Annotated in this window: 44 protein-coding genes and 5 pseudogenes (1 of these 49 running past the window's edge); 19 read left to right on the forward strand and 30 right to left on the reverse strand. The window is 69.1% G+C overall.

Annotated elements, in window-relative coordinates; genetic code table 11:
- Positions 1–416: pseudogene (locus ABT078_RS25625) on the reverse strand (sigma-70 family RNA polymerase sigma factor family protein); the annotation flags it as partial.
- A gap of 2,454 nt (positions 417–2,870) precedes the next feature.
- Here ABT078_RS25625 and ABT078_RS25630 point away from each other — a divergent pair.
- From ABT078_RS25630 to ABT078_RS25640, 3 genes are all read left to right on the forward strand, one after another.
- Positions 2,871–3,467 (forward strand): hypothetical protein, encoded by a 597-nt coding sequence (locus ABT078_RS25630; RefSeq protein WP_351231544.1) that lies wholly within the window; start codon positions 2,871–2,873, stop codon positions 3,465–3,467.
- Positions 3,468–4,483: 1,016 nt separating this feature from the next.
- Positions 4,484–5,068, forward strand: coding sequence for an alpha/beta fold hydrolase (locus ABT078_RS25635; protein WP_351231546.1), 585 nt, complete (start codon positions 4,484–4,486; stop codon positions 5,066–5,068).
- A gap of 807 nt (positions 5,069–5,875) precedes the next feature.
- Positions 5,876–6,472 carry a MarR family winged helix-turn-helix transcriptional regulator gene (locus ABT078_RS25640; protein ID WP_351231548.1) on the forward strand — a complete coding sequence of 199 codons (597 nt, stop codon included), beginning with the start codon at positions 5,876–5,878 and terminating at the stop codon, positions 6,470–6,472.
- Positions 6,473–6,601: 129 nt separating this feature from the next.
- On the opposite strand, the gene ABT078_RS25645 is transcribed toward ABT078_RS25640, so the two are convergent.
- Positions 6,602–6,946 carry a hypothetical protein gene (locus ABT078_RS25645; RefSeq protein WP_351231550.1) on the reverse strand — a complete coding sequence of 115 codons (345 nt, stop codon included), beginning with the start codon at positions 6,944–6,946 and terminating at the stop codon, positions 6,602–6,604.
- 1,105 nt (positions 6,947–8,051) lie between these two features.
- On the opposite strand from ABT078_RS25645, the gene ABT078_RS25650 reads away from it, so the two are divergent.
- Positions 8,052–8,381 (forward strand): hypothetical protein, encoded by a 330-nt coding sequence (locus tag ABT078_RS25650; RefSeq protein WP_351231552.1) that lies wholly within the window; start codon positions 8,052–8,054, stop codon positions 8,379–8,381.
- Between the two features lie 251 nt (positions 8,382–8,632).
- On the opposite strand, the gene ABT078_RS25655 is transcribed toward ABT078_RS25650, so the two are convergent.
- The 4 genes from ABT078_RS25655 to ABT078_RS25670 all read right to left on the reverse strand — a co-directional run bounded on the left by ABT078_RS25655 (position 8,633) and on the right by ABT078_RS25670 (position 12,953).
- The gene (locus tag ABT078_RS25655; RefSeq protein WP_351231554.1) at positions 8,633–9,988 is read right to left on the reverse strand and encodes an NAD(P)/FAD-dependent oxidoreductase; all 1,356 of its coding nucleotides are present in this window, start codon (positions 9,986–9,988) and stop codon (positions 8,633–8,635) included.
- Between the two features lie 648 nt (positions 9,989–10,636).
- Positions 10,637–10,954: a hypothetical protein gene (locus ABT078_RS25660; RefSeq protein WP_351231556.1), complete on the reverse strand. Its 318-nt coding sequence runs from the start codon at positions 10,952–10,954 to the stop codon at positions 10,637–10,639.
- A 539-nt stretch (positions 10,955–11,493) separates the two neighbouring features.
- Positions 11,494–11,907: an SRPBCC family protein gene (locus ABT078_RS25665; RefSeq protein ID WP_351231558.1), complete on the reverse strand. Its 414-nt coding sequence runs from the start codon at positions 11,905–11,907 to the stop codon at positions 11,494–11,496.
- A 35-nt stretch (positions 11,908–11,942) separates the two neighbouring features.
- Positions 11,943–12,953, reverse strand: a complete 1,011-nt coding sequence (locus tag ABT078_RS25670; protein WP_351231560.1) for an aldo/keto reductase — start codon at positions 12,951–12,953, stop codon at positions 11,943–11,945.
- A gap of 136 nt (positions 12,954–13,089) precedes the next feature.
- Between ABT078_RS25670 and ABT078_RS25675 the strand changes: the two genes are divergently transcribed.
- Both ABT078_RS25675 and ABT078_RS25680 read left to right on the forward strand, forming a co-directional pair.
- The gene (locus ABT078_RS25675) at positions 13,090–13,992 is read left to right on the forward strand and encodes a LysR substrate-binding domain-containing protein (protein WP_351231562.1); all 903 of its coding nucleotides are present in this window, start codon (positions 13,090–13,092) and stop codon (positions 13,990–13,992) included.
- A 368-nt stretch (positions 13,993–14,360) separates the two neighbouring features.
- A complete protein-coding gene (locus ABT078_RS25680) occupies positions 14,361–14,522 on the forward strand; it encodes a hypothetical protein (protein ID WP_351231564.1) in 162 nt (53 codons plus the stop codon).
- Between the two features lie 93 nt (positions 14,523–14,615).
- Here the strand turns inward: ABT078_RS25680 and ABT078_RS25685 are convergent, their stop codons facing one another.
- Entirely contained in the window at positions 14,616–15,284 is a 669-nt protein-coding gene (locus ABT078_RS25685) for a hypothetical protein (RefSeq protein WP_351231566.1), read from the reverse strand.
- A gap of 1,495 nt (positions 15,285–16,779) precedes the next feature.
- On the opposite strand from ABT078_RS25685, the gene ABT078_RS25690 reads away from it, so the two are divergent.
- Both ABT078_RS25690 and ABT078_RS25695 read left to right on the forward strand, forming a co-directional pair.
- Positions 16,780–17,472, forward strand: coding sequence for a lysophospholipid acyltransferase family protein (locus ABT078_RS25690; RefSeq protein WP_351231568.1), 693 nt, complete (start codon positions 16,780–16,782; stop codon positions 17,470–17,472).
- Between the two features lie 158 nt (positions 17,473–17,630).
- The gene (locus ABT078_RS25695; RefSeq protein ID WP_351231570.1) at positions 17,631–19,799 is read left to right on the forward strand and encodes a SpoIIE family protein phosphatase; all 2,169 of its coding nucleotides are present in this window, start codon (positions 17,631–17,633) and stop codon (positions 19,797–19,799) included.
- Between the two features lie 140 nt (positions 19,800–19,939).
- On the opposite strand, the gene ABT078_RS25700 is transcribed toward ABT078_RS25695, so the two are convergent.
- A complete protein-coding gene (locus tag ABT078_RS25700) occupies positions 19,940–20,824 on the reverse strand; it encodes an AraC family transcriptional regulator (protein ID WP_351231572.1) in 885 nt (294 codons plus the stop codon).
- A gap of 177 nt (positions 20,825–21,001) precedes the next feature.
- On the opposite strand from ABT078_RS25700, the gene ABT078_RS25705 reads away from it, so the two are divergent.
- From ABT078_RS25705 to ABT078_RS25720, 4 genes are all read left to right on the forward strand, one after another.
- The gene (locus ABT078_RS25705) at positions 21,002–21,763 is read left to right on the forward strand and encodes an SDR family NAD(P)-dependent oxidoreductase (RefSeq protein WP_351231574.1); all 762 of its coding nucleotides are present in this window, start codon (positions 21,002–21,004) and stop codon (positions 21,761–21,763) included.
- A 273-nt stretch (positions 21,764–22,036) separates the two neighbouring features.
- Positions 22,037–22,339, forward strand: coding sequence for a hypothetical protein (locus tag ABT078_RS25710; protein WP_351231576.1), 303 nt, complete (start codon positions 22,037–22,039; stop codon positions 22,337–22,339).
- Between the two features lie 599 nt (positions 22,340–22,938).
- Positions 22,939–24,399: a PQQ-binding-like beta-propeller repeat protein gene (locus ABT078_RS25715; RefSeq protein WP_351231578.1), complete on the forward strand. Its 1,461-nt coding sequence runs from the start codon at positions 22,939–22,941 to the stop codon at positions 24,397–24,399.
- Between the two features lie 389 nt (positions 24,400–24,788).
- Positions 24,789–25,583 (forward strand): SDR family NAD(P)-dependent oxidoreductase, encoded by a 795-nt coding sequence (locus tag ABT078_RS25720; RefSeq protein WP_351231580.1) that lies wholly within the window; start codon positions 24,789–24,791, stop codon positions 25,581–25,583.
- A gap of 332 nt (positions 25,584–25,915) precedes the next feature.
- Here ABT078_RS25720 and ABT078_RS25725 read toward each other — a convergent pair whose 3' ends face one another.
- Together ABT078_RS25725 and ABT078_RS42795 are read right to left on the reverse strand one after the other, a co-directional pair.
- Positions 25,916–28,300, reverse strand: a complete 2,385-nt coding sequence (locus ABT078_RS25725; protein WP_351231582.1) for an ATP-binding cassette domain-containing protein — start codon at positions 28,298–28,300, stop codon at positions 25,916–25,918.
- A 295-nt stretch (positions 28,301–28,595) separates the two neighbouring features.
- Positions 28,596–28,962 (reverse strand): annotated as a pseudogene (locus ABT078_RS42795) (helix-turn-helix domain-containing protein); the annotation flags it as partial.
- A 577-nt stretch (positions 28,963–29,539) separates the two neighbouring features.
- Here ABT078_RS42795 and ABT078_RS25735 point away from each other — a divergent pair.
- Complete coding sequence (locus tag ABT078_RS25735; protein WP_351231584.1) at positions 29,540–30,454, forward strand: arginase family protein; 915 nt, start codon at positions 29,540–29,542, stop codon at positions 30,452–30,454.
- Between the two features lie 343 nt (positions 30,455–30,797).
- Here ABT078_RS25735 and ABT078_RS25740 read toward each other — a convergent pair whose 3' ends face one another.
- Positions 30,798–31,454 (reverse strand): response regulator, encoded by a 657-nt coding sequence (locus ABT078_RS25740; protein WP_351231586.1) that lies wholly within the window; start codon positions 31,452–31,454, stop codon positions 30,798–30,800.
- 411 nt (positions 31,455–31,865) lie between these two features.
- On the opposite strand from ABT078_RS25740, the gene ABT078_RS25750 reads away from it, so the two are divergent.
- Together ABT078_RS25750 and ABT078_RS25755 are read left to right on the forward strand one after the other, a co-directional pair.
- A complete protein-coding gene (locus tag ABT078_RS25750; protein ID WP_351231588.1) occupies positions 31,866–32,150 on the forward strand; it encodes a DUF3040 domain-containing protein in 285 nt (94 codons plus the stop codon).
- A gap of 137 nt (positions 32,151–32,287) precedes the next feature.
- The gene (locus ABT078_RS25755) at positions 32,288–33,640 is read left to right on the forward strand and encodes a cation:proton antiporter (RefSeq protein ID WP_351231590.1); all 1,353 of its coding nucleotides are present in this window, start codon (positions 32,288–32,290) and stop codon (positions 33,638–33,640) included.
- Between the two features lie 307 nt (positions 33,641–33,947).
- Here ABT078_RS25755 and ABT078_RS25760 read toward each other — a convergent pair whose 3' ends face one another.
- The 5 genes and pseudogenes from ABT078_RS25760 to ABT078_RS25775 all read right to left on the reverse strand — a co-directional run bounded on the left by ABT078_RS25760 (position 33,948) and on the right by ABT078_RS25775 (position 37,535).
- Positions 33,948–34,586: an LAETG motif-containing sortase-dependent surface protein gene (locus ABT078_RS25760; protein WP_351231592.1), complete on the reverse strand. Its 639-nt coding sequence runs from the start codon at positions 34,584–34,586 to the stop codon at positions 33,948–33,950.
- Positions 34,587–35,091: 505 nt separating this feature from the next.
- Positions 35,092–35,346 (reverse strand): annotated as a pseudogene (locus ABT078_RS25765) (transposase); the annotation flags it as partial.
- Between the two features lie 483 nt (positions 35,347–35,829).
- Positions 35,830–36,420: a CGNR zinc finger domain-containing protein gene (locus ABT078_RS25770; RefSeq protein ID WP_351231594.1), complete on the reverse strand. Its 591-nt coding sequence runs from the start codon at positions 36,418–36,420 to the stop codon at positions 35,830–35,832.
- Between the two features lie 316 nt (positions 36,421–36,736).
- Positions 36,737–37,033 (reverse strand): annotated as a pseudogene (locus tag ABT078_RS42800) (IS5/IS1182 family transposase); the annotation flags it as partial.
- Between the two features lie 49 nt (positions 37,034–37,082).
- Positions 37,083–37,535: a MarR family winged helix-turn-helix transcriptional regulator gene (locus ABT078_RS25775; protein ID WP_351231596.1), complete on the reverse strand. Its 453-nt coding sequence runs from the start codon at positions 37,533–37,535 to the stop codon at positions 37,083–37,085.
- Between the two features lie 221 nt (positions 37,536–37,756).
- Here ABT078_RS25775 and ABT078_RS25780 point away from each other — a divergent pair, with 221 nt between their 5' ends.
- Positions 37,757–38,800, forward strand: coding sequence for a hypothetical protein (locus tag ABT078_RS25780; RefSeq protein WP_351231598.1), 1,044 nt, complete (start codon positions 37,757–37,759; stop codon positions 38,798–38,800).
- Positions 38,801–39,145: 345 nt separating this feature from the next.
- Entirely contained in the window at positions 39,146–39,568 is a 423-nt protein-coding gene (locus ABT078_RS25785) for an Ohr family peroxiredoxin (protein WP_351231600.1), read from the forward strand.
- Between the two features lie 684 nt (positions 39,569–40,252).
- Here ABT078_RS25785 and ABT078_RS25790 read toward each other — a convergent pair.
- Positions 40,253–40,768, reverse strand: a complete 516-nt coding sequence (locus ABT078_RS25790; protein ID WP_351231602.1) for an allene oxide cyclase barrel-like domain-containing protein — start codon at positions 40,766–40,768, stop codon at positions 40,253–40,255.
- 470 nt (positions 40,769–41,238) lie between these two features.
- On the opposite strand from ABT078_RS25790, the gene ABT078_RS25795 reads away from it, so the two are divergent.
- A complete protein-coding gene (locus tag ABT078_RS25795; RefSeq protein WP_502981313.1) occupies positions 41,239–42,783 on the forward strand; it encodes a GMC family oxidoreductase in 1,545 nt (514 codons plus the stop codon).
- Positions 42,784–44,596: 1,813 nt separating this feature from the next.
- On the opposite strand, the pseudogene ABT078_RS42805 reads toward ABT078_RS25795, so the two are convergent.
- The 8 genes and pseudogenes from ABT078_RS42805 to ABT078_RS25835 all read right to left on the reverse strand — a co-directional run.
- Positions 44,597–45,358 (reverse strand): annotated as a pseudogene (locus ABT078_RS42805) (glycoside hydrolase family 38 N-terminal domain-containing protein); the annotation flags it as partial.
- Entirely contained in the window at positions 45,351–46,499 is a 1,149-nt protein-coding gene (locus ABT078_RS25805) for a Gfo/Idh/MocA family protein (RefSeq protein WP_351231606.1), read from the reverse strand. The gene ABT078_RS25805 and the pseudogene ABT078_RS42805, both read right to left, overlap by 8 nt.
- Entirely contained in the window at positions 46,500–47,390 is an 891-nt protein-coding gene (locus ABT078_RS25810) for a sugar phosphate isomerase/epimerase family protein (protein ID WP_351231608.1), read from the reverse strand.
- A complete protein-coding gene (locus tag ABT078_RS25815) occupies positions 47,381–48,604 on the reverse strand; it encodes a CehA/McbA family metallohydrolase (protein WP_351231610.1) in 1,224 nt (407 codons plus the stop codon). The genes ABT078_RS25810 and ABT078_RS25815 overlap by 10 nt, the downstream gene beginning before the upstream one ends.
- Positions 48,601–49,689, reverse strand: coding sequence for an ABC transporter ATP-binding protein (locus tag ABT078_RS25820; RefSeq protein WP_351231612.1), 1,089 nt, complete (start codon positions 49,687–49,689; stop codon positions 48,601–48,603). Before ABT078_RS25820 ends, ABT078_RS25815 begins: the two co-directional genes overlap by 4 nt.
- Positions 49,689–50,588 (reverse strand): carbohydrate ABC transporter permease, encoded by a 900-nt coding sequence (locus ABT078_RS25825; protein ID WP_351231613.1) that lies wholly within the window; start codon positions 50,586–50,588, stop codon positions 49,689–49,691. Before ABT078_RS25825 ends, ABT078_RS25820 begins: the two co-directional genes overlap by 1 nt.
- Entirely contained in the window at positions 50,585–51,565 is a 981-nt protein-coding gene (locus tag ABT078_RS25830; protein WP_351231615.1) for a carbohydrate ABC transporter permease, read from the reverse strand. Before ABT078_RS25830 ends, ABT078_RS25825 begins: the two co-directional genes overlap by 4 nt.
- The gene (locus tag ABT078_RS25835; protein ID WP_351231617.1) at positions 51,543–52,883 is read right to left on the reverse strand and encodes an extracellular solute-binding protein; all 1,341 of its coding nucleotides are present in this window, start codon (positions 52,881–52,883) and stop codon (positions 51,543–51,545) included. Before ABT078_RS25835 ends, ABT078_RS25830 begins: the two co-directional genes overlap by 23 nt.
- A 145-nt stretch (positions 52,884–53,028) precedes the next feature.
- Between ABT078_RS25835 and ABT078_RS25840 the strand changes: the two genes are divergently transcribed.
- Positions 53,029–53,790, forward strand: coding sequence for a GntR family transcriptional regulator (locus ABT078_RS25840; protein WP_351231619.1), 762 nt, complete (start codon positions 53,029–53,031; stop codon positions 53,788–53,790).
- A gap of 132 nt (positions 53,791–53,922) precedes the next feature.
- On the opposite strand, the gene ABT078_RS25845 is transcribed toward ABT078_RS25840, so the two are convergent.
- The 5 genes from ABT078_RS25845 to ABT078_RS25865 all read right to left on the reverse strand — a co-directional run.
- Positions 53,923–54,249: a SpoIIE family protein phosphatase gene (locus ABT078_RS25845; protein WP_351231670.1), complete on the reverse strand. Its 327-nt coding sequence runs from the start codon at positions 54,247–54,249 to the stop codon at positions 53,923–53,925.
- A 48-nt stretch (positions 54,250–54,297) separates the two neighbouring features.
- Positions 54,298–55,065: a type I methionyl aminopeptidase gene (gene map, locus ABT078_RS25850; RefSeq protein WP_351231621.1), complete on the reverse strand. Its 768-nt coding sequence runs from the start codon at positions 55,063–55,065 to the stop codon at positions 54,298–54,300.
- Between the two features lie 58 nt (positions 55,066–55,123).
- Positions 55,124–56,374, reverse strand: coding sequence for an MFS transporter (locus tag ABT078_RS25855; RefSeq protein WP_502981318.1), 1,251 nt, complete (start codon positions 56,372–56,374; stop codon positions 55,124–55,126).
- Positions 56,375–56,632: 258 nt separating this feature from the next.
- Positions 56,633–57,067 carry an ATP-binding protein gene (locus ABT078_RS25860; RefSeq protein WP_351231672.1) on the reverse strand — a complete coding sequence of 145 codons (435 nt, stop codon included), beginning with the start codon at positions 57,065–57,067 and terminating at the stop codon, positions 56,633–56,635.
- 147 nt (positions 57,068–57,214) lie between these two features.
- On the reverse strand, positions 57,215–57,671 hold the 3' portion of the coding sequence (locus ABT078_RS25865; protein ID WP_351231625.1) for an alpha/beta fold hydrolase. It continues 413 nt past the right edge of the window; only the last 457 of its 870 coding nucleotides appear in the window; the start codon falls outside the window, past its right edge — the gene reads right to left on this strand; the stop codon is at positions 57,215–57,217.

Below are 57,671 nucleotides of genomic sequence, written 5' to 3' on the forward strand. Positions count from 1 at the left end.
CTGCGGCGCGCGCGGTCGGCCGGCTCGGGGTACTCCGGCTCCGGCGCCACCCCGAAGACATCATTGAGCACGAACGCCGCCCGCTCGGCCGGAGACAGGGAATTCGCACTGAGCAGAACCTCACTGATCTCCTCCTCCAGACTGTTGTGGTGCTCCTCGACCGCACGGGCCTCCCCGCGGCCGGGCGGGACCAGCCGGGCCAGACAGATGCCGCCGGCGACCCTCGCCAGCCAGGAACGGGGCGCCGCGATCTGCGCCCGCACCGGATCGGACAGCTCGTACCACCGCCGGTAGGTCTCATCAATGACGCCCTCGGCCTCACTCCTGCTGCCCAGCATCCAGCAGGCGACATCCAGCAGATGCCGCCGCTCATCGAGCAGCTCCGCGACCGGCACCCCATGATCGGTCTGTTCCATACGGCGTCCTCCCTCTGGCACGGCACCACACAACGCAGCCGCCCCGCAGCCATCCAGATGACCGGTCTGTGCAGGACGGTTGGCGGCGCTACTCTTCGACAGTGCGGGAGCATGTGTCGCAACGCTCCATCCTGTGTGCGAGGACACCATAACCATTCCCCGCTCACAGCTTGCGGATGCTGGAGCGGGCAAGGCGGCAGTCCTCTCAGTACGGTGTCGGCATCACCAAGTGGCCGTGACCACAGCCGGGTTTCGGCTACGTATGCGGCCGTAAGGCCCGCTGGCCACGTTCCCTCTGCGGGTTCCAGCCCACTGGTTCGCCGGGTGAGGATGCGGTCCGGCAGGCCCCGGGCTTGTCCGGGACCAGCCCGTACAACGGCCTTCCGGCAAGCGTTCGGACGATGTGACGCACCGGCGACGACCACGCCGGCCGGCAGGTCGCAGCACCACGAAAAGAACAGATTCCTGGCAAGCCAGTGGTCATCGACCGTGAGCGTGGAAGAGAGCGCATCCATGTCGTTTGCCCGTGCGCGGAACGACGGTTGCGGCCTGCATCTTCCCGGCGCGGAGCCTCTACTCAGACTCCTCTGCCTGGCAGAAGCATCCGACAACACCGGATCTCGCGCACGGCATCCTCATTCTCTGTCGGCTCAACAGCTAGACCTGACAGACGCAGATGTTGTGACATCGCCTTCCGGATATCGCCGGGCCGGAGTCCGGACCACTCCGCCCTGACCCGACGACAGCAGAAGGTGTCCCGGGCGGGACCGATCAGAGGCCGCCCCGCCCCGTCGTGTCGGCAGCTGCCGAGGCGTCGGATGGCATGGTCACCTCAACGCATGCACGGGCTGCTTCCAGGCGCGGAAGTCTGCGACCTGTCCGTTCCTGTTGCCCGCAGGATCGGCCAAGTCCCACATCGTCATGCCTTTGATCCAGAACCCTCGCCGCTCCTGGTTCTGCGCAGCCCGTGACAGCCGTCAGCGAAGCCGCGTTCGCGTGCAGGCCGCGACGTCCTTTGCGGCGGGCACAGGTGCCCGCCGGTCAAGGTCGGGGACGTCCCAGCGGCAGTTCAGCGAGGCCGGCGCGGCCCGCCGCGGGAACAGTCCCGGCAGAGCGACCGGCCGCTGCCTTGACCAGCGCCGAGACACCGTCGCAGAGGACGGCAGCCGGCCGGCCGTCGCGGCAGCCGTTCGATGAGGTCTTCGTTCAATCGCGTTCGCCGCATACGCAGACGCAGCGCCCGATGCGCGGCTGTCACAACTCCCGCAGCTGTTCGGTCAATTCGGGTGTGGCTTGGGCGATGTCCGTACCAGCCCCGCCGACAGGAAGGGAGCAAGCATGTCAAAAGCCCGGAACGACCGATGCTCCGATGCATCCGTGCGGTACCTGCTCATTGGCATCCGGGCGGGCCTGGCATCCGCATCTCTCGATCCCAGGCGTCGGCCACAGCCGCCCGAGGCCGCCGCCTGCATGTCTGTTCGGCGACGCGGGTGCCGACTCCCGCGGAGCGGCCCGTGCTGATGCGATGTCTCACAGCCCGCTCGCGACACCGACCGTGCGCCGTGCGCGGTGGGGTACGGCCACGCCGCGCGGTCTCCCCCTGCCGCTCCGCACACACTCCGGTACCGCACGACTCCCGGCTTGAGCCGAAGAAGGACGCATAATGCCCCGAGACCCTGACATACACTCCGATCCTGCCTCCGCCAGTGTGTCTCTGGCAGCCGAGGCTGCCCTCCTCGAGGCTCGTATACGCATGCTTCACGAGGCACTCGACACTGTCAACGCGGGCATCAAGGCGGTCTCCGACACCCTGCACCAACTTCACCGCCCGCCATCCCCCGCCAACGCCACGGATGGTGAGGACCATGGTGGTGCGTCCGGCCGGGACGACGCCGCCCTCCCCCACACGACGCGTGCAGAGAGGGGTTGAAACACTCCCTGCGTGTCGGCCCTGACGGGACTGCGCCTTGCCCTCTGCGGGTGACGGGGCTCGGCGCTGTGCGACCGGTGGGCGGTGTCAGCGGCCCACTGGTCGGGATTTGATTGCACCGGGCAGGGCCGCCGCGGCGCGCCTGGTCGGAAGGCAGCGGGCATCCCCCTCATTCGCCCTTGGTGGTCGAGTTCGCAGGTCGCTCATACCCGTTGCGTTTCCGTCGAACGGTGGCAACAATTGATGAGAGACAGTTTGTTGTCTCATACATCCACCGAAGTGTCTTCAATGTGCTCGGCAGATCGGTCGTTCTCCCGGCTCCCCGGCGACAGCACCGTGTTCCGGGTTCCATGATTCAGTGCACCCGACCTCTTCGGCACCCATGTGATCCACCTGATTCATCTGTATTCCGGAGTGCGGTACTGCATATGATGTCCGGGGGTACCCATCCCGGCGTCCGGGCCGAGCGGCACAGGTGAGCCGACAGGGGACGCAAGAAGAAGGGTTGAGGATGAGAGGAACACATGGTCTCTGTAACCCGCGCGGCGCATAACATTGAAATCACCGCTGAAAGTCTCCAGGAGGACCTGGCCCGCCTGGAGGTCCAGAAGCTGGCGCTGGAGAGGGAGCTGGCTGCAGTCGTAGCCCATCTCGGCTCCGTCCAGCGGGCCCTGAGTGCCCTCGAGGTCCTGATGCTCGACACAGCGGGCGCGGTCGCGGCGGACACCACCAGTGCTGCGGCTGCAGGACCGGACAGGGCACCGGCGCCTGCGCAACTGCAGCCGGACATGGCCTCCTCGTCCTCCGCAGACGTCGCGTCGAAGACGGAACCACAGGTTCAGAGACCCGAGAGCCGGCAGGACACCAAGAAGCCTGCTTCCTCGGGAGCCTCCACCGACGCTGACAGGCAGAAGCAGTACGGCAAGCTCACCGAGCAGATCCTGGAGTACTTCGCCGCCGTCGGCGATGCGGATGTGCGTGCCCGGGATGTGGCCGCATCTCTCGGCCGCGACACCGACAGTGGGAGCATCAACGCGGTCCGGAGCACGCTCGATCGTCTGGTCGGCACTTCCCGTATCCGCCGAACCGGCAGGGGCCTCTACCGCGCCCAGCGCTCCTAGCCCCCTCGGATCGTCCTGCCCTACCAGCGGGAAAGCGGCCCTTCCCGCCGGCCGAGTACGCATGCGCCGCACAGCGTCGGCGATGCCCCGTATGAACACGAGGCGGCCGGCGCCGTCCCCGGTGTTCGGATCTGGGGGAATGCGGCTGTGACCTCGACTGGCTGATCGGCGCGGACGCGGCCCGGTGGCACCGCACGCAGCGGGCTCGCGGGATCGGGCGGCCGACGGATCGGCCGACCATGCGCCCGGGTGGTCCGCGCCGCAGATCGCCACGGTTCGCTGCTCCTCGATCCGGTCGGGCCCAGTCCCCGTCGACCCTGGACCAGTAGAAGTGCGCCGCCCGCGCGTGGTCTCCCCGGAGCACCCGATGCCCCGAAACGCCGTGAGACAGTGCAGCCGGCTCAAGGGGCGAGGCGTGCTCTGTGCCGGGCTCCGGGCGCCACTGGCGGGGGATCCGGTGGCGCCCGGAACACTCCACCTGCTCGGCTCTAGGAGAGCAGGTGTCAACGCATTGCGGACGCCTTCACGGGGGATCGTGTCGTATGGCGTCCGAAACGCTGTGAGTCAGCCTATCAAAGCTTTCCTCCACGTCACACACGCGCACAGCTGCCGGCGAGCAAGGTGTCAAGACAGTGTTATTTCTTCCGCTGATCGCAGTGCGCTGCCCATGGCCTGCTGTAACTCGACCATCGTACGGCGCGAAGCCGAAGGAGACGGGCGCCAGTTGCTTGCGTGCGATCGCCCAGCTCCCACAGGTCGGCTAGATAATGACAAAGCATCACAATGTCTTGAGTGGTCACTGTTCTTGGTACAGCATCTCGACGGTGTGAACACCACGCCTGAGCCCATGGCTCACCCCCGTCGAAGACACTGCGTCGCCCCTCTCCCCCAGCACTCACACGATCGCCGTCCGGCACGGATCGTCGCTCATCCGACAGCGATACCGCGTCGCCGGCACCGGCCCGGTGTGCATTGCCCACTCGGGTGGACCCGGCATCAGCTGGGAATATCTGCGCATGCCTCTGCTGGAACGCAGTCTGACCATGGTGTATGTCGAGCCTGTCGGCACTGGCGCAACCGGTTTCCTGCCCGATCCTCGCGAATACACCCTGGCCACTTACACCCATTTCCTGCACGCTGTGATCGAGCACCTCGCGCTGCCGGACACCGCACTGCTCGGCCACTCGCACGGAGGGTTCGTCGCCCAGCGTTACGCTCTCGATCACCCGGAGCGTGTCGCAGCTCTGGTCCTGTACGACACGTCGCCGGTGACGGACGAGGGGTTCTGGTCGGCCGCACTCGCCAACCTGGAGCGATTCGTGAGGCGCCACATCGACGACCACCCCGAGGTGGCCGGTTACGTCGCCGCGCTCACCACACGACACGACCAGCCACTGACGACGGCACGACTGCCGTACTGCGCACGACCATGCCTGCCTACCTCTACGACTACTGGGGCCGCGAGGAGGAGTTCGGGCCCGCCCGCCGGTCGCTGCGGATGTATGCCGCGCCCACCCGAGGCGAAGGTCCCCCCTTCGACGTCCGCGACGAGCTGTCCGCCATCACAGCGCCCCCACGTTGGTACTGGTCGGAAAGGATGACTTCATCTGCGGTCCGCATTGGGCACGGATGATCCACCAGGGCATCCCCCAATGCACAGCTCGTGGTCCTGGACGAGACGGGCCACATGGCGCACCTGGAGCGCCCGGAGGAATTCAGCGCCACGGTAACTCCGTTGGCAAATGGACAGGGCGGACATCCTGGCTCTGACTCTGGCTGGGAGCGGATCACTTGACCTGCGGTCCGTGAGTCATAGCGACCCCCATGGCCAGCGGTTCGTCCCTTTCCCAACGGAGTCCACGGTGACCGGGGTTCCTCGCACAGAGGCGCGAGGACCCCCAGTGAGCCTGGAGGGAAGCCTCCGACCTCACGGTCGCCGGCGCTCAACTGGGCAGGCGGGCAACGGCGGCTGGGCACAGCCGCGCCTGTGGAGCTGCCTCGCCGACCTCGGCCGTCAGGGGCGATACCGACCGGCAGGTGCCTGGCTCTGTCAGTCGGTGCGCGGCATGCCCGAACAACGCCGGTCATCGTGCTCCGTACGGGGGCAAGCCAGGCCGTGGCCCCGCTCGGCAGTCGGCGGACGCCGATCGTCCTGCTTCCCGGGGACCCGCCACGAACAACCGGTCCGCATCTGCTGGTACGGCGGCGCGAGTGCCGTGCGCAAGCGCTGACCGTACGAGTCCCACGAGGCCCATGGGTACGGTGAACGCTTGGCACGGCCGAGTCCCATCAGGTGCCTTCCCGGCTCGACGGACAAGCGACGACACTGAGTCGTGTGACCGTCCGCGAAGAGTGAAACAGTGTCACATGTTAGCAGTGCCGGTCTTCGTAGCCTCCATGCCGTCCTGATGACTCACACGGGAAGCAGCCCTGTTTTCGACGGCGCCGCGCTCTACACTGATCAAACTATGGATACAGATTTCGATCCCGATCCGGGTGGCGGCGACAGCGTGGATGCCATGCTGGAGCGATGGGGGCGTCTGTGGCCTGAGCTGGATGTCTCGTCAACTGCCGTGATCGCGCGACTGTTTCGTGCGGCACGGCTGACCGAGGAGCTGTTCGAGGCCCAGCTGCGGCGCCATGAGGGCAGGGCCATCGCCAACCTGGGGGACTTCGATCTGCTGCAGACACTGCGCCGGACAGAACCTCCCTATACGCTGACGCCCGGACAGCTCAAGCAGTCCCTGATCGTCTCCTCGGCCGGACTCAGTGGTCGCCTCAACCGGCTGGAGCGTGAGGGCTGGATCAACCGCACCACGTCTCCCGACGATCGGCGCAGTTCACTTGTCAGCCTGACGGAAGAGGGGCGGGAGCACTTCGACCATTGTATGGAGGGCCAGGTCGCCCTGGAGCAGAAACTGCTGTCCGTACTGGAGCCCGAGGAGCGGGCCACCGTTGCCCGCGTCCTGCGTAAGCTGCTGCTCAGCCTGGAAAAGTCGCCGTGAGCTGACCCAGGGCAGTCGCGGCAGCCGATTCCGCTGCACGCCTGCCTGCTGCGCCCATCTGTCTGCGGCCGTGAAGGGTGGCCCGGCGTACCGCGCCGCTCGAGTACTGTCCCGCGCCGGTCTGCTCGATCAGCCGGCGGTACCGAGGACAATCGCGATACACAGGCCGAGCATCAGCGTGGTGATACAGGTCGTCGCGACATAGATGCCCCGGCGCAGCTGTGCATAGCGCTCGGCAAATTGTCCCTCCACGGCCGTGAAGTGGTCGGTGATGTGCTGCTTCATCTTCCGGGATACGCGCATCTGCTCCTCTACGTACCACCGCTCGATCTCGGCTCTCTGCCCCTCACTCAGCCCGGTCACGCGTGCGGCGAGCTCGGCCGCCCGGCCGTGAGCGGTAGAGCGGTGGGCTTCCCAGTACAGGAATCCTTCGATGTCGGTGAGGCCGCACGCGGCCTCGTTACTGGCGTCCACAGGGGTCCTCCAGGCAGGATAAGAATCGCCTATGTGCACCGTGGTGCAAGGCGCATCACGACGGATTGCGGCGTTGGCAGCAGTGTCGGGGACCACTCGGGCACGACAGCAACCCGGCAGAGGACACACGCTGTGACCAGCCAGGCACGCCGCGCATGAACCATGCGTGGCGTTACCGCCTCGGCACTCTCCCTTCGTGGAGCACCGGATCAATTACAGAATCCAGCATATCTCGCTCGCGAGAGAAGTGGAGGCTGGGGTTGACCCAGCCTGGGAAGGGCTGCCCTGGCACGGTCCACCTGACCTGCCGCCCGCACACGGGCGCATCGGCGGCCGGCCGCGGCCGCGTGCCCGACGCTCCTGGATTGATCGGCAGTCGTGTGATGGCACCCGCAGCCATGTCGCACGTGCGCGTCGGCGGAATCACTGCCTGTTGACAGGGCCCTGCTGATCGTGGTCTTGCGAGGCGCGCACCTCCCGCTGCCACCGTGACGCAGTGATGAGGTGCGGCCCCGGTGCCACCTGGACCGCAGCATGAGGACACCGGTCTCGATGCCGTGGTCATACGTGTGCGGGCTGCCCGGTCGTTGTTGCGAAGCCCGCATCCTGCCCTTGCGGCAGATGGGGATGTGCGGCCCTTCTCCCAAGGGCTACCTCAACGTCGGGCAAAGGGTTTCCCATGAAGGTCGTTGTGATCGACGGCAGCGCACCCATCGGCATCGAGACCGCCACCCGGGTCAGGGAAACGCGGCCACGAGGCCGTCCTCGGCGCTGTCCGTCGTCGGCGTCGAACGCCTGCAGAACGGCGGCTATTCGTGCTGGCCATCCGGGCACTACTCCTTCTCCGCCCTCGACTCAATGAATCATCCAGTATGCCTGACTCGATCTACTTTGACGGAGAGGGATCCGTTCCGGCTCGGCCCATTCATCCGCGTCGGCTTCACCGCCACGAGCGACTTCCGCCGCGTGTCCGCCGACCACTTCAGTCCCCGCTTCGGCGCCCGCCTCCACCACGGCGACCTTCTTTGCTGCACTCGGGTGAGGGAAGCCCGTGCGACATGGCCAGTGTCCGTTCACTACCCTCGCTCCGGGAAAGGAGCTGGGCATGGCACTCGTGAAGAAGGGTTCGCGGCGCATCACCGTCGACGGCACCACCTACCGCTGGAGGCTTCGCGGCAGGCCGACCTACGACCAGGGGCTGGTCCGGTCTCCCCTCGCCTATGCGGTTGAACACGCCAAGACTCCCGGCACCACACTGGTGGTGACGACCAACCAGCCACACCCGAGCAACTGGTTCGGCACGCAGGCCGACGCCGTCCTGCCCTCCGACGTTGCTGACAGCATTCGCACCGCTCGCGCCGACGGATGGGCTCCCGAGCGTTCCCGCTCGCCATTCCATCTCGACCAGTCGGAGGGCTTCGTCTCCTCCCACTGACTCGTCCCGCGCAGAAGGACTCACCGACTGCGTGATCGGTGAGTCCTTCTGCTTTCCCCCCACACGTCCCAGTTGGCTCACGGAGTGCACCAACTGGGACGAAGATCAGCAATGGGAAGATTCAAGACCAGCGCCGCCAGTTTCCATGCCGACTGCTCGCACGCGTGCCGACGCGGCGGCTCATGCGCGAGCCGCACCCGACTCCGCCCGAAGTGCCAGAAGTCAACTGAGGCTGTGCCTCCACCACGCTTTCAGGCGGCCGTGTGATCGTTCACCCGGGTCTTGTCGGGACGCCACGGATTGCCGCTGGTGACAAATGCGTCCCTCGGGTGCTGCACGGCGGCGAGCGAGACCAGGTCCCGACCGAACAGGGCTGCGGTGAGCCAGACGGTGAGCACGCGGACCTTCCGCTCCCAGGTGGGCACGGCCAGCACGTGATAACCCCTGTGCATCAGCCAGGCGGGGAAACCCTTGATGACGATTCCCTTGTACTGGAAGATGCCTCGCCCGAGGCCCAACGTGGCCACCACCCCGAGACCGCTGTGACGGTAGTCCCGGACCTTGCCTCCGCGCAGGCTGGCTGTGATGTTCTTCGCCAGGCGCTTGCCCTGTCGCACCGCGTGCTGAGCGTTCGGCACCGTACGCGCCCCCGCCCCGGGCGATGCCAGGTCAGGCACAGCCGCATCGTCTCCAGCCGCCCACACATCCGGAACCGGATCACTGTCCGTGCCCACCCGGAGATCGGCCCGGGCCACGAGCAGGCCACGCTCGTCGACCGGCAGGTCCGTGTGGTTGTGCACGACAGGATTCGAGGCGTTGCCGGCCGTCCAGACGATCAGGGCCGAATCGAACGCCTCTCCGCTCGAGAGCACGACGTGCCCGTCCTCGGCGGAGATGAGTTGACTGTTGAGGTGCACGTGCGCGCCACGGCGTTCGAGGGATCGCGCCACCCAGGCACCGGGCTTGTCGCTCACCTCGGGAAGAATGCGGTTCCGAGCCTCCACCAAGTGGAAGGACAAGCCCTCGAACTTCAGTTCCGGATAGGACTTCAGCATCGCGGCCGCCAGCGACAGCAGTTCGCCGAAGCCCTCGACACCGGAGAACCCTCCGCCCACGAACGTGACGGTGAGCAGCTTTTGCCGCTCGGCGCCAGGTGGCAGTGACGCCGCCTGGTCGAACGCGGTGAGAAGCCGGTCACGAATGGCCACCGCCTCCTCCACGTGCTTCAGTCCGATGGCCTGCTGCGCCAGACCGGGTATGGGGAAGGTGCGGGTCACAGCACCGGCGGTGACTACGAGGATGTCGTAGCGGAGTTCGTAGTCGGCTCCGTTCACGGGTCGGACGGTGACCGTCCGGTCCGCGTTGCGGATCTCGGTCACGGTCCCCGCGATCAGGCGGGTACTGCGCAGGTGCCGCCGCATCGACACGGCAGCGTGGCGTGCCTCGATCGATCCGGCAGTCACCTCGGGCAGGAAAGGCTGGTAGGTCATGTACGGACGCGGGTCCACGATCGTGACCCGCGCCTCATCCGTCCGCAGGGCCTTCTCGAGGCCCCACGCAGTGTAGAAGCCCGCGTGGCCACCACCGACGATCAGGATCTCACGCATGTTTCCCTCTGTTTGTTGTCTCTCAGCAGATAGACAAGACAGAGCCTGGCGTTGTGACAGGCGAGGCCTGGACTCGACCCCGATCTTCGGCAGGGCCTATGCCGCTGAAGCCAAGGTAGTTGACGGGGTTTCGAGTGCCGTCACGTCATCGACGGGGCAGCGCTGCACACAGGCAATGCGCAAAGGTCCGCCACGCATGCACGCTGATGTCCGGCGGCAGAAACGGGCGCGCCAGTGGAAGCAACCACAACCCGCAGCGTGGCGCGTGCACGCATGGGATCGGGCCTGGCGGTGACGGTCCTTCTGCTGTCTTTCGGCGGCTACGGGTCGGCCAGGGCAGGGGGAGACCCCGAAGGCACACCGATCGTGCTCGGGCCTGCTGTCCAGGATCGCCGGCTTCGACCTCCTGCCCGCACTGCGCGAGGAGCGAGCCCCGTTGTGACCGAGCCCCCTGTGACTGGGATTCGGGCCATAGAAGAGCGCTGGGTATATGCGGCGAGCCGGACTGGTCGCGTCGTGGACGCGGTCCCAGGCGGGGAAGTCCGTCGACTTCGCCCGCCGCTTGACGCCGTTGTCGACCCGGACAGGACCGCGTCGATCATCTACCGATGGCAGTAGCCTTCCGGGCTGCCCGCCTCGGCCCTCCAGTCATCCCGGCCCGAGCAGGGCAGCACGGATCTCGGCCCACTCGGCGTCGGTCATGTTCGGCGGATACCGGCGCCGCCGCCCCGGCCGGTCGCCCGCGTTCCCGTACACATGCGCGAGACAACCACAATGCGAGGCAGTGGAGTTGGACGGCGCGGGGGCACCGGCAGGGACGACTGCGGCAACAGGGAAACGGCAGTGCGCCCGCTCGGCTTCCCGCTCAGTACGGGCGCTCTCGGACACGCGCAGCCCGTTGCACCCGTCGAGCCCGGCCTCCCCGCTCACCTGCACCTGCACCTGCACCTGCACCTGCATCGACACGGTCTGCAACCTGACTGAAAGGGACGATAGTTGAGCGTCCGATACGGGGTGCATCGCCGCCGGGCATGGACGGCGGTTCGCCCTGACGACGAACCGCCTACCCCAGCCCTCTCCGCAGGGCTCCGATTCCTCCCCGGCCTGAAAGCCAGGACACCCTCGAAGGTTCCAGGTGACCGTGGATCCGGGCGTGCGGCCTTTGAAGCCCATGAGCCACTTGTCCGCTGGGCCGGCACTCGTGGTCGAGTGATCACCGCTGTGCGGTCACCCATACATTCCACTTCGCGTGGGCGCCGTGGAGATCAGACCTTGTTGTGAAGTCGGCCTGTGGGCACGAAGCCGGCATGTGGGCACGAGCCCGTAGGCCGGTTCGCGGTGTGTATTCGTCCCCCGCGCAACTGGGTCGCCCGTGTACGCACGGCAGCGCGAGTCTCCTCACACGGTCGACTCGTGCCCGCCTCGCCGGCGAGCCGCGCTCGCCGAACTCGGTATCACACCGGTGTGACGCCGCCGCGGTGTCCGGGCCTGCGCCCCGCCCGTGGTCAGGCGCCGAGCGTGCTCTTCAGTGCGGCCAGGCCTTGGGTGTAGATGTCGTGGAACAGGGTGACCGCCTCTTCCTGGCTCGTTCCTGCCGGTGTGAAGGTGCCTGACCATTCCACTCGGGACCGTGCGCCGGCCACCTCCTTCACGGTGAGGGTGGAGCGGTAGGCGGTGACGGGGAACGGGGCCTGAAGGATCGAATACGTGTAAGTCCGTGCCTCGTTGTCGAATGCTTCGAGGCGTTCGACGATGACGTCGCCTTCCTCGTTGGTGAGGCTGCGGACGCGGCCGCCCTCGCTGAGTGTGCTGTCGGCAATGTAGGGCAGCCAGTCGGGCAGGGAGCCGAAGCCGCCCATGAGCTGCCAGACGCGGTCGGGGGTGACGGCGATGTCGATGCCGGCGGTGGTCTTTGCCATGGTTGTCTCCCGAGCAGGGTGGGTGTGAGGTGGGGTCAGGCGGTGGGTACGGGGGCGTCCTTGGCGATCAGGCCTTGTGTGCGCAGCGCCGTCCAGAAGGCGGCCGGAACGGTCTCGTCGAGTGCGGCGACGTCCTCGGTGATGCGGCTCGGCCGGGTGGCACCGGGTACGGCTGCGGCGATGGCGGGGTGGGCGAGGGAGAACTGCAGGGCAGCTGCCTTGATGCTCAGGCCGTGCCGGCTCGCGAGGGCCTTGATGCGCTCCACCTTGGCGATGATCGAGGCAGGCGCCTTCTGGTACTCGAAGTGTCGGCCCCCGGCCAGGACGCCGGAACTGTACGGCCCGCCGACGACGATGTCGACGTTCTGCTCCCGGGCGGCCGGCAGCAGCCGCTGCAGGGCGCGCTCGTGGTCGAGGAGCGTGTAGCGGCCGGCGAGGAGGAACGCGTCCGGCTTCGACTCGTCGAGGTCGAGCGTCAGCTCCAGGGGTTCGACCCGGTTGACGCCGAGGCCCCAGGCTTTGATGACGCCTTCGTCGCGCAGCTTCTGCAGGACCCGGAAGGCGCCGGTGCGGGCGGTCTCGTAGGCGGCCAGCCATTGGTCGCCGTAGAAGTCCTGCGCGACGTCGTGCACCCACACGATGTCGAGGCGGTCGGTCCTCAGTCGCTCGAGGCTGTCCTCGATGGAGCGCAGAGTGGCGTCGGCCGAGTAGTCATTGACGATCTTGTTGGGGCGTCCGTGCTCGAACAGTCCGCCCTTCTCGCCCAGGTCGCGGGTCGAGGGATCCTCGGTTTCGTCGAGGATGACGCGGCCGACCTTGGTGCTCAGGACGTACTCGGCGCGGGGGCGGCCTGCCAGCGCCTCGCCCAGGCGAATCTCGGACAGGCCCGCGCCATAGAACGGGGCGGTGTCGAAGTAGCGGATGCCGTTGTCCCAGGCGGCTTCGACGGTGGCCGCCGCTTCCTGGTCGGGGATGGCCCGGAACATGTTTCCCAGCGGTGCGGTGCCGAAGCCGAGGCGGCCGGGCAGGAATGACGCGATGGACACGGTGCAGATCCTTTTCATCCGATATGCGGTAGGCAATCATTTTGTGGTTCGTTTGTCCGACGGGTTCGAGAGTAGGATCGGCACTTGAGACTGTCCAAGACTTGCTTGGACACACTTGAGTCCCCCGAGGTCTTAGATGCTTGACCTGCGACAACTCCGCTACTTCGTGGCCGTCGCCGAGACGGAGCACGTCGGCCGGGCGGCCGAGCGGCTGCACATCTCCCAGTCACCGCTCAGCCGGCAGATCGCGCAGTTGGAGAAGAACCTGGGCCTGGTCCTGTTCGAGCGCGGCCAGCAAAGGATCCGGCTCACCCGGGACGGCGACGTCTTCCTGGCCGAAGCCCGCGCACTGCTGCGGCACGCGGACCGCCTGGAGAACCTGGGCCGCCGACTGGGCCGCGGCGAAGAAGGCGGCCTGTGCATCGGCTACGTCGCCGACGCCATGCACACCGGCATCCTGCCCGGGGCCCTGCGCGCACTGCACGACGAGCGCCCCGGCATCCACGTCGCGCTGTACAGCCTGCCCCCCGCCGAGCAGTTCGAAGGCCTGCGCCAGCGCAGCCTCGACATCGCGCTCGTCCAAGAACCCCCGACCACGGACGACCCCGACCTGCTGTCCGCGCCCCTGCTCCAGGACCCGTTGCTCCTTGCCCTGCCCTCGCGGCATCCACTCGTCGGCAGTGATGAAGTGACACCCGCGGACCTCGACGGCCAGCCGTGGATCGCGATCGAGAACCCCCAGGACCCCGCCTGGCGGGATGCCTTCATCGCCTCGTGCACCGCTGCCGGCTTCACGCCTGACATCCGTCTGGAGGCCACCGAGCCGCTGATCGCGCTCGGCCTTGTCGCCTCCGGGCTCGGGATCGCGCTCGTGCAGAAGAGCATGATCCGCGCAACGACCGAGGACGTCGCGGTGCGCGAACTCGACTGGCACGACCGGTCCGTACAACTGTGGGCAGCATGGCACCGCATCGATCTGCGGCCCGTCGTGGCATCGTTCCGCACCACCGTGCTGCGCACCAGCCGCAGCCCCGGCTGACCCACTCCGTGCGGCCGCCGCCCGGGCCGCACCCCGGCCGTGTTCGAGGCCGGGCCCTTCGGCGACGCCCTTCGACGGTGGCACGAGCGCGATACGGCAGCCGCCGCCTGCCCGCCGAACACCCACCCCCACCCCCAGCCCCAGCCCCAGCGCGATACTCCCGGGAAGCCGTCATCGGCCGGCGCTGCAACGCGGACACCTCACCGTGCGGCGCCCCTGGCGCGCAGGGCAGGGCCCGGTCATGGCCGCCGACAGTCCCGTCCGGCTCATCTCCTTGCGAACCCGGGCAGCGCCCCGACGAGATCCCGGGCACGCGGAAGAGCGGACGGGCCGGCTTCAACAGCGCCGGTCCACAGGGGCCGTACGACGTGAGCGCGGAGAGGCATGAGCGCGGAGAAAGGCATGTCAAGGCTCGCCAGTACGTCGCCGACCTCGTCGACGCCGGAAGCTGTCTGACCGTGCGCGGCCTCACGACGACGCAGCGTCCGACGACCGGGCTGTACGAAGCCGCGGAGAAGTGGAGAAGATGACGCCCTCGAACCGACCGGCAGAGTTCCGTGACCGTCGGGACCGGCCGGGGCTGCTGCCAGGCGAACGTGTGCAGTCATCACGCCGAGGGGCGGTCAACCGGTGCGTACCGCCGTCACGGTGAAGCGTTCGACCTCGGCAACGTGCCCGCCGGTGGATGCGACGACCGTGAGCACCGGATCACGGGCGCCGGAGAAGGACACCGTGACGTTCCAGGGCTGGTCGTTGCCGCCGGCGGGAGTGCAGCACGGGGAGGTACCCAACGGCGTTGCGGACGACGGCTGGCGCACCTGGACGCGGATGGTCTCGTCCACTCCGGAGATCCGGCCTCCGGTGACCAGCGGGGAGCGTACGAGCGACCCGTACGCGGGTTTGGTCAGGGAGAACGTCGTGTCGTCGGTGCCCACGACCTCCCACGGGGCGTCGGGGCCGGCGCCGAACCGCACCAGGTGGATCACTGCTGCGGTGCCGCTCTCAGGCCCCGTCGGCGCGACCCCGATACGGGCGTGCCGACCGCTGACCGTGCGTTTGGAGACCCGGTCGATCTCCTTGAAGCCCAGGTAGTCACGGGTGAAGGCCAGCGCGGTCTGGTCAGGGTCGAGATGCCAGGGCTGGTGGCCGCTGGAGCGGTAGGCACGCTCCCACGCCTGCGCTTGGGCGAGCGTCGAGAACGGCCACACCGCCTGCAGGCTCCAGGAGCCGAGCGGCGGTGTCCCCTGAGGGGTGGACGTGGATGTGGGCGTGGCCGGTGTCTGCGTGGCCACCGGGACGGGTGTCGACGGTTCCTGGGATCCGGGCGTCGTGTGCGACTGCGTCGGCGCAGGCGTCCCCGCTACGGCAGGTGGCGGTCCCGAGGCACTCGGGGACCCGCCAGAACTGCTGCATGCGGTGAGCATCAGGCCGGTCACGGTCAATGCAGTGAAGAACCGGAACGGGAGCCAGATGTTCATAGACGCCCCAGACAAGATGGAATCGACCGCTGAGCGGCCCGTCCGGCCATCGTGCCACCAGTCCCGTCCCCGTCACAGAGGCCGTGCCGGACAACTCGATCGTCTTCGTCGTCGCCGTCAACGACGAGAATCCCCTCAGCGCACCCACGTCGCCCAACGCCGTATCAACCACGCAGCCACATCGGCCACATCAACCGCGGACGACAGACCACCGCCGGCATCGCACCCCATCGAGACGGACCAGCTCACCCGGCCGCAGCGGACCGCACTCGTCGGCCCCGACGTGGCCCGGGCACAACACCGCATCTCCATCCGACCACGTGCGACGTGAGGCCTCCACCATCTGCTCGACGGTCTTCGTAACCGTTGTCGTGAGCGGTCCTCGAATGCTCCCCTCCCTGAAGGGAGGGGGATCTGGTTCTACGAACGCAAGCAACACCCGCGCGTCCTGCGCCGACACATCGAGACGGTCATCGACGAGGTCGGCGAGGAGGAACACATCAAGCTCGGGGCCCCGGTCGGCAACAAGCGCTCAGGCGCGGCCACGCTGACACCGGAACAGGTCGAGCAACTAGGGACGGCCTGGAGGACGCTGCAGCCGACGGCATCCTGCAGGACGAAGAGACCGCTCCGCGTCCGTACCACGGACCTCTCTGCCGCCACCCCATCGTCCCCACCCCACACATGCAAGATCACTGAAGAGCCGTGAGTACACCGCGCTCCCCCTGCCGCCGACAACCGGCTTCGACTCCGCACGCCTGCGCCGTGGCGACCCGGCCGGACCCAGGTTCCCCGCCCGGATGTTCGCACGCAACGTGGCGTAGGCGTCCACGACCGTCTTCACCGTGCGGACGGCCGGTTGGGCAGCAAGCCCGGACTCCGCCTTCAGACGCGCGTAGACCAGCTTCTGCAACTCATTACGGGACGTGATGCCCCTCTCCCACGCGACCCCCGATACGGCGTCAGCCGCTCGGTCGCACGCGCGCAGGGTCTTCGCCAAAGCCGCCGCCACATCCGGCGACGGCAACAGCTTCACCTGCACCACGACCTTCACCCCTTCAACCTGACCGTCACCACTGACAACAGCCAAAAGTGCAGGTCACGACAGACACGGAGGGAATCCGCCGCTTCGCGGCTCCGCGCCGAGCACCCATTCCTCCCCGCCCTGAAGGACGGGGCGTCCTGAGAGAATTCAGGTGAAAGCATCCACGTGCCGGTGACCGAGTACCGGACCCGGGGCGGGGAGGATCTGACCTGTCAGTCCAACACGGATGTTTCGGAAACCGATGAGGCAGTGGGGAGCCGCCCCGTGATCTACTACGTGCTCAGGTACGTCCTTCTGGGGCCGCTGCTACGGCTGCTGTTCCGGCCGCGCACCGAGGGGCTTGAGCACGTTCCGGCGGAGGGCGCGGCGATCGTCGCCGGGAATCACCTGTCCTTCGCGGACCCCCTTTTCATGCCCGCGGTCCTGAAACGGCGCATCACGTTCCTGGCCAAGGTGGAGTACTTCACGGCCCCGGGCCTCACAGGCCGGTTGACCGCGTCGTTCCTCCGCAGTGCCGGGCAGATTCCGGTGGACAGGTCGGGCAGGGCCGCGGGGCAGGCGGCGATCCAGGAGGGGCTGGGGATGCTGGCGAAGGGAAAGCTGCTCGCCATCTACCCGGAGGGCACGCGCTCCCCTGACGGCCGGTTGTACAAGGGCAAGGTCGGGGTCGCGCTGATGGCGCTGGCCGCGCAGGTGCCGGTGATTCCGTGCGCGATGGTGGGGACGTTCGAGATCAGGCCTCCGGGCCGGGTCCTGCCGAGGATCCGGCCGGTCGCGATCCGTTTCGGGGAACCGCTGGAGTTCTCGCGCTTCGCGGGGATGGAGCCCGACAGGACGGTCCTGCGGGCCGTCACCGACGAGATCATGTACGCGATCCTGGGGCTGTCCGGGCAGGAGTACGTCGACCGGTACGCGGCCGATGTGAAGGCCGGACAGGCGAAGGGGCGGCGGGGCTGAGACCCGGCAGTCGGACGGGACGGCATGGATGCTGCGGGTCCGCAGCACCTGTCGATGCACGCATGCACAGCGCCCCGCCATCCCGCCTGACGTGCTCGTATTCCGCCAGCCGCCTACGATGCTGGTATTGGATATGTGTCAGCGAATCGGTGCAGTCGATGGCCAGTGACAGCGATCTGGAACCGGCTGCCGTCCGCAGCCTGCTGGATCGGACGCTGGCCGGGATGGCAGAGGATCTGGGCGCGCATGCGGCGGCGCTCATACTCCTCGAGCCCGGCGGCGAGGTCCTCACCCTGGACACGAGCGTGGGGATGCCCCCCGAATACGTCGGGCCGCATCACCGGGTTCGCGTGGCTGCGGGAGCGTCGGATCCGGTGATGGAGGCGATCCACGAGCAGCACCTGGTGTGGATCACCTCTGGCGAAGACCTCGCCCGCCGTTACCCCCACCGCGCCTTGGTCTTTCCCTACCCACGTGCTGCGGCAATCGCTCCCATTGCCGACGGCTCCACTGTGTGGGGTGCCCTGGTGCTGACCCTGTCCTGCGAGACGTCACCAGGTCTCGACGTCCACCAACGCCGACGGCTGGCCACCACGGCACGCTGCATCGCCTGGATCCTGCAGGGCGCAGCAGACGCCGGACAACGTCTGCTCCCCGGCTCGGAGCCGCGCTTCCTGCCGCTCACGCCCGCCGAGCCCGCGGTGCCGGGCCAGGCCCAGGCCGCGGTGGACTTTGTCGCCCCGCTCCCCGAGGGGGGCTGCCGGCTCGACCCGCGCGGGCGGATCACCTTCCTCGACCCCACCGCGGCCGACCTCCTGGGCGACAGCATCCCGCGTCTGGTGGGCGTCACACTGTGGGAGGCAGTCCCATGGCTGGACGATCTGGTCTGCGCGCACCGGCATCAGGCCGCCCTCGCCGGCCAGGAGCCGATCTCCTACACAGCCGAGCAGCCCCCCGACGGCCGACAGCTGATGTTCAACCTGTACCCCGACCGCACCGGCGTGAGCGTGCGCATCACTTCCACCGACAGCATCCGGCGCCCGGGGGAACTGAGCCTCGTCGGTGTCGACGCGAGGGCCGGCCCCGCCCGCCTGGACGCCCTCTACCATCTGATGCACCTGTCCAGCGCCCTGGCCGAAGCCCCCTCCGTCCGGGAAGTGGTGGACCAGGTCGCCGAGCACCTCCTGCCGGCCCTGCAGGCGCAGGCCTTCGCGCTCGTCCTCGCGGAAGCCGGACGAGTGCGGATCGTCGGCCACCACGGATTCCCGCCCGAGCAGATCAGCGCCATCGACCGGGTCCGTCTCACTGCGACCGAGCGCGCCGTCCCAGGCCTGAGTGCAGAAGTACCGACCTGGCCCCTCACCGAGGGGGTGCCGTCATTCTTCGCCGACCGGGAAGAGCTGCGCGCCGTCTATCCCGAAGGGGCCGACATCGACGACGGCTTGGGCGCGTGGGCGTGGCTTCCGCTCGTAGTGTCCGGACAGCACATCGGCCTCTGCGTGATCGGCTACACCCGGCCCCACACCTTCGCCTTGGAGGAACGCACGGGCCTCATTTCCCTCGGCGCCGTGCTTGCGCAAGCCCTTGACCGAGCGCGGCAGTACGACGTCAATCAGCACATCGCCGAAGGCCTTCAAACCGCGCTGCTGCCTCGCACCCTGCCCCGACTCCCCTGCCTGGACGTGGCCGCCCGCTACCTGCCCGGCAGCCACGGCATGGACATCGGCGGCGACTTCTACGACCTGATACGCCTGTCGGAGAACGAGGTCGCTGCCGTCATCGGAGACGTTCAGGGCCACAACGTGACGGCTGCCGGCTTCATGGGCCAGGTCCGTACGGCCATCCACGCCTACGCCGTGGCCGGCGCACCACCCGGAGAGGTTCTCCGCCACACCAACGTCCTGATCGCCGACCTCGACCCCGACCTCCTCACCAGCTGCCTGTACGCGCACATCGACCTCACCGGCTACAGCGCCCAACTGGCCACCGCCGGCCACTGCCAGCCACTCCTGCGCCGTCCCGATCTCCACACCCGCGTCCTCGACGTGCCACCGGGCCCGCTGCTTGGAGCCGACCCCCATGCCACCTACCCCACCGCCCAGGTGGCCCTGCCCCCCGGCAGTCTCCTGGCTCTGTACACCGACGGACTCGTCGAAGTGCCCGGCACCGACTACGACGCCAATCTCGCCGAACTCGCCGCTGTGCTCTCCCGCCCCACCGATTCCCTCGAAGAACTTGCGGCTACGCTGCTCGACCAGGCTCAGCCGTCGGGCGACCGCACCGACGACACCGCGTTCCTGCTCCTCAGCATGGGCGCACAGGCCTGACCGACGGTCCTTCGCTGCCGGGCGGGCGAAAGTCTTCGGCAATCCACCGGAGATTGATCCGCCGGAAGCGGCGCGCAGCTGTAGCGACAGCGGTGGCGGCGTGACCTGCCGAAACACATTGATTTGCCGTGGTGAACGCTTCAGAACGCTCCCGATGTGTGCAAGCGGGTGGCGTCCTCGCTGGGTGACGTGCCGAAGAGCCGACGGTACTCGCGGCTGAACTGGGAAGGGCTGTCGTAGCCCACGCTGTAGCACGCCCCCGCGACGTCCTTGGGGTGCGTGGCCAGCAGGAGCCGCGCCTCCTGGAGCCGGATCTGCTTCTGGAACTGGATGGGACTCATTGCCGTGACGGCCTGAAAGTGGCGGTAGAAGGCGGACGTACTCATGCCGATCAGTTGCGCCAGGTCCTCCACCCGGAACGACTTCGCGTAGTTCTCGCGGATCCATCGCACGGCCCGGGCGATGTGGGAGAGGTTACTGTCGGCAAGACCGAACTGCCGGATGGTCGCGCCCTGGTCACCCGTGATCAGCCGCCAGAGAATCTCCCGCTTGACGAGCGGTGCCAGCACGTCGATGTCGGGCGGATGATCCAGCAGGCGCAGGAGCCGCACCACGGCGTCGAGAAGCTCGTCCGGGGCGTCGCTCACGACCATGCCAGGTGGCACGGTGACACTCCGCTGCACGGCGCCGGGAGCCGCCTGCAGCAGCGTCTCAGCGATGGCCGACGATTGCAGCATCAGGCCGAAACCCAATGCCGGCCGCTCCCGGCTTGCCTCGGTGAATTGGCCGGTGACCGGTAGGTCTACCGACGTCACGAGATACTGCCCGGCACGGTATTCGTACACGCGCTCACCCAGGGCAAGGTGTTTGGCACCTTGTGCGATCAGTGCCATGACCGTTCCGGTCATGGACACCGACGGTGGGGTGGGCTCCTCCACGCGACAGATCAGTACGCCGTCGATTTCAGTGGTCCAGTCGGGCCGAGCGTGACGGGCCAGCAACGTGCGGAGCTCGTCCAGAAGCATGACTTGATTGAAGCACCCCCTGAACGCTCGAGGCCAGCGCACCTCCCCCCGGAATGCAGGATTGTGCAAGGAAGAAAGAGGATCTTTCTTTTATCGACGCTGTTCAAGGCTCTTTCATGGAGGAGTCACATTCCCGCGTGGAGCTCGACGGCTCCACTCATGTGTAGGAGGCACTTCATGAAGGTCGCGATTGTCACCGGCGGTAGCTCGGGAATCGGGCAGAGCGCGGCGATACAGATCGCCAAGCGGGGGGTGGGAGTGATCCTGACCTATGGCGCCAACCGGCAAGGTGGCCTGGACGCGGTGGCGGCGATCGAGAAGGAGGGGGCCACAGCCGTCGCGCTGCCGCTGGACGTCGGCCGGAGCGGCGATTTTCCGGCCTTCCGCGATTCCGTCGTCGACGTTCTGCGTGACACCTGGCAGCGTGACACTTTTGACTACTTGGTCAACAACGCCGGTTTCGGGCAGAGTTCGTTGTTCGAGGACACGACGGAGGAACTGTTCGACCAGCTCATGCGGGTCCTGCTCAAGGGGCCGTACTTCCTGACGCAGAGGCTGCTGCCGCTGATGACGGACGGCGGGGCCATCGTCAACACGACCAGCAATTCCGCGTCGCTGGCGTCCGGGCTGGAGCCGGGCTACTCGGCCTACGCGACGATGAAAGGCGGCCTCATCGTGCTGACCCGCTACATGGCCAGGGAGTTCAGCAAGCGAGGTATCCGCGTCAACGCCGTCGCGCCGGGTCCGACCGCCACCCGAATCTCCGGCAACGCGTTCGAGCGGTTCCCCGAGGTGATTCCACCCATCGTGGCGAAGACCGCGCTCGGCCGGGTCGGCGAATCCGATGACATCGGCATGGTGATCGCCGGTCTGCTCTCCGAAGAGAGCCGCTGGATCACTGCGCAGAACATCGACGTGGACGGCGGCTACAACCTCTGAGCCGGCAGTCACCGGCATCGGACCACTCGGCGCACCCGGTCTTCGGGCCGCGCACCCGAAGGGATTTCACCAGCCCGCGCCGACGGTGTTCTCTGCCGGATCGTCACGGTCGACTCCACAGCCGTCCGCGCGCACCGGCCGGCCCGGGCCCTGGTGCGCGAACGACGACCGGCCGGCGCCATCCCACGACAGTCCAGCAGTGAGCCGTCCTGGCTACCGCCACCACAAGACGGCTGCCGAGCGCAGAACAGGCGATTGAGGAGAGCAATTGCGATGCGTGCCAACGTCGACCAGCAGGACCGGACCAGGTCCGTCTCCCCCTGGAGCCGCTGGTTCGTAGGATTGCGGTTCAGTGACTACCGGGGCGCTGTGGGTGAGCACTACTACGTCGTCGGCGAGGCGGCTGACGCCGACGACGCGGTGGCGATCGCGCTGCTCCGGGCGGCGGCCGCGCACGAGTGTGCGGCGAGGAAGAACGCCGGAATCGACGGGGTCGTGGTGCGCCGCCTGCGATGGAACCCCTTGGGATGGGCGTATCTCGGAGCGCCCCATGTGCGCTCGGGAGCCACCGCCTGAGCCCGGGTCGCAGCGACGGACCGCCACAGTCGGTCACCGCCGGTTCCCCGTCCCGCGGGCAGCGCTTCCCGCATCGGATTCCCACCGCGCCTTGCACAACCATGCGGCCCGTCACACGAGCCGAACCACTACGACGGAGGTGCGCCGTCGTAGTGGATCAACAAGGCAATGCCGTGGCACAGAGCCGTTGCCCCTCGATGAGCGTCATCCCTTCTTTCGCCCGGTGATCGCATCCTTCGAGGTCGGCGGCCACTCGAGGGACGGCCGGCCCGGCGTCGCCGCGCCCGGCCGCCGCACTGATCAATTGGTGCCCGCCGCTCGCCGAGCCCGGGTTGTCCTCTCGCTCCGATCTCGCCCCACCCCGGTCCCGCCTGGTGGAAGGATGGGCCCACTGATCGGGCCAGGGGGCACGAATGACTCATCCGTTGATCGTTCGCCGTGTACTCGGTGACCGTCCTTTCGCCGAGGTCGGCGAGCCGCGAACCGCCGCGGAGGAACCTCGCCACGGCCACATCGTCGTGGGCGGGGACATCGGGTTGATCCGATGGCCGTCGTCGGGGAGAGCTGCTATCGACAGATGGCCTCAGTACCGGGTCGGCGTGTACCGGTCCGACGACCTGAGTTGCCGCCACCTGCACGACTCCTACTGGCCGGTGAACTCGATCGACTTCCATCCGTCTCTCCCACTGGTGGCCGTCGGAACCGGCCGTTACGACGGCAGCTGGGATTTCGACGGTGAACTGCTCCTGGTGGACCTGGAGTCGGGGACGGTGACGACGGCGCTCGAAGAACGCCGCGAGGTGCTGGCCGCCGAGTGGCTGGACGACCGGAGGCTGCGGCTCCTGGTGTCCCCGGAGGACCGCGACTCCGACCACGCCTTCACCCATGCCTTCGAGATCGTGATCGAGCGTGAGGACTGGTCCGCGGTGGCGGACCGCACGGTCGGGTACGGCGAGTTGATCGGTCCGAAGGTGCGGCGGGTGCACCCCCCGGATGCGGAACAGGCCCGCGATCTCCTGAGGGATCGCAGCGTCGGCGCGGCGGCCGGCTGGACGATGCGCCGGCAGGTGCGGGCGGCGCAGATGCTGGACGACGGGCGGGTGCTGGCCGCGCTCCAGGGGGCGCGACTGGAATGCTGGCTGCCCTCCGGCGAGCTGCAGTGGGCGGTTCCGGATCTCGACGGCGGGCAGGAGATCCATGTCTGCGCCGACCAGCGCTCGGCCTGGGTGCACGTGCGGCACACCGGGCGCCTCACGGAGTCGGGCTGGCGGCGAGCCGGCAACCTGGTCCAGCGCATATCCCTTGACAACGGGCATTCCCTCGAAGAGTTCGATCCCGGCCACGCCGTGACGTTCACCTCCGGCCGCGACGGCTGGCTCGCCGTCCGGGCGGCCTGGCCCGCGCGGGACCAGGGGCAGACGGTTCTCCTCACGCCCGACAACACGGAGGCGGCACGTTTCACTCTGCCGAACCACGACTTCTTCGCCGTCCGACGCGGCAGCGAACCTCTGTTCGTCCAGCACGCCAAGGGACCGTCCGCGGAGCGTCAACGAGTCGTCGCCATCGCCTTGGAGGAGACGGACGGCAGCCCGTCAGTCCGTCGGCTCTTCCCCCTGGACTGGGACGGCGATCGCACCATGCACCTGTTCGCCGGCCCGGGTACCCAGGTGAGCAGCGACGCACTGGTATACGCGGCCACCCTCCACGACCACCGCGGCCTGCTCTCACAGATCTCGTTCGTGGTTCGGCGCCGCCTTCCGGACGGCGCACCGCAGTGGGTGTACGGAACGGACCATCCGGTCACGGCCCTGGACGCCGACGAGGACACCGTCTTCGCCGCCTACCGATCCGGGGAGATCGTGGCACTCGACGCCGGGAACGGCAGGCCGCGCTGGCAACGGGCTCTTCATGTCTCGAGCCGGCCGGTCGTGCCCTTGTCGCTCACGGTTCCCCGTGCCGGCAGGCTCCTGATCGGGACGGTGGACGGACGGATCCTGGACTGTGAGACCGCGACAGGGCCCGGCGCCGGACGCCCGGGTGCCGCCTCACCGGGCCCGTGACCACGGCGAACGGGGCAACTCCCGCAGCACGATCCGAGGTACTCGCCCTGGACCGGCCGGACCTGACCCCGACAAGCTCAACGCCTCGAACCGCCACTCGGCAACGACTGGGGCGTCATGTGTGCGGTCTGGGCGATCCCCATCGCCGTCGCAGACCCCCGTCGAGGTGGTCCCCTCCAAGAACTCGCCACGGAAGTGGCCCTCCGCTTTCCCTCCACGACCGCGCCGGGCCGCTCCCCCAGCTCTTCCACCAGGCCCGTTGAGCCGGACACCGGGAGTCACCCGAACTGCCCCACCCCAGGGTTTCCGGACATGATCGGGGACTCCGAGGAGAAGAAGTGCCGTGACGACCTGTTGGCCGCCGAACCTTCGTCGGGAAAGGAAAAGACATGCGCCTGGACCTCACGGGGCGGACCGCGTTGGTGACGGGATCCACCCAAGGCATCGGAGCCGCGATCGCGGCCGGACTCGCGCGAGCCGGCGCCCGGGTGGGAGTCAACGGACGCGACCAGGGCAGGGTCGAGGAGTCCATCAAGCACCTCAAGGCCACGGTGCCGGACGGCGACTTCCTTCCGGTGGCTGCTGACGTCGCGTCCGAGAAGGGCGCCGTCGACGCCCGGGAAGCCCTGCCGGACGTCGACATCCTCATCAACAATCTCGGCATCTTCGGCGCCAAGGACCCGTTGGACATCACGGACGACGAATGGCGACGCTACTTCGAGGTGAACGTGCTGGCCGCCGTCCGTCTCACCCGTTCGTACCTGCCGCAGATGATCCAACGGGGGTGGGGCCGGATCCAGTACATCGCCAGCGACTCCGCAGTGGTGATCCCCGCCGAAATGATCCACTACGGCGTGTCGAAGACCGCCCTGCTCGCGGTCGGCCGCGGCTTCGCCAAGCAGGCCTCAGGTACCGGTGTCACGGTGAATTCCGTCATCGCCGGCCCCACTCACACCGCCGGTGTGGAGGACTTCGTGTACCAACTCGTCGACCGCGACCTTCCGTGGGACGAGGCGCAGCGAGCCTTCATGCGAGAGCACCGGCCACAGTCGCTGTTGGAGCGTCTGATCGAACCCGAAGAAATCGCCAACATGGTGGTGTACCTGAGCTCCGACCTGGCGTCCGCCACCACGGGCGGCGCACTTCGGGTCGATGGAGGGTACGTCGACTCCATCCTCCCGTAGGGGGCTTTCCGATCACCGGCTCGTTGGTCCTGTCGTGAGGGACGGGGAGATTTCCGATGCCGCGTGGGCGGTCATCGCGCCGTCGTTGCCGCCTGCTGCGGCGACTTCGTAGTCCTTTCGCTGACCGGACAACGAGCGGAACAGGCCCGTGAGTTGGCGGCGAGGGCACTGGGACGGCTGGGGATGCACTTCCATCCCGGGAAGTCCGGTGGAATGGCGGGGCAGGTGCTACCCGCAACGCCGGCCCTCGGTCCGAGCGAGGCCGTCACCAGCAAGGTCCGCGTCTCGTGGTCCGGGACCGGACCACGAGACGCGGACCACGAGGGCCTCGGTCAGCTGCCGACGTACGCCGCGAGGTGCTCGCCGGTGAGGGTGGAGCGGGCCGCGACGAGATCGGCAGGTGTGCCCTCGAAGACGATCCGGCCGCCGTCATGGCCGGCGCCGGGGCCGAGGTCGATGATCCAGTCGGCGTGCGCCATGACCGCCTGGTGGTGCTCGATGACGATGACCGACTTGCCGGTGTCGACGAGCCGGTCGAGCAGGCCGAGCAGATGCTCGACATCGGCCAGGTGGAGTCCGGTGGTCGGCTCGTCGAGGACGTAGACGCCGCCCTTCTCGGACATGTGCGTGGCCAGCTTGAGCCGCTGCCGCTCGCCGCCGGACAGCGTGGTGAGCGGCTGGCCGAGGCTGAGGTAGCCGAGCCCGACGTCGGCGAGTCGCTCCAGGATCTTGTGCGCGGCCGGCGTGCGCGCCTCGCCGGCGCCGAAGAACTCCTCCGCCTCGGTGACCGACATCGCGAGTACCTCGCTGATGTCGCGTCCGCCGAGGTGGTATTCGAGCACCGATGCCTGGAAGCGCTTCCCCTCGCAATCCTCGCAGGGGGAGGCGACGCCGGCCATCATCGCCAGGTCGGTGTAGATGACGCCGGCGCCGTTGCATGTGGGGCAGGCGCCCTCGGAATTGGCGCTGAACAGAGCCGGCTTCACACCGTTGACCTTGGCGAACGCCTTACGGATCGGGTCGAGCAGTCCGGTGTACGTCGCCGGGTTGCTCCGTCTCGAGCCCTTGATCGCGCTCTGGTCCACCGACACCACACCCTCGCCGGCCGGGATCGACCCGTGCACGAGCGAGCTCTTGCCGGAGCCGGCGACGCCGGTGACGACCGTCAGAACACCGAGCGGGATGTCGACGTCGACGTTGTGCAGGTTGTTCGCCGTCGCTCCACGGATCTCCAGCGTGCCGGTGGGCTTGCGCACCGTCGCCTTGACGGCAGCCCGGTCGTCGAGATGGCGGCCGGTGACGGTGCCGCTGGCCCGCAGCCCCTCGATGGTGCCCTCGAAGCAGACGGTGCCGCCCTCCGTACCGGCGCCGGGACCGAGGTCGACGACGTGGTCGGCGATCGCGATCGCCTCCGGCTTGTGCTCCACGACGAGCACCGTGTTGCCCTTGTCCCGCAGCCGCAGCAGCAGGTCGTTCATCCGCTGGATGTCATGGGGGTGCAGCCCGATCGTCGGCTCGTCGAAGACGTAGGTGACGTCGGTGAGCGAGGACCCGAGGTGGCGGATCATCTTGACACGCTGCGCCTCGCCGCCCGACAACGTGCCCGCCGGCCGGTCGAGCCCGAGGTAGCCGAGGCCGATCTCCACGAACGACTCGAGGGTGTGCTGCAGTGCCGTGAGCAGCGGCGCCACCGACGGCTCCTTGAGGCCGCGGACCCATTCGGCCAGGTCGCGGATCTCCATCGCGCAGGCGTCGGCGATGCTGATCCCCTTGATCTTCGACGACCGAGCCCCCTCGCTGAGCCGGGTGCCGTCGCACTCGGGGCACGTGGTGAAGGTGACCGCCCGCTCCACGAACGCCCGGATGTGCGGCTGCATCGCCTCCTTGTCCTTGGACAGGAACGACTTCTGGATCTTGGGAATCAGCCCCTCGTAGGTGAGGTTGACGCCGTTGACCTTCACCTTGGTCGGCTCGCGGTAGAGGAAGTCCTGCATCTCCTTCTTGGTGAACCTGCGGATCGGCTTGTTCGGGTCGAGGAAGCCCGACTCGGCGTAGATCCCCACGGTCCACACGTTGTCCGACTTCCAGCCGGGGATGGTGAACGCGCCCTCTGCGATGGACTTGGAGTCGTCGTAGAGCTGGGTGAGGTCGATGTCGGAGACCTTGCCCCGGCCCTCACAGTGCGTACACATACCACCGGTGCGGTTGAAGGTCGCCTTCACCGTCTTCTTGTTGCCGCGCTCGACGGTGATCGCACCGCTCGCCCTGACCGAGGCGGTGTTGAAGGAGTACGCGCTGGGCGGGCCGATGTGCGGCTGCCCGAGCCGGCTGAAGAGGATGCGCAGCATCGCGTTGGCGTCGGTGGCGGTGCCGACCGTCGAACGAGGGTCGGCACCCATGCGCTGCTGATCGACGATGATCGCGGTCGTCAGCCCGTCGAGGACGTCGACCTCGGGCCGGGCCAGCGTCGGCATGAAGCCCTGCACGAAGGCGCTGTAGGTCTCGTTGATCAGCCGCTGCGACTCCGCGGCGATCGTGTCGAACACCAGCGAGCTCTTGCCCGAGCCGGAGACTCCGGTGAAGACCGTCAGCCGGCGCTTCGGGATCTCGATGCTGACGTCCTTGAGGTTGTTCTCGCGCGCGCCGTGCACGCGGATCAGTTCGTGGCTGTCGGCAGCGTGCAGCGCAGGCGACTGCGTGTCGGTCCTCGTGGCCATGCTCTTCGTGTCTCCATCTGTTGGCGGGGCCGCCTTCGCGGTCTCCGTAGGCGTCGCCTGGCTCGATCTAACCAGCTCGAGCAGTACGTCTGCTTCTCCTTCGCTTCGGCCCGTGGAGCCTCTGGGCCGCGGCCACACGGTGCGCCGGGCCGAGCGTCAGACTAACCAGCGGCCGTCGCGCACCAGCTCGCGGACGGGCACCTCGTTCACCTCGCGCCAAGCCTGGATGCGTCGCGGGGAGATGTCGGCAGGCGGGTCCCGCGAATGGTGATGTCCATGGCGGACACGCTAGCTGCGGCTCGGGCGCCGGTGCTTCTCGATTCCTGATCGGTCTGGTCCCCTGTTTTCGCCACGCACAACGGCATCGCCACCGTCGCGCGCCGCGTGGCGCCGGTAGGTGCTGGGCGGCATCCCGATCAGTTCGGTGAAGCGAGTGCTGAAAGTGGCGCTGCTGCGCCGTGGCGACCGCGGCGTCACCGAGGTCCGTTTCGCGGTCGGCTGCTCGTCGCTGGGCTCGCGCGCTCGATGCGCCGCGTCATCAGGTGCCTGCACGGCGCCTCGCCGGACACGGCCCGGAACTCCCGGCTGAAGTACCCGACCGACATGTTCACGCCGCGGGCGAGCCCTTCGACGTCCGGCGGCTGCGTGTACTCCCGGTCGATCCGGTCGCGAACGCGGCACAGCCGCGCGAGGTCGCGTGACCGCGGTCCCTTCAGCCACTCGTCGAAATCCAGGCCGGTCGGGAAGAGACGGCCGGCGCTCTCCCCGGCGATGGTGCGAGCGACGTCAGCAGCCTGGAAGGCTTCCTCGGCGACGACCCACTCGTCCCGGACCGCCCGGTCGTATCCCTGCCCTTTGAGATCAGTCTGCTCTTCAGCCGGTGGCGACAGCGGCCGGGTCCCCGCCTTGGGCGGGACTCTCCTCGCCCAGGGCCCCGTACGCAAGCACAAGGCGACCGGCCACTCCTCCACGGCATCACATCGCAGCTCGCGGGCCGACTCCGCCGCAGTGGTGTCACCTCTCATCGAGATCCCACGCTGATGTGATCAACACGTGGCGTCCGAACTCGGGTTCTGGCACATGTCTCGTTTTCGTGAGAGGGCTTCTGCGGGTGCCCGACACAGCTCAACGCGATGCGCATTTTGCACCACTATGGCCCCATAGGGGCGATACTCGATCGGATAGCGCGGGAGACACATGCCAGACCGGGCGCTGCCCATCAGGCGGAAGGGTTGAGACGTGCGTGAACTGGCGATCATCGAGGCGCCGTCCGTGCTCGGGCTGCGACCTTCCGGCGTCCAGGACCTGCCGACGGCTCTGCTCGACGCCGGTCTGCCGGCCCACCCCGGGGTGGTGCGCGCCGGCCGGGTCGAAGCCCCGGCGTACGACCCGAGGCGGGACGCGAACACCGGGATCCTCAACCCGGTTGGCATCGCGCAGTACTCGGTTCGACTGGCCGACGCGGTCGGCGCTGTTCTCGACGCCGACCGCTTTCCCGTGGTCCTCGGCGGCGACTGCAGCATCCTGCTCGGCAACCTCCTCGCCCTGCGCCGCCGCGGGCGCTACGGCCTGCTGTTCCTCGACGGCCACACCGACTTCTACCAGCCGTCGGCGGAGCCGGCCGGCGAGGCGGCCTCGATGGAACTCGCCCTGGCCACGGGCCGTGGCCCCCGGCTACTCACCGACCTCGAAGGCCGCGGGCCCCTGCTCCGGGACGAGGATGTCGTCGCCTTCGGATTCCGTGACTCCGCCGAGTCCTCCCGGGCCGGGATGCAGCCGCTGCCGCCACAGCTGCACGCGATCGACCTCGACGGTGTGCGCGCAACCGGCGCCGCTACGGCAGCGCGCCAGGCGATCGGCCGACTCACCGACTCCGAAAACGCCGGGTACTGGATCCACCTCGACGTCGACATCCTGGACGATGCGATCATGCCCGCCGTCGACTACCGCATCCCCGGTGGGCTGACCTGGTCAGAACTGGAGAGCGTGCTGCGGCCAGCACTGGCCGACGAACAAGCCGTCGGCCTCGACGTCACGATCTTCAACCCCCGTCTCGACCCCGAAGGGAGAATCGCCGCGCGCCTCATCGAGTGCCTGCACCGAGGGCTGTCGGTACTGACCGACCAAAAGGTTGAGCAAGAACCGGAGTTGTGAGAGCACCTCTCGCTCACCGGCGAGAGCACCCCGCACCGCGGGAGAGTCGCCGAAGTGGTCCAAGGTCCCGGTTTGGATGCAGGGCGTCGGCCGGCTCTGTCGGACGGGTCAGGTAGGGCGTCGGGAGTTCGACGAGTTCAGTGTGCAGTTGACACCCCCTCAAGGCACTGGGCGCACCCCAGGCCAGACGCTGACCATGCCTTCCTTCTCCGGTGATGAACCCACAAGGCCGTGCTTCCCGCGACCGCGCTCGCCACGCTGGTCTGCGCGGCGACCCGCCCGCCGCCGTGTCCGACCTGGGTTCCGGTGCTGCGCCGGGGAGCGGAGGAAGCGCACCTGGGGTTTACGGCTCGATAAGTCCGACTCGGATTGCGTACCGGGTGAGTTCCAGCCGGTCCTTCATGCCGAGTTTCTCCAGCAGGTTGGCCCGGTGCCGCTCAACAGTCTTGACGCTGATGACGAGCAGGTCGGCGATTTCCTGTGAGGTGTTGCCTTCGGCGACGAGCTTGAGGATTTCCTCCTCCCGGTCGGTGATGGCCTTGGAGGGGATGGAGAGGCCTTCGTGGGCACGGTCGAGGTAGTGGCGGATGAGGGCGTTGGCGGCGCCGGGACAGAGAAAGGGTTCGCCGCGCATGGTGGCGTGGCAGGCTTCGACGAGGTCGCGGTCGGCGACGGATTTCAGGACGTAGCCGGAGGCCCCGGCGGCCAGCGCTTCGAAGAAGTACTGCTCGTTGTCGTACATGGTCAGCATCAGGATGCGGGTCCCGGGCTGGGAGCGGGAGAGTTCGCGGGCGGCCTGCAGTCCGGTGAGGCGGGGCATGGCGATGTCGAGGATGGCCAGGTCGGGGTGGTGGGTGCGGGCCGCTTCGACGGCTTCGGCGCCGTCGCCGGCCTCGGCCACGACGGTGAGGCCGGGTTCGCCAAGGATGAGGCGGACTCCACGGCGCACCAGGCGGTGGTCGTCGGCGAGGAGGATGCGGGTTTCGGCCGCCTGGGGCATGGTCGGTGGCTCCGGTGGTGGACGGGCACGGTCAGGCGTACTTCGGTGCCCCTGTCGGGACCGGTTCCCAGGGAGAGGCCGGCGCCGATGAGCAGGGCGCGTTCGCGCATGCCGCTGATGCCGGCCCCTTCCCGACACCGCCTCCGTCCCATCGCCCTCCCTGCCACTGCGGCCGGCCTCGGCGCCGCCCGTCGGCGTTGGTGCCTCGGCTGCCGTCGAGGGCCTTCGGCCGTCATCGTCAGCCTGCGGGGTGCAGTGCCCAGGCGTCCATCGGTACTGACACCCATCTGCAGGCGGTGATGGGGGTCGGCCACCTGCGGAAATGGGTGCTGGACCCGATGGCGACGCCGGCAGGCCGCGTGTGACGGTGGCGTAGACCCCCTCATCTGCCGGTCCTCGGGAGGAGGAGCCATGACACAGGATGGCGGCAATCCGCTGCGCGATCTCGAGGAGCAGTTGGAGCAGAGCGACCTGCGTTACGTCCGCGGTCTGGAAGCGGGACGCCCGCGCCGGCCTCGGGAATACCGGCGCGGCCCGGCCTGGGCCCTGCTGGTCCTCTCCGTGGCAATGCTCGTCACGGGCCTGGTGCTGCCTCAGGGGCTGATCCTCGCCGCGGGCCTGGTCACGGCGGGGGCGACGGCGCACCTGTTCGCGCCCCCGCAGGACCCGGCGGGGCACCGCCCCCGCCTGCCCTGACACCTACCGACGCATCCAACCGCGGCACCGACGCTCAGACCATCACCGCTGCCTGACAGACCTGTGAACGGAGGACGGTATCCGATCCCGTCAGTCGCAACACTGTGCACGCCCCACGCTGCGGAAGGTGGTGACCCGTGGGACATGCTGACACTCTGCTCGCCATGGGCGGCGCCTTCCTGGCCGCCGCCGTCCTCGCCCGCCTCGGCAGCCGGATCGGCCTGCCGACCATCCCGCTGTTCATACTCGCCGGCATCCTGCTCGGCCCTCATACTCCAGGCCTGGTCCTGGTCGAGGACGCACACGACTTCGAGATGCTCTCCGCGCTCGGCCTGGTCCTCCTGCTGTTCTACCTGGGTCTGGAGTTCCACCTCGAGGACCTCAAAACCGGCGGCAGGCGCCTGCTGGCCGCCGGCGGAATCTACCTGCTGCTGAACGTCGGCGCGGGCCTGGGATTCGGGCTCGCCCTGGGCTGGGGCGCGCGGGAGGCCTTGGTGCTCGCCGGTGTCCTGGGCATCTCCTCCTCCGCGATCGTCACCAAGATCCTCGTCGACCTCGGCCGCATCGCTCGCCCCGAGACCCGTCTGATCCTGGGCGTCACCGTCGTGGAGGACATCTTCCTCGCCCTGTATCTCGCCGCGCTCCAGCCCGTCATCAGCGGCGCCCAAGGCATCGGGGAAACAATCCTCCATGCGGCCAAGGCGTTCGGCTTCCTTATGGTGCTGGCTGTCGCAGCCCGCTACGGCACCCGTCTGATCGGGCGCCTCATCGCGGTACGTGACAACGAACTGCTGGTCATCAGCTTCCTCGGCGCCGCGATCCTCATCGCCGGCGTCTCCGAGGTCCTCGGGGTCGTCGACGCCATCGGCGCCTTCATGGTCGGCCTGATCCTCGCCGGAACGCCCTCCGGGCCGCGGATCCGCAAACTGGTGCATCCACTGCGCGACGCCTTCGCCGCGATCTTCTTCTTCGCCTTTGGACTGGCCATCAACCCGGGAGACATCGCCTCCGTCGCCGTTCCGGTCACCATCGCAGCAGCACTGACCATCGTCATGAACGTGGCCGCAGGACTGTTCACCGCCCGCCTTTACCACTACGGCCCCCAGCCTGCCGCGAACATAGCCACTACTCTTCTGGGACGAGGCGAGTTCGCACTCATTCTGGCCGCCATGGCCACCACCGCCGGCCTCGACGGCCGCCTCGCCCCATTCATCGCCAGCTACGTCCTGGTCCTCGCCGTCCTCAGCCCCATCGTCGCCGGGCGCGCCCACCTGCTCGCCCGTCTCCTTCAGGGCGCGACCTCCCGCCTGCACGGCCACCGAGCCCGCACCCCCACGCCCGCCACCCCGCGTGCCGACCACAGCCCGCACGGCACCACCGACCACTGCCCGGCCGACACCGCCGCTCTCACACCCTCCGGCATCCCCGCCAACAGCGACAACGCCCCGCCGTCCCCAGCCGCTCAACCGCGGCACCCACCCGCGCTGTGACGTGTCCCCGGCCACCTCATCGAGCGGCGACTTGACTGTCCGCTGCGGCGGCTCGGCCACGAGCGCCGCCTCCCGGACTGTGGTGGCGCCGGTCCTGCTGCTCCAGCGGAATCCGGGGAAAACAACGCTGGTAGTACACACCACAGGTGCTGCTGGGTCGTGTTCCTGGACAGGAGGGCCGGCCCCGGGGACCCGGATTCGAGGCCGCAGCGGGGTTAGGTGAATGGCTGCCGTCGGTTCGCCCAGGCCGCATATGGAGGTGCCCTGCGGCCTGTTCGGCCGCAGGGCACGTCATCCCTGGACGGGGTCAGCCGCGAGCGGCCGCGCGACGCTTGCGGGTCGCCACCAGGATGCCACCACCGGCCAGGACCGCCGCGACTGCGGCACCGGCGATCACCGGGGTGGCGCTGGATCCACCGGTCTCCGCGAGGTCACCCGGCGCCGGGGCGCTGGTCGACGGAACGGGGGCATCGGAGCTGGGCGGCTCGGTGCTCGGGGTGTCCGAGGGCTCCGGCGTCTTCGACGGCTCAGGCGTCTTGGAGGGCTCAGGCGTCTCCGACGGCTTCGGCGTCTCCGAGGGCGGCGTGGATTCGCAGACCGGAGAGGTCTTGGTCTCGTCGCGCGAGAACCCCTCCCCGTCGCCCGCCTTCACCACGAGGCGCACCGGAACCTCGGTCTTGTGCTCGGGCAGCTTCAGCGTCTCGTGGAACTCGCGCCCGAACTCCTTGGCGGGCAGCAGGTCCTTGCCGTCGACGGTGATGGTCACCGTGTTGGTGACGTTGCCGTTGTATGCCTTGAGATCGACGGTGACCTCGGAGCAGGTCACCGTCCACACGGGCGTGTGGGCCGACGCGGGAGTGGCACACAGGCCCACTCCGACGAACCCGACGGCCACGCCCGCTATGAGAGCGCCCGAGCGCTTCCACGCACGGGTGGGTACCTTCATCTGTCCTCCACGCACATCCGTACATCGGGGGGGTTGATGCGAGCGCACAGTACTCCCCCCTCGCACCCCGTCGCGCGCCGCCCCTCGGACACGGGCCGGCAGCTACCTGTGCAGGGGGCCGGAAGGGCCCGGCCCTGGCCGGGCCGCGCGCAGTGTACGTGGACGTACGCGCCCTCCGGTGGCCCGGGCGGAAGGTCTGGCCACCACCTGTCGACCCGGTACAGCGGGTCCTCGTCCGAGAACAGGCCCACCTTCGCTGTGGCGAAGGCCAGTTCCAGCACGTGGCCCCTCCCCCCTCGTTCGTGTTCGAGCTCCAGGCGGCGATCCCGATGAGGTCGCGACCGGACTGCGACTCCGGGGCATGGGGCCGGGGCGACTCCCTGCTTGTGCATCCTGACGACCGTGCACCCGAGCTCGCCATGGTTCCTCTCCCACTCGAACAGACGGGTGAGTACGACCCGTTGGGAGCGACACCTCCTCCGGCGTGCGGCACACGCTGCGCGTGATCCAGGCGCGGGCGCCGCACCTTCCGGTGCAGGGTGGCGACGCGCTCGACGGCCCTACGGCGGCGCCTCGAGCAGCGCTTGTACCGACAAGGTGCCTGCCGTGCGCCTCCGGCTTCGCGGCGGCCTTCGGGCCGTGACACAGGTTGGGGACGACCCGCCGCTGAGTCGGCGAGCAAGTTGACGACCCCCAGGTCGATGCCGACCACGCTGCCGGCTCTGGGCAGCGGCTCAGGCTCGGGTCGTTGAACTGTCAGATGCCGAGCGGGGTTTCATGCGGTCGCTGCCTGCCCCGGCCCTTGATGGGACGGCCTCGGATGGACGACCGGACGATGCCCAACGGGATCGTGTGGAAGTTCCGGTCCCGGGTGACATGGCGGGACATGCCCCAACGGCAAGGGTCGCGGGCCGGCCTGTACACCAATTCCGCCGTTGGGGACGGAGGACGTCCGACCGGATGCTCAAAGCTACGTAGGCGTAGGCGTAGGCGGCAGGCGACATCGACTGGCTCGTGTCGCTCGACTCGACACCGAGCCGCCTGGTCCGGCTCAGCCGCTACGGCTCGGTCAGGACCGATGGCTGCCGGGCCCAGCCGCTGCGCCCACGTGGGAGGGCAAGGTGGCCGCCGTAGCGACCGGCTGAGCCACGGCCTCCAACGCCTCGACATCCCGCAGGTGAGAGGCACTCACCAGAGGTGTGGCCATACCGCCTTGCGGCGGTGAGCTCATGAGGCTCCCCGCCTACTCACTCGCGCGCTTGCGTGCCCGGTAGGCCGCTGCCTTGATCCTGTTGCCGCACGGATCCATCCTGCACCACTCCCGACGCGCCCCTCGGGAATGATCGATGTAGATCTGGGTGCAGTCGGGATTCGCGCATTCCTTGAGCAGCGGGACCTCCGGTCCACTGAGGACTGCAATGGCGTCCCGGGCAACGTAAGAAAACGCCTGCTGAATAGTGGCTTCAATGCTGCATCCGGCCGCGGTGAGCCGCGGAACAGGAGGCGGTTGGCGTGCCACGTCATTCACCAGGATCAACGCATCCTGGTCATAGCTCTCACCGGTAATTCTCGCGACGACCAGCTGATAGATCGCTTCCCGCAGAGTCACCGCCTTGCGGACATCGACAGGTCGGCAGGCGATGTCACCCTCCGTGATTCCGCATTCGCGGAACCATGAGTTGAGACTCGACGGCGAGTGGAGCATCTCCCGGGGACTGGGGCTGCGCCGTACGCGCAGCGTTCCAGCGAAGTCGAGCGCTGGGCGTCCGGCGGGAAAGGCATGTTCCATATCACCATTCTGGCAGGTGACGATTTGGGATGCAATACCGCCCACGGGGGACGCATGCCTCGCACCGCGTTCGAGATCTTACTCGCCGGGGTGACTGCGCCGTTCACCCATGGCCGCTGCAAGTGTCATCCCCATCGGACACGAGCCCGACCGTGAAACGAGCAGGGCACTGAAAGGGCGGCCGGTTCCTGCATCGGGCACGTCGGCCTCACCCGAAGGGCCGGAGGGGCGGCAATCGACAGCGCCGGAACCGTTGATGCGATGTGGGTTCGACCGGGAAAGCGGGAATCTGACGTCACGCACCTGATGCGTGACCATAAGGCTGTCTTCTGGCAGGTCAGATCTGGTTTGAGTGTTCTGATCACACGGCGAGGGCGGAGTTGCACATGCGGGCGGCGGCCCGGACGGCGCGGCGGAGGCCGTCACCGCGCTGTCGGCGGTCACGAAGGATCTTCGCCGCGACGGATCTTGTAGTTCTTCATGCGGGCCAAGCACACTCGACGCGGGCCCGGCCCTGCGACGCTCCGCGTCGTCTCCCCCTTTGCCCGCCAAGAGCGGCCCGGCGGAACCTTGCGGTGCGGCACGACGAGACCGGTTTTGATGTAGGCGCCGTCGCCGAGCACGTCACGCTTTGACACTCGGCCGGCAGACCGGAGTTCGGCCGGCACCCCCTCCCCCAGCCCCGTCGCGGCCGACCGGCAACCGCCCTACTCGGCCCAGGGCTCGAAGCCGGTATCGAGGACGGCTACCAGGGATGTGCGCAGTCGAGCCGCCTCGCCGGCCCCGAAGCTCTCCTCGAACCGGGCTTGCACGGCTTTCCACAGCGGCAGCGCCGCCTTCATCCGGGCAAGGCCGTGCGGCGTGATCGTCACGATCCGTGCGCGGCGGTCGGCCGCCGAAGGCTCGACGGTCACCAAGCCCTCACGCGCAAGCGGTTTGAGGTTCGACGCCAACGTCGTGCGGTCCATGGCAATCATGTCGGCGAGACCGGTGATCGTTATTTCGTCGTGAACGCTGAGCTTCTGCAGGATGCTGAACTGCGTCGCCCGAAGACCGACCGGGGCCAGGGCCTTGTCGTACGTCGCGCTGAGGTACCGGGCCGCCTTGCGCAATGCAAGGTTGTTGCAGGCGTCGGCGGGGTCCGTCGGTGTGGGGGTCATGCGCTCCTCCAGAACATCCCGGATGCAATAAGAGTATATGCACCTAAGTGCGCAGGGGGCACCCCGCCCCCGGCGCTGATCGGCAGGGCTGGAGATGAAGCCCGCGACCCGGCCTTGCCATGCCGACAATAGGAGCATATGCTCCTATTGGAATGTGGGGGCACGTTGCCCCTCTCCGGTCCCCCCGTGCGCCGCATCCTCTCCGTCAGAAAGCCGTGTCAATGACAACCCCCATCGGTTCCACCTCCGAGCGCGAGCAGTCGCCCTCCGCGGCGGCCGAGTCGTCCTCCAGGCTCAGCCACGCCGCCCGTCGACCGCCGGTGAGGGCCTGGCTCCAACCGACAGTGATCGCCCTGGTCGTCGTGGCGGCCTTCATCGCCTGCTACGTCGGCCTGCAGCGCGACCCCCGGCCCCACCAGGTCCCCATCGCCGTCACCGGTCCGGAGCTGCCGGGCGAGATACGCCAGGCTCTCGGCGAGGCCGTCGAGGTCCACCCCGCCACTGATGCCGAGGCTGCGCGCCACGCACTGGAACACCACGACGTCGTAGCCGCGCTCAGCACCGACGGCCCGGGCCGGCTGCACCTGGAGATCGCAGGAGCGGCCGGCACGTCCACCACGTCGGTCGTGAAGAGCCTCGTCGACGCCTACGCCCACGGTGCCGGCAAGCACGTCACCACCGAAGACGTCGTCCCCCTGACCCACTTCGACGCCCGGGGACTGGCCGGCTTCTACATGGCCTTCGGAGTGACCCTGGCCGGATTCGTCCTCGGCTCGAACGCTCTCGGCCTGGCCACCGTCCTGCACCTGCGCCACCGATTCCGGCTGCTGGCCGGCGCCTCCCTGGCCATCGGCACCGTCGCGGCGATCATCGCCGGCCCCGTCATGGGCGCAGTTCCGGCCCCGGTCATCCCGCTCGTCCTCACTCTCGCCCTCCTGGCAGCAGCGGCCGCATTCACCACCAAACTCCTCGGCACCTACCTCGGCCCCATCGGCATCCCGGTCGCCACCCTGCTACTCCTCACCGTCGGCAACGCCACCAGCGGCGCCACCATCGGCGCCGACCTGCTGCCCACCGCGGCCCGAGCCATCTCCGCACTCCTGCCACCCGGAGCAGCCGTCCGCGCCATCACCGAGCTGAGCTACTTCAACAGCGCACACGCAGCAGGCCCTGTGATCACACTCACTCTCTGGGCCGCCATCGCCGCCCTCCTGCTCGCCCTGCGCCCCCGCCTGATGCAGCGGCGCACTGCAGCCTCCGCCTGACCCATGACCCATGACCCGCGACCCAGCCTCGATCCGGATCGCCCCGCCACCGCGAGGCCCGGAGTCCGGAAGACCTGCGCGGCTGGGCCAAGCAGGAATCGCCCGTCCGGGGAGGGCACGTCGAGTGAGCCGAAGCGCGAGGTGCTTGAGGCCGGCAGCCGTGCGTGACCCAGCTCCCTGCCCGCCACCCTCAAACCTCCCTACATCACCGCCTTGACAGGTGACGACTGCATTGCGACCATCTACTCACCTCCTAAACCGGTGACGCACGATGAAGGTCCCCACCAAGGAGCTTTCTCGACCTACGAGACTCACCACGTCCGTACTTTCCGATGAGGACATGCAATGCCGAACATCTACACCGCCGTTGTGAACGTCACCGGCGAAGGCCGCAACGGTGGCCGCGTCCAGTCCAGCGACCGCCTGCTGGAGACCACTCTGTCTCTCCCCAAGGAGCTCGGTGGAGCGGGCACTGCCACCAATCCCGAGCAGCTCTTCGCCGCGGGCTGGGGCTCCTGCTTCCTCGGCGCTGTCCGGCGGGCCGCCGCCGACCGCAAGGTCAAGCTGACCAGCACCGAAATCGACGTGGAAATGACCCTGGACCACAGCGACGGCGAGTACTCGCTCGCGGCCGTCCTCAACCTCGAACTCGGCGGCGTCGACCAGGACAAGGCCACCGAGCTCGCCAACGCTGCCCACCAGCTCTGCCCTTACTCGAAGGCCACGCGCGGCAACATCCCCGTCACCATCAACGCCACTGCCGTCTGACCCAACCGAGAACCGGCCGACCTCGAACCCGGCCCCTCGATCGGCGGGTCCCGCATCACCCCCGACTCCGGCCCTGCACCGAGCGGCGCGGGGACGGAGTGCGGGACCTGCCTCCCCACACGAACCCCACACCCTCATGGACTGAGCTGAGACACCCCGGATGGGTGGGCACAACATGTCACCGAAGTGCCCATCCCCGCGATCAGCCGAGACTCGTTGCTGCGAGGGTTCAGGAGCTCAGGGGCTGGGTCACCCGCGCTCCGGGGGCTACCCCACGCCGGAATTCGGTATCGGGACCGGATCCAGGCCCCCGTTGGGCGACAGCAGCAGGTTCCCCCACTGCCGCCTACGTCGGGCGCTCCGCCACCCGCAGGTCCGGGTCGCGGACCCGAAACGGACAATCCGCCCAGCGAGGGGCAGGCCACTCGATCTAGCCTTCCCCTGTCCGGCCTCGGGCCGCCTGACCCTGGGCAGACATGAGCGCCGCCACGACGGTCCGCCGCAGCCGGATCGGGCCCTTCGAGGTCCGACCGATCCGGCTGCGGCAGCTTTGGCTCGCCACCCTGCTCACCGCCCGGTCAGACTCGCCGGACGACGTCCCCCGACCACTTCTGGATCAGATCCTGGAGACAGCCCGAGGGGCAACAGGCAACGGAGGGGAACCGTTGCTTCAAATATCGGCCGTCAACGCTTCATGAAGACGGTGAAGTGCCTCTCGGTGTCACCGGCGGGAACGGTGCGAACAAAGCCCTGGGCGTTGCGATAGTCGCCCGATCCGCCGGTGATGCCGACGTCGACGTAGGACGGGGCAGGCAGGTGGAGCAGTGCCTGCGCGGCGAACTGCCCCTCAGGCAGTGAGAAAGTGCCCAGGCACTGGAGCGCCGCCGGGTCGACTTGGGTGTAGGTGCAGACCACACTGTGATCGCCGACCTTCTCGCCGTCGCGGTAGAGGTCTTCGTGGATGACGCGCTGATCACCCGGGCTGATTCCCGTACGGCCCAGATCGATGTCCGCAATCGAGGTCTGCTTGCCGACCAACTCGAAAGTCTTCGCGCGCTCCTCGGCGTCGGGCGCAGTGAAGGAAGCCGACGTGTCGGCCGACGCCAGCGGGGCAATGGCGACGCCCCCAACGACTACGGCAGCCATGCCGGCGGCTGCGCTCAGGTAACGCACCTTGCTGGTCTTCCACGTGCTCGGCAACTTGCCGCTCCGTTTCGTTGGGTGTCGATTCGGTGGCGAAAGAAGGGAGTGGATCCTCGGTCCGGCTGGTTTGCCGGCCCCGCTCCGATCGACTCGTGAACAAAACCCTTGCCAGGTTGGTCAGATCGACACTCACACACCACGCGTCACCTGTCAAGGTGGTGACGGGTGGCCCGGGGGCACCCCTGACCGCATGCGCCCGCCAGAGGGTGCCGGTCGGCCGTTGTCGACGCCCGGACTCCGGCGGCGCCGTCGACCGCACGTATCGACACCGCCTCGCGGCTTTCGCGGGTCAGCAGGTCTGCTGCGGCCTGCAGCAGGCGCTCCCGTGCACTCGCCACGGACGCCCGCGCTGTTCACTTTCTGATGTTTTCGGTGATATCGGAATAAACGTACCATCCCCGCGGTATCAGCGTTATAAGCCTGGTGATACCACCGAAATAGGCGTGCGGAGAGAGGTACCCAGTGCCATGCGATCGACAACAGACAGCTACGACTTCATCGTCGTCGGGGGCGGGACCGCCGGCAGCGTGATCGCCGCCCGCCTGTCCGGGAACGACAGCGCGCGCGTGTTGCTCCTGGAGGCCGGGAGCCGCCGGCCGCCCGCCGCCGCGGCCGTCCCGCCCTCGTGGCCGGCCCCGCTGCAGACCCCGGCGAACTGGGGCGACACAACCACCCGGCAGACCGCCACCGGCACCGAGGCCTTCCTGCCGCGCGGCCGCGCACTCGTCGGAGAATCGGCGATCAACGCCATGGTCTTCGTCCGGGGGCACCGCTCCAGCTACGACCCGTGGGCGGCCGACGGCGCGAAGGGCTGGGGTTTCGATGACCTGCTGCCGTACTTCAAGCGCAGCGAGAACGCCTCAGGACGCGACCCCGCCCTCCGGGGCATCGGCGGCCCGCTGACCGTGGCGCCCGCCAAGTCGCCCAACCCGGTCCTGGCGGCCGTCCTGGAGGCGGCGTCGCGTACGGGCTACCACCGTGCGAGCGACATCAGCGGCGGACTGGAGGAAGGGTTCGGCTGGACCGACCTGAACATCGTCGACAGCAGGCGGCAGAGCGCCGCCGACGCCTACCTCGCGCCCGTACTGGACCGCCCCGATCTGCACGTGGTGATCGACGCGCTGGTCCTCCGGCTGATCATCAAGGACGGGCGCAGCGTCGGCGTGGTGTACGTCACGGGAGGCGACCCGGTGTCCGTCGGCTGCTCGGGAGAGGTGGTGCTGACCGCCGGCAGCATCGGTTCGGCGCAACTGCTGATGCTCTCCGGCATCGGGCCGCAGGCGCATCTGCGTGAGAGGGGCATCGACGTCGTCCAGGATCTGCCGGGGGTGGGGGCCAATCTGCACGACCATCCCCTGTCCTACGTCGTCTATCGCGCGGCCCGGCCCGTTCCGGTGGGGGCGAAGAACCACGCGGAGACCATCGGGCTGGTACGCAGCACGTTCGGGCTGGACGGGCCGGACCTGCAGATGGTCCTCCTCGACATCCCCATGCCCGTCCCCTCGGCGGAAGTGCTCGAGCAGGGGCAGGGATACACGATCGGCGTCTCGGCCATACGGCCGCGCAGCCGCGGCACGGTCCGCCTGGCGTGCGCCGCACCGGACGCCGCGCCCGTCGTGGACCCGAACTACTTCGGCGATGACCGCGACCTCGCCACGATGGTCACGGGCCTGCGTCGGGCCCGGGAGATCGGGCAGGCGCCTCCACTCAACAGGTGGCGCGGGCAGGAGGTGCAGCCGGGTCCCGGTGTGAGGGACGACGCCGGCCTGCGGGCATATGTGCGCCACAGTCTGGCGTCGTCCATGCACCCGGTTAGCGCGGGCTGCACCCCGGCGCCACCCGGCCCGGGCGACGCGGCCCGGGTGGCGCGGGGCGGGAGTGCAAGGGCGGTCAGCGGCCGAGTTGGAGGGTCGCGATCTGCCACGGTCGCAGCGCCACCTGCACCGCCCCGTCGGTCACGGCCAGCGCCTCGCCCGGCCGGCCCAGCAGGTCGGCGCGCCGCGCCCGGGTGAACTCGCCGTGAACCTTGGCCTCGGTGGCCTCGCCACCTTCGGCGACGACCCGCACCTCCGTCCAGCCGTCGCGTATACGCACGCTGGTCAGCACCACACCGGAGCCGCCGACCGCCGGACCCGTCACCTCGTCCGGCAGCGGCGCGGACGGCTCGGCCCGCCCCGGTACGGCGAACAGGCCGTGCCGGTACTCCTCCGCCGCGCGCAGCACGGCGTCCGCCCCCGACGGCCATGAGCCGCCGTACGGCAGCAGCGCCAACGTCACGCTCCGACGGCCCCGGCTCTGCGCCTCGGGCGTGGGCAGCTGCGGCCCGGCCGGCTCATCGCGGTGGACGTGCCGGTTGCGGGACAGCTGCCCGACGGAACGCAGCAGGGTGAGGGCCAGCTCGCGGCCACCGTCGACGAGTTCGTACTCGCTGTACTCCTCCAGCAGCACCGCGAGCCCGCCCGCCGCCACGAAGCCCGCGGCCGGGAAGGTCGGCAATGGCTCCTCGCCGCCCCCGCCCTCGGCGGTCAGGCCGCGCTCGACCACCGCGAACTGCCCCTCGGCGAAAGAGGATCCGGTCCGGTGCGGCAGCGGCAGATGCAGGCGCAGCCGGTGGTCGTCGCAGCGGTTGTCGAACTCGACGGCGATCCGCGCATACGGCTCTGCGGCGCGCAGCTCCACGCGCATCGTGACAGTGACGGTCTCGCTGCGCGGCGAGCGGCCGTCCACCGCGAAGTCGCCGGCGGCGGGCCAGGCATAGCGCCGTTCGATCTCGAGCACGGCGCACAGCGACGAGGCCGCGGTACGGGTGACCCGCACCGACTCCGGCTCGGTGACCAGCACGTCGGCGGCGGGTGGCGCGTAGTTGTACGTGTCGCCCAGATCGCCGCCGTCGACGAGCGCGCCGAGGCCAGCGGCGGTGGTGCCGTCGGCGCCGGTCAGGCTGAACGTGCCGTCCGCGGCGACCTCGACGCGGACCAGGCCGTTGTCGAGCACCCGGCCGTCCGCCCGTACGTCGTGCGGCGGCAGCGGGGCGGTGCCCGGGGCCGGCGGGCGCACCGCGGCGTACCCCAGCGGCGGGACGTCCGCCCAGACCGGGACGCGCTCGCCGGGAGCGGTGAGGATCCGCACCCGCAGGGTGCGCCGCCGCCAGTCCGTGCCGTCCGCGCCCAGCGCCTTCTTCACCTCGGCGACGTCGAATGCGCCGTGGGAGTGGCGGGCGACCTCGAAGGTCAGGGTCGCATCACCGGCCCGGCTCGCGGCGTCGGTCGGGTTCGCGTCGTCGTCGCTCAGCGTCCAGCCGGTGATGTGCCGCCCGTACAGCTCCGTGCCGTGCACCCGGGTCAGCGCGACCTCCGCCGGTACGCCGACGTCGTCGGCCAGCACCTCGATGCCCGGCCGGTCGGTCTCGGCGAAGACGACGCCGGTGCGCCGCCACGGCGAGGGGTTGAAGACGAGCAGCGCGTCCTGCGGGACGTCCGCGGCGCGCCGGCTGCCGATCAGGTCGCAGACGGCCTGGCCGAGCTGCTCGGCTTCCGCCATCCGGGCACCCACCTGCTGGGCGGTCTCGTCGCAGCCGCATCCGGTGACCGAGTCGTGGCCGCTGACGGCGATCAGCCGCTGCCACGCCATGTCGAGGAAGCGCTGCTCGCCGCCGTCGCCGTACAGCGCGGCCATCGGCTCTGCATACCGCTCGACGGCCCGCTCGGCGCGGCTCATCGCCTGCTTCAGATGCGGGCGCACGGAGTTGACGCCGGGGAGGATGTTGGCGCGGGCGTGGGAGCGCAGCTCGCCGTGGACGGCGGGCAGCCCGTCGGTGCTGGTGGGCAGCTCGGCGAAGAACGCGGCGAGCGTGGCCAGGCGCGTGGTGGTCCCTGTCGCCTCACCGGCCGAGGCCAGCAGGTCGGGGGCGTCCGCTTCCGGCGCGGTGTGGTCGGAGCCGTACATGCCGAGCAGCGGGCCGCCGACGGGCAGCGCCCAGGTGCCCATCCGCTCGACGAGTTCCCGCATCCGCTCGGCCACCGCGCCGCGGTCGGCGAGCAGGCCGGCGGCGTTGCCGTAGCCGCCTGCCGGCAGGTAGCGGGTGCGTACGGCGGTGCCGTCGGGGGCCGTCCACGCGAAGGTGTCGGTGGTCACGGCGCTCGGCACGCCGCGGAAGACGCACGCGTGGTCCAGCCCGGCGCCCCGCAGGATCTGCGGCATCTGCGCGATGTGGCCGAACATGTCCGGGAGGTAGCCGACGGGCATGGTGCCGCCGAGCTCGCCGGAGCGTCGGATGCCGCGCTCGAGATTGCGGACTATCTGCTCTCCGGAGCACAGGAACTCGTCCATCAGGATGTCCCACGGGCCGATGGCGAGGCGTCCGGACTTCACCAGCGCCACCACCCGCTCACGTGCCTCGGGGCGCACTTCCAGGTAGTCGTCCACGGCGGCCAGCTGCCCGTCGAGGGTGAAGCGGTGGCGCGGATCGCGCTCCATCCGGTCCAGCAGCTCGTCCAGGAGCGCCACCAGCTGCAACCGGAAGCGCTGGAAGGGCAGATACCACTCCCGGTCCCAGTGGGTGTGCGGGACGATCACGAGTTCAGGCATGTGCGGCCTCCCCGGCGGGTTCGAGGCCGTACTGTGCGGCGAGGCGCCGCACGGCCTGCTGGGCGAACGTCAGATCGGCAGCCGCGGCGCGGAGGCCGGAGAGCGGGGGCGTGCCCCGCGTGACGAGCGCGTGAAACGCCGTCAGCTGGGCCTCGAAGCCCCCCAGGGGCGAGCGGAACTCCGTACGGGTCTGCTCCTCGCACCGGCCGCTGGTCTCCGCCAGCAGGGTCGGGGCGCCCAGCAGGTACGGGGCGGGGAAGACCAGCTCGGCGGAGCCGGTCGCGTGGTGGACGGCGACCGTCTCGCGGTACGCCGGGTAGTCGGGCTGGTAGAGCCAGCGGATGCCGTAGCGGCCGCCCGCCGGCAGTGCGCCGGACAGTTCGACGGACGGCGGGTCGCCCTCGCCTGCTCCCTTCGCGGGCCACAGGGCGGCGTGGTCGACCGAGGCCGGGGCTCCGGCGAGCAGGCGTATCAGGGACAGCTCGTGGCAGATGCTGTTCATGATGATCCCGTACAGCTGCCGCAGCGGCCCGGGGGACTCGTCGCCGAGGGCGGTGCGCAGCGGTTTCTCCGCAGCGGCGCGCAGCGCGGCCAGTTCGGCCGCTGGTACGTCACCCGCGGGCGGCGGCAGTTGGGCGAAGGCCAGCTGGGATTCGGACGACGGATGGAGCACGGTGACGTCGATCGCGTGGATCGCGCCGGGCCCGCCGATCCGTTCGACGAGGGCGGCCAGGCGCTGCGCGGCGGGGTCGTACTGCTTCATGTAACCGACCATGAGCCGGTCGGTGGCGGCCTCACCGAGGGCCGCCAGCTCGTCGATCTCCTGCAGGGCGTAGCCGAGGGGCTTCTCGGCGAGTACGGCGTACCCGCGGCGCAGCGCGTCGGCGGCGGTGGGGGCGTGGGTGCCCGAGGTGAGCAGGAGCAGCGCGTCGAAACCGCCCCACTCCAGCAACGGCCCGACGTCGGTGAAGCGGCGCTCCGGCGGGATTCCGTAGCGCTGCCCGATCCGGGCGGTGAGAGCGGGCGAGACGTCGGCGACGGCGGCCAGGGTGAAACGGCCGGCGAGCCGTTCGATCAGCGGCAGATGGATGGTCTGGGCGATGGTGCCGAGGCCGGCCACCGCCACGGAGACCCTGGACATTCAGATCCCTGCCTTTCGCAGTGCCTCGCGGTTGGCCCGCTGGTCGGCGAGCAGGTCGCCGGGTGCCCGGCCCGACTCGGGGGCGTCCTGCTCGACGACGAGCCAGCCGGTGTAGCCGGTCTCGCGCAGGACGGCCACCACGCCGGCGGGGTCGATCTCGCCCTCGCCCAGCGGAGGGAACGCGCCGTCGCGCACCGCCTGGGCGAAGTCACCACCCGCCGCGACGGTGCCCTCCAGGCGCTCGCGCGAGGCGTCCTTGATGTGCACCTGCTTGATCCGCGGCGCCCAGTCGCGCAGCGCGGCGAGGGGGTCGCCGCCCGCCAGGTGGAGGTGGCCGGTGTCCAGGCACAACGAGACGTCGGTGGCCTCCAGCAGCCGTTCGACCTCGTCGGCGCTTTCGACGTCGGTGCCCAGATGGTGGTGGAACACCGGCTCCAGACCGCGCTCGCGGCACCGGTCCGCGGCGCGCTGCACCCGGGCGGCGAAGCTTGCCCGGTCGGCGACGGTGCCGTGGGCGCGCCCGGGGCGGGCGCAGCGCTCGGGGTTGTCGGGGCAGGCGAGGGTGGGGCGCGGGGCGAAGCGGGGGTCGGCGACGGGGACGCCGGCAAAGACGTCCAGGGCGGCATCGAGGCCGGGCAGGTCGGCGGTGAAGCCGTCCTCGTCTCCGTAGCGCAGATCGATCCAGCCGCCGGCCAGTGCGAGGCCGGCGTGGGCGAGGTGCCCGGTCAGTGTGTCGGCGGTGCCGAGATAGCCGATGGGCCCGGAGTCGATGCCGTCGTATCCGGCCCTGGCCACTTCGGTCAGCAGCTCGGTGGCGGTGAGCGGCGCGCGGTCGGCACGGTAGATACCGAAGTTGACCGGCGCGTTCGCCACCTTGATGGTCACTGGCACAGTGCGATCACCTCGTTCTCGTGGCTCTCCAGGCGGTACGGGCCGTCGCCGCCGGGCAGGGTGGTGCGGTCGCCGTGCACAACCTCGCGCCGCCCGTCGGGGCGCACCAGGACGGTGCCCTCGGCGCCGAGCAGCATCAGTTCGTCCCCGAGCCGCAGCAGCAGTGGGGCGTCGGGGCCGGCGGACACCGCGGTGCGTCCGGCGGCCAGGGCGGTCAGCAGCGCGGAGGGGCTGTCGTCCTCGGCGAGCAGCCATGTGGTGGGTGAGCCGGGCACCCCGTCGCTGCCCTCGCGGTGGAAGTCGCTGCCCCCGATGGCGATGACGTCGGGCCGCCAGGCCTGTGCCCAGGACAGCGGCGCGCCCCAGCGGCGGTCGAACCAGCCGGAGTGCCAGATCTCGGCATGCCGGGGACGGTCGGCGAGGGGCAGCCGCCAGGCGCAGTCGCCGCCCAGCGGATGGTTGACGGACATCACGCCGCCGTGCGTGCGGGCGTGCTCGTACCAGGAGTCGGCGGGCCCCCGGAAGTCCACCCAGCCGGTGTCGCCGAAGACATTGGCGTGGCCGTCGTCGCGGGTGACCTCCTGGCCGGGCAGCAGACTGATGCCGTAGTGGGCCCCGGCGGCGGGCAGTTCGGGGTGGTGGCTGACGGTGTTGTGGTCGGTGACGGCGAGGAAGTCCAGACCCTGGCCGCAGGCGAGCGCCGCCAGCTCGGGGACGTTCAGCGCGCCGTCGCTGTGCACGGTGTGGCTGTGGAAGTCGCCGGCGTACCACCGCATCCCGTCGAGTTCCGGGATGTCCCGGCGTGCGTGCGCGGCAGGCCGCGGGACCGGATCCGGTCCCGCCGGGGCGGGCGGGGCTGCCGGGAGTGCACCGAGCGGCCTCACGCGCACTTCGTAGTCGAGTCCGCCCGGCGGGATGCGGTGCAGCCGCAGCAGCACGTTCCACTCCCCCGGCTCCAGCTCGCCGGGGAGGTAACCCGGCGTCGCCCAGTCCGCGGTGACTGTGTACGTCTCCCGTGCACCGCCCGACCAGCCACGGAAACCCGCCGCGCCCAGACAGCCGAGGTCCAGGACCCCCTGGGTGCGGTCGAACTCCAGCTCGACGGTGATGCCCGCGGTGCCGGGAGCCACCTCGAACGGCAGCTTCCGGAGCATCGCGTCGAGCCGGTCCTGCAGCGACCAGCGGCCCCGGTGGACGGCGGTGGCGCCCCTCACCCGGCCGCCCCGGCGCCCGTGGTGACCAGGTCGCCGTTCCGGTAGAGCAGCACGCGGTCCGCGCGCGGCAGGGCCCAGCCCCGGTCGCCCGCGGCCAGCGCGGTGTCCTCGTCGACGACCACCTGGATGTAGGCCCCCTCGCCGGACAGCGTGACCAGCTGCGCGCTGCCCAGGTTCTCGACCACGGTGACCTCGCCGGACAGCGCTCCCTCGGCCGGCTCCGAGGAGTAGGCCAGGTACTCCGGCCGGACGCCGAGGACCAGCTTCTCCCCGACGGTCAGCGCGCCGGCGAACCCGGCGGGCACCGGCAGCACCGCGTCACCGATCTCCAGGCCCTGCTCCGCCACCACGGTGTCCAGCAGGTTCATCGGAGTGGAGCCGATGAAGGAGGCCACGAAGGTGTTGGCCGGGCGGTGGAACACCTCCTTGGGCGTGCCGAGCTGGCGGATGCGGCCGCCCTCCATCACCGCGATCCGGTCGGCGAGTGCGAGCGCCTCCGCCTGGTCGTGGGTGACGAACACCGTCGTCACGCCGAGCTCGCGCTGCAGCCGCTTGAGGAACGTACGGGCCTCCAGCCGCATCCGCGCGTCCAGGTTGGACAGCGGCTCGTCGAACAGGAAGACCTGCGGGTGGCAGGCCATCGCGCGGGCCAGCGCCACGCGCTGCTGCTGGCCGCCGGACAGCTGTCCCGGCCGGCGCAGCAGATAGTCCGTCAAGCCCAGCTCGGCGGCCGTCTCGGCGGCCTTCCCGGCGCGCTCGGCGGTGGGCACCTTCTTGATCCGCAGCGGGTAGGCGATGTTGTCGGTGACCGTCATGTGCGGGAAGAGCGCGTAGTCCTGGAAGACCATCGCGACGTCGCGCCGCCCGGGGGCGAGGACGGTCACGTCCCGGTCGCCGATGTGGATCGTGCCGCCGCTGGACGCCTCCAGACCCGCGATGGTGCGCAGCAGTGTGGTTTTGCCGCAGCCGGACGGACCGAGCAGTGCGAAGAACTCGCCGTCCTCGACGGTCAGGTCGACCGAGTCCAGGGCGCGGACCCCGCCGGGGTAGACCTTCACGAGCTCGCTCATGGTGATGGATGCCATCAGCGCTTGATACCTCCGTGGAACCGGAATCCGTACCGGGAGCTGACGAACAGGAACATCAGGATCACCGGAAGCGAATAGAGCAGGGAGAAGGTGGAGATGAGCGCGAGGTTCGGCTGTCCGCCCTCGGTGTAGAACGTGTACATCACGACGGCGGCCGGGGACTTCTCCGGCGTACGCAGCAGCAGGAACGGGACGAGGAAGTTGCCCCACACCTGGGCCACGGCCCAGACGGCGATGGTCGCGAGGCCCGGGCGCACCATCGGCACCACGATGTGCCGCACGATCTGCAGCGGCGAGGCACCGAACACGCGGGCCGACTCCTCGTACGACACGGGCGTGCCGTCCATGAAGTCCTTCAGGATGAAGATGGCACTGGGCAGCAGGCCGCCGGTCATGACGAGGACGACGCCGAGCTGGGAGTCGATCAGGTGCAGTTCGAAGGCCAGGTTGAACAGCGGCACCATGGCCGCCGTCCCGGTCACGATCGAGGACAGCAGAAGCATTGCGTACAGCAGCACGTCGCGTCCCGGCAGCCGCACCCGGCTCAGCGCGTAGGCGGCCAGGGCCGCGAGGACGACTGTCAAGGCGCCGGTACCGGCCGCCAGCACCACAGAGTTGCCGAGCGACGTGAGCGCGTACGGGTTGTCCGCGAGCACCTGGAAGTTGCGCAGAGTGAAGTCCGGCAGCGAGGCGGTGATGCTCGGGGCCTCGTCGAACGGGGCGCACGCCAGCCACAGCAGGGGCAGCGCGAAGAACGCGATCAGCAGGCACACGAAGGTGTAGAAGCCGACGGTGGCGGCCGCGCGCCGGGCCTGGAGCAGGCCGGCCGCGTGCTCCGCGCCCCGCGCCGCGCGCTCCTTGCCGCCCGGCCGAAGGGCGGTTTCGGTGGAGGTCATGCGGTCTCGTCCTTCCGCTGCCTGAGCATCCGCACGTAGAACAGAGCGATCACCAGGTTGAACAGCAGCATCAGTACCGAGATCGCCGCGCCGAAGCCGAGTTCGCCGCTGTTGAGCGCGAGCTTGTAGATGAACACCGGCATGATCTCGGTCTTGTCCTCGGGACCGCCCGCGGTGAGCAGGAACGGGGTGAAGTCGTTGAAGGTCCAGAGGCTGATGAGCAGCAGGTTGGTCAGGATGTGCCCCTTGATCCGTGGGAGCACCACGTCGCGCAGCTGCTGCCAGGTCGAGGCACCGGCCAGCCGCGCCGACTCCATGTGCGACGGCGGCACGTTCCCGAGGGCGGCCGCGTAGAGCATCATCGAGAAGGCGGCGCCCCGCCAGATGTTGAACACGATGATCGACGCCATCGGGTACTCGAGCAGCCAGCCCGTTCCGGGCGTGTGCAGCAGCGCGTTGAGCGAGCCGCCGTCCCGGTCGAGCAGCGCGATCCACAGGAACGTGACGACCGAGCTGGGCAGCACCCACGCCAGCAGCGCCAGGGCCTCGACGAGCCGCCGCAGCGCCCCGCGCCGCTCGCGCATCGTCCAGGCGATCGCGAAGCCGAGCAGGGACTGGCCGATGACGGCCGAGCCCAGGACGAACTCCACGGTCAGCCAGAGCGAGTTGCCGAACCGGTCGTCGCTCAGCGCGGCGGTCATGTTGTCGAGACCGACGAACTGCGGGTCGGCGGCGGCCAGTCCGGTCAGCCGGTAGTCCGTGAGGCCCAGGTAGATGGTCCACAGCGCCGGGAAGAGCAGGAAGGCCGCGATCAGCAGCAGGGAGGGGACGACGAAGGCCGCGGCGCGGGCCCGGCCCAGGCCGGCGGCATCGCCGCCGGCCCGGACGGGGGCGGAAGGGGCGCCTGCGGTCAGGCGCCCCTCCGGGTCCTTGCTCGGCGCGCCGGCGTCGAGCTCAGGACTTGATGTTGCCGGCACCGCCCACTGCCCCTTCCAGCTTCTTCTGGTAGTCGTTGGCGGCCGCCTGGGGGTCCTTGCCGTCGACGACCGCCGCGGTGGCCTCCTGCAGCGCCGTGGAGACCTGCGTGTACGCGGCCAGCGGCGGGCGGTAGGAGGTCAGCGGGAGGATCTCCTTGGAGATGAAGCCGAGCATCGGGTCGCCCGCCAGTACCTCGTTGTTCACATCGGTGCGGGCGGTGATCCGGGCTTCGCCGGCCAGCTGCTGCTTGATGGACTCGGCGGAGTTCATGAAGGCCATGAGCTCGAAAGCGAGGTCCTTGTTCCTGCTCGCGGGGTTGATCGTCTGCACACCGCCGCCGGAGTACGAGACGAAGTCCTGCCCGTTCACGCCCCGGCCGGGAGCCGTCGCCGGGATCTTGGCGTAGCCCACGGCCTTGTCGCGGTCAGCCATCGGCGCGACGCCGTCCTTGGGGTTGATGACGCTGCGCCAGAAGTAGTCGCCCTCCAGCAGCATGCCGATCTTGCCGTCGGCGAACTCCTGGAAGGACTTGTCCCGACCCTGGGCCTCCTTCTGCAGCAGCGGGTCGCCCAGCTTCTGGGAGTAGACCTTCTGGTAGAGGCCGAGGACCTCCTTGACGCCCGCGCTCGCGCCCGTCCACTTGCCGTCCGCCCAGACCGGCTCACCGGTGCCGGCCAGCAGCGGCAGGACTCCCTGCATGGTCGTGGCCTCGCCCATGGCGGTGCCGGCATTCAGCTGGATCGGGGTGACGCCGTCCTGCGACTTCAGCTTCTCGCCGGCCGCGAGGATCTCGTCCCAGCTGGTGGGCTGCCAGTTCTCTGGCAGGCCCGCCTTCTTGAACAGCTCCTTGTTGTAGTAGATCACCCGCCCGTCGGTGCCGCCGGGGATGCCGTAGCGCTTGCCGTCGAAGGAGGCCAGCTGCTGCACCGCCTCGGGGATCTGCTTCCAGCCGTCCCAGTCGCCAGAGGTCTTGACAACGCTGTCGAGTGGCTTGATGTAGCCCGCCTCGGCGAACTCTCCGACCCAGATGCCGTCGAGGTCGAACACGTCGGGGCCGGACCCCGACTGCAGGTCGAGGGCCAGTTTGGTCTTGTACTGCTCGTCCTCCACGCCGCTCGGCTGGAACGTGACCTTCACGTCGACGCCCTTGGCCTTCTGGGCCTTGACGAACTGCGGAATGACCCACTTCTGGATCCAGTCCGCCTGTGCGGCGTTCTTGCCGCCCGAGATCGCGTTGGCCGAGATCTTCAGCGTGTTGGAGGAACTCGAGTCGCCTCCCGAGTCGCCACACGCGACAAGGAAGAACGAAAGGGACATGGCACCAGTGAGCGCCATTGCACGTCTGGTCAGCACATTCATGGGTCTCCCTCGGTCAAGTGCCCCTGGAGGTTTCCACGAGGACAGGACGACGTGAAGATCTGATGTCTTAACATTTGAGTAACGCGCCACTAGAGTGCGGCACATGACAAGCGAGAGAGCCGAACCCGGAGACCTGCTGCTGGGTGTGGATCGCTCCAGCCCCGTTCCGCTCTACTTCCAGCTGTCACAGCAGCTCGAGGCAGCTGTCGAACAGGGCCGGCTGCAGCCCGGCTCGCTGCTGGGCAGCGAGATCGAACTCGCCGCCCGGCTGCGCCTGTCCAGGCCCACGGTCCGGACAGCGATCCAGGCTCTCGTGGACAAGGGCCTGCTCGTACGACGCCGCGGCGTGGGTACCCAGGTCGTGCACAGTCAGGTCAAACGCCCGCTGGAGCTCAGCAGCCTGTACGACGACCTGGAGGCGGCCGGGCAGCGTCCCGCGACGCGGGTGCTCGGCATACGAACGGTCGAGGCGAGCGCGGAGGTCGCGGCGGCACTCAGGATCCCGGAGGGCGCCGACGTCACCATGGTGGAGCGCCTCCGGCTCGCGCACGGCGAGCCGCTGGCCGTCATGCGCAACCACTTGCCCGGAGGGCTACTGGACGCGCGCGGCGAGGAGTTGGAGAAGACCGGCCTCTACCGGCTGATGCGCGGCGCGGGGATCACCTTGCACAGCGCCCGTCAGACGATCGGCGCCCGCGTGGCCGCCGCCGAGGAGGGCGCGCTGCTGGAGGAGCCGGAGGGCGCACCGCTGCTCAGCATGCAGCGCATCTCCTACGACGTGACGGGGCGCGTGGTGGAGTACGCCAGCCATCTCTACCGGGCGTCGCGGTACAGCTTCGAGTTGCATCTGCTCGTTCGTCCATGAGGAGCGAAGGGCCGGGCGACGAGGCCGCAGAAGGGCTCCGCGAGCCGCCCCGCGAGCTGATCAACGGGCTTCCGCCGGGCTGCGCGGCCCAGGCCGAGCCCGTTCCGCGCGTCCAAGGCCTGAAAGGCCCCCTCATGCCGCCCTGGTGACTCGGGCGAGGACGAGGACCGTGTCGTCGTGCGGAGGGCCTGGCAGCAGCCGGGCGAGAATGCGGTCGGCGGCGTCCTCCAAAGGTCCCGAGACATCTGCCAGTTCGGCGCGGAGCCGGGCCGCGCCCTGGTCGATGTCCCGGCCGTGCGCTTCGATGAGACCGTCGGTGTACGGGGCGAGAACGGCGCCCTCGGGCAGATCCACCTCGGTCGTCTCGAAGGGATGCCCGCCCACCCCGAGCGGCACGCCCAGAACGTCGTCGACCGCCTCGATCCTGCCGCCGCCGGTCCCAGCAGGGCTCGGGACCAGGCCGGGGGCACCTGCCTTGGCCTTCGTGCCGAATGGGCGGCACGCACGTCAAGGCAGAGTCAGAATGCGCGGGCCCTGGTCGGTGATGGCGACGGTGTGCTCGATGTGGGCCGCCCGACTGCCGTCGGTGGTGCGCAGGGTCCAGCCGTCGGTGCCGGTGCGGTAGGCGTTCTGCCCGCCGGCCATGAGCATGGGCTCGAGGGCGAGGACCAGGCCGTGACGGAGGGGGAAACCACGACCGGGGCGGCCGCGGTTGGGGACATGAGGGTCTTCATGCATGCGGCGGCCAATGCCGTGACCGCCGAAGTCGGCGGGCATGCCGCAGCCCGCCTTGCGGGCGACGGTGTCGATGGCGTGGGAGATGTCGCCGAGGCGGCTGCCGACCTGAGCGGCAGCGATGCCGGCGTCGAGGGCCTGTTGGGTGGCGTCGATCAGGTCGAGGTCCGTGGGGCGCGGAGTTCCGACGGTGAAGGTGATGGCCGCGTCACCGGCCCAGCCGTCGAGCTGGGCGCCACAGTCGATACTCACCAGGTCGCCGTCCCGCAGCCGGTAGCCGGTGGGGATGCCGTGCGACACGGCGTCGTTGACAGAGGTGCAGATCACCGCGGGGAAGGGGACCGGGGCGAAGGACGGCTGGTACCCGAGGAATGGGGAACCGGCCCCCGCCTCGGCCAGAACCGCGCGGGCCACCTCGTCGAGTTCCTGCAAGGACACCCCGACGCCGGCTGCTTCTTGCACTGCGGCCAGGGCGCGGGCCACCACGCGCCCGGCTTCCCGCATCGCGTCCATCGCGGCATCGGTCTTGATCTCCACCATGTGCTGTAACTCCCCGCCTCAATAGGGCCCAATACTTATACCGGTATTAGTATCACGGTCATCGTGAGGACTCCTTTGACTCCATGGGATCGGGAAGCGCCCGTCCCAGGCGTGCGAGCGGGGACAAGGCCATCAGCACTGGGGACAGCATCATGCCTGCGGCCGTCACCAGGAGGCTGGCGCGCAATCCCCACTCCTCCGCGAGGAATCCCCCGAGTAGCGAGCCGAGTGGGGTCAGCCCCATGCCGACAAAAGTGATTGTCGCGGCCGTACGCCCTTGCATCCCGTCCGGAGTGACGGCCTGCCGGACGGCCATGACCGTGACATTCACCAACTGGCCGCCAGTCCCGAACACGAAACTGACCGCAAGGAGCACGGGAACCGTCACCGCAGAGGAGCCGTGCAGCGCGGGCACACACAGGAACGCGCCGTCGGCGAGTGCTGCCGCGGACACGAGCACCGCACCATAACCGAACCGGCGCGGCAGGCGCGCGGCCAGCACCGAGCCCAGGAGTGCGCCCGGCCCCGTCGCCGCGAGCGCCAGCCCGACGGCGGTGCCCGACAGGTGCAGTTCCCGCGGCAGGAAGAGCAGATAGACGGTCATCATGGCCGCGAAAGAGAACTGGAAGGCGGCCGAGGCGAGGCACACGGTCCGCAGCGAGGTATCACTGACGACGAAACGGAGGCCCTCATGAATCCGCCGCCATATGCGAGGCGGACGTTCCGAGCGCTCCGGGATCGATTCGCGGTGACAAATCCGTCGGATCGACAGGAACGACAGCGCGAAGAACAGTGCGCTGAAGGCGGCAGCGATCGGCGCCGACAGTAGTGTCACCAACGCACCGCCGAGGGCGGGACCGCCGATCTGCGCCGCGGACCGGCTGCCCTCGAGCGCGCTGTTGCCCCGCACCAACTGATCGCGTTTCACCAGCCGTACGAGAGACGCCTGGTATGCCACGTCGAAGAACACGGACAGGGCCCCGACGGCAAAGGCGACGACGAACAGCGCCGGCAGGCCGAGCCAACCGAGGAAGCCGGCCACGGCGGCGGCGCCCAGTGCCAGGGTCCGGCCGACGTCCGTCAGCACCATCACCGTGCGGGCCCGCCACCCGTCCACCCACGCGCCGGCGAAGAGCGAGAGCATCAGGATCGGCGCCTGCCCCACCGCGCGCAGGACGCCCAATTGGCCGGCACCGGCGTTGAGCGTCAGGACGGCGAAGAGCGGCAGAACCACCAGACTTGCATGTTCGCCGAGTTGCGAGGCCGTCTGCCCCACCCAGAGTCGGCGGAAGTCGCCGTCCCGCCACAGACTTGACGGAACAGGTCGACTGGAATCGGATACAGCGGAGGAAGCGGACGGCACGGGGATCCCTTGGATTGCCGACAACGAGGCCCGTCACCCGGCGCACAACAGGCGCACCGATGGCTCAGGCATGGGAAGGCTCGCTGTGCCGCAACATCAAGGGCAGCACGCGATGACAGGCCGATCACGGCCTACGACGTCAACGCGCGCTCGGACGACCGATCATGTCTTTGCTCCTCGTGGGTCACTCGCCGAACCTGAACACTAGCCTTCGGCGGCCAGGCATGTCTTGGGTGCGTCGAGACCGCACCCCGGGGGTGCGAGTGGGTTGTTGGGTCCCCGTTCAGGGCCTGCAGGAGCAGCGGGACATCCGGGCCTCGGGCCGGCGGAGGCAGGTCCAGACGACTTTCCGGCCGTCGACGCCCCCGGCCTCAACTCCCCAGTCGTCGGGGAGCTCCTGGACGATGCGCATGCCTCGGCCGGCCTCCCCGATCGTGGAGGGGGCGGGATACGGACCCTGGAGCGGCGTGCGCTGTCATGGACTTCGAGGTGAAGGCAGTCGGTGTGCCGGATGAGACGGACCAGGTGGTTGCGTCCGTCCGGGCTGTCGTGCCGGACAGCGTTGCCGGCGAGTTCCGGGACGCATGCCCGGATGTCGTCGCGACGTAGGCACCCACCCCAGGACTCAAGGACCTGCATCGCGAAGGCGCGGGCGGTGCGCACGGTCCGAGGGGTGGGAGTGAAGGCGTGCCCGGTGAGGTATTGCACGGCGGGTCCCTTGCCGGGTGCGGCGGAAAGGCTTGTGCCGTACGTCGCCGCCGCGGCCGCCGCATCGGCCCTCGGCCGTCAGGCGAGGACGCGGCCGAGGAAGTCGCGGATGTGCTCGGTGACGGCCGGGAGGTGGCTCTCGAGGGCGAAGTGCCCGGACTCGAGCAGGTGGATCTCGGCGTTGGGCAGGTCCCGGCTGAATGCCTCGGCGCCTGCGGGGCCGAAGATCTCGTCGTTGGCACCCCAGACCGCCAGCAGCGGGACCTGTGAGTCGCGGAAGTACTGGTGGACCTGCGGGTAGAGGTCCACATTGGTGGGGTAGTCGCGGAAGAGCTTGAGCTGGATCTCGTCGTTGCCCGGCCGGTCCAGCAGTGCCTGGTCGTGGACCCAGTTGTCGGGGCTGACCAGGCTGGGGTCGGCGACTCCGTTGAGGTACTGCCAGCGGGTGACCTCGGCGGTCAGGGCGCCGCGCATGGGGGCTTCGGTGTCCGGGCCCGGCGCCTGGGCGTAGGCGAACACTCCGTCCCAGAAGGGC

This window comes from Streptomyces sp. NPDC002133 (assembly GCF_040296405.1).
Taxonomy (GTDB): Bacteria; Actinomycetota; Actinomycetes; order Streptomycetales; family Streptomycetaceae; genus Streptomyces.

Bases quoted from the DNA above. Each gene is read 5' to 3' on its own strand.
- ABT078_RS25675 (WP_351231562.1), top strand. From the start codon at position 13,090: ATGCTTGACCTGCGACAACTCCGCTACTTCGTGGCCGTCGCCGAGACG.
- ABT078_RS25700 (WP_351231572.1), bottom strand. From the start codon at position 20,824: ATGCTTCTGGACGAGCTCCGCACGTTGCTGGCCCGTCACGCTCGGCCC.
- ABT078_RS25840 (WP_351231619.1), top strand. From the start codon at position 53,029: ATGACAAGCGAGAGAGCCGAACCCGGAGACCTGCTGCTGGGTGTGGAT.
- ABT078_RS25630 (WP_351231544.1), top strand. From the start codon at position 2,871: ATGGTCTCTGTAACCCGCGCGGCGCATAACATTGAAATCACCGCTGAA.
- ABT078_RS25635 (WP_351231546.1), top strand. From the start codon at position 4,484: ATGCCTCTGCTGGAACGCAGTCTGACCATGGTGTATGTCGAGCCTGTC.
- ABT078_RS25740 (WP_351231586.1), bottom strand. From the start codon at position 31,454: ATGCCCCAGGCGGCCGAAACCCGCATCCTCCTCGCCGACGACCACCGC.
- ABT078_RS25705 (WP_351231574.1), top strand. From the start codon at position 21,002: ATGAAGGTCGCGATTGTCACCGGCGGTAGCTCGGGAATCGGGCAGAGC.
- ABT078_RS25860 (WP_351231672.1), bottom strand. From the start codon at position 57,067: ATGCAGGTCCTTGAGTCCTGGGGTGGGTGCCTACGTCGCGACGACATC.
- map (WP_351231621.1), bottom strand. From the start codon at position 55,065: ATGGTGGAGATCAAGACCGATGCCGCGATGGACGCGATGCGGGAAGCC.
- ABT078_RS25665 (WP_351231558.1), bottom strand. From the start codon at position 11,907: ATGGCAAAGACCACCGCCGGCATCGACATCGCCGTCACCCCCGACCGC.
- ABT078_RS25775 (WP_351231596.1), bottom strand. From the start codon at position 37,535: ATGACCCCCACACCGACGGACCCCGCCGACGCCTGCAACAACCTTGCA.
- ABT078_RS25640 (WP_351231548.1), top strand. From the start codon at position 5,876: ATGACTCACACGGGAAGCAGCCCTGTTTTCGACGGCGCCGCGCTCTAC.
- ABT078_RS25825 (WP_351231613.1), bottom strand. From the start codon at position 50,588: ATGACCTCCACCGAAACCGCCCTTCGGCCGGGCGGCAAGGAGCGCGCG.
- ABT078_RS25760 (WP_351231592.1), bottom strand. From the start codon at position 34,586: ATGAAGGTACCCACCCGTGCGTGGAAGCGCTCGGGCGCTCTCATAGCG.
- ABT078_RS25780 (WP_351231598.1), top strand. From the start codon at position 37,757: ATGACAACCCCCATCGGTTCCACCTCCGAGCGCGAGCAGTCGCCCTCC.
- ABT078_RS25795 (WP_502981313.1), top strand. From the start codon at position 41,239: ATGCGATCGACAACAGACAGCTACGACTTCATCGTCGTCGGGGGCGGG.
- ABT078_RS25835 (WP_351231617.1), bottom strand. From the start codon at position 52,883: ATGTCCCTTTCGTTCTTCCTTGTCGCGTGTGGCGACTCGGGAGGCGAC.
- ABT078_RS25710 (WP_351231576.1), top strand. From the start codon at position 22,037: ATGCGTGCCAACGTCGACCAGCAGGACCGGACCAGGTCCGTCTCCCCC.
- ABT078_RS25805 (WP_351231606.1), bottom strand. From the start codon at position 46,499: ATGTCCAGGGTCTCCGTGGCGGTGGCCGGCCTCGGCACCATCGCCCAG.
- ABT078_RS25695 (WP_351231570.1), top strand. From the start codon at position 17,631: ATGGCCAGTGACAGCGATCTGGAACCGGCTGCCGTCCGCAGCCTGCTG.
- ABT078_RS25650 (WP_351231552.1), top strand. From the start codon at position 8,052: ATGGCACTCGTGAAGAAGGGTTCGCGGCGCATCACCGTCGACGGCACC.
- ABT078_RS25750 (WP_351231588.1), top strand. From the start codon at position 31,866: ATGACACAGGATGGCGGCAATCCGCTGCGCGATCTCGAGGAGCAGTTG.
- ABT078_RS25720 (WP_351231580.1), top strand. From the start codon at position 24,789: ATGCGCCTGGACCTCACGGGGCGGACCGCGTTGGTGACGGGATCCACC.
- ABT078_RS25725 (WP_351231582.1), bottom strand. From the start codon at position 28,300: ATGGCCACGAGGACCGACACGCAGTCGCCTGCGCTGCACGCTGCCGAC.
- ABT078_RS25655 (WP_351231554.1), bottom strand. From the start codon at position 9,988: ATGCGTGAGATCCTGATCGTCGGTGGTGGCCACGCGGGCTTCTACACT.
- ABT078_RS25820 (WP_351231612.1), bottom strand. From the start codon at position 49,689: ATGGCATCCATCACCATGAGCGAGCTCGTGAAGGTCTACCCCGGCGGG.
- ABT078_RS25785 (WP_351231600.1), top strand. From the start codon at position 39,146: ATGCCGAACATCTACACCGCCGTTGTGAACGTCACCGGCGAAGGCCGC.